This is a genomic window from Petroclostridium sp. X23 (assembly GCF_030013905.1).
Classification (GTDB): domain Bacteria; phylum Bacillota; class Clostridia; order SK-Y3; family SK-Y3; genus X23.
The window spans coordinates 2,133,843-2,191,513 of the sequence record NZ_CP124862.1 but is presented as its reverse complement, the minus strand read 5'-3'; the positions used below and the strand labels follow the sequence as shown (position 1 = coordinate 2,191,513).

Sequence of the window (57,671 nt, the reverse complement as noted above, 5' to 3'; positions counted from 1 at the left end):
GAGGTTATGGGGTAAGAATACTAAATGACTAACAGCAGCATATGCACGATAGGGAGGATATAGTAATGGCACATAAGTTTGATGTTCGGAATAAGCATAAACTGGATAATGAGAAAAGAAGAGAAATTCTTCCGCCGCATAAAGCCCTTAAAGAATTAAGATTGCAGGAGGGAGATACTATAGCTGATATCGGCTGCGGGATTGGATATTTTTCTATACCCGCGGCACAAATAGTAGGAGAATCAGGCAAGGTATTTGCTATGGATATTTCTTTAGAGATGATTGAAGAATTGGAACGAAAGGCAGAGAACAATAACATATCAAATATTAAAGCAATTGTTACCGAAGAAAACGATCTGAAAGTTGACGATAATTCTGTCAGTTATGCTTTTATCTGTAATGTGCTTCACGAAACGCAGGATATGAAGCTGTTTCTAACGGAAGTTAAGCGGATATTAACGGATTGCGGTAAATTAGTCATTGTAGAATGGAAAAAAGAAAATACGGATTATGGGCCTCCTTTAGAGCATAGATTGTCGAAAGAAGAGGTGTACGGTGCTTTGAAGCATATAGGTTTGAACAATATGACATATCAAGAAGTCGGGGCATACTTTTATGCGGTGATTGCTGAAAAATAAGTTTTTGGAGTTGGATAGCTTTGCCTCTAGGGGGAGAGATATGGTCTACCCTAGAGGCAAATTAAATGACTGTTTGTAGGGGCGGACGACTCTGTCGGCCCGATGCATTATTGCAGTATTTGCGGGTGGACAGGGTCGTCCGCCCCTACGAAAATTTATAAGATATATAACTTGGTAATTTTTAAATATTAAATTGCTTATCTATAAGTTAAATAGAGTCAGGTCAATTAATAGGATACATACTGCAACGGATCTATCGGGCTGCCGTTCTTTCTTACTTCAAAGTGCAGGTGGGGTCCGGTGACCTTGCCGGTAGCGCCTACGGTCGCAATGTTCTGTCCTTTATATACACTATCACCTTTTTTGATTTTTATGGTATTCAAATGTGCATAATATGTTTGATACCCGTTACCATGATCAATAATGATCAGGTTGCCGTATCCGCTGCCGCTGGCACCGGCAAAAATAGCTTTACCTCCATCGGCTGCTGTAACCGGCGTTCCGATGGCCCCGGCAATATCAATGCCGGTATGTTGACTGCCCCACCGGGAACCGAAACGGGAGGTGAGTATACCGGTAGCAGGATTCCTAAAAGTACCATACGCCATAGTAAGAGGTCTCTTTTTGGTGCCTTTCAGGATAATTTCTGTTTGAGCCTGCTGCAACACAGTATCTTCAAGTATATTTTTACTTATTTCCGTGCCGTTGATCTTCACAACTTCTGCTACTATTTTCTTTTTACCGTCTGCGCCGTTGGTTTTTACCTTCTTATCTCCTAGGTACAGAGAGGCCGATTCCTCATACTTTATGTCATAAGGGATTTTTTCTTCATATGTAACTGTTTCCACCGACTTAACATTAATAAAGGGTTTTGCGGCAACTAACGTGATTTTTTGGTCGATTTGCAGCCGGGCTATGTCAAGATGAGGATTAAGCTTTTGTATGTCTTCAACATCTATATGATGACTAACGGCGATATCCCAAATAGTATCTCCATCTTTAACAATGTATTCTTCAGCTTTGTTTTCTCCAGCAGTGATATGTGTAAAGGCGGCTTCTGTGTCAGCTATTTTATCAATAGGGACATCCTTTTTTGTAATGTCAACTTTCTCAACAAAATCTAACTCTTTTACAGCATCGGGATTTACTTCTTTAGAGAATTCATCCTTTATTCTCTGTAAAATAGTTTGAGCCGATTGCTCATCCTTAACAAACACCAGGTCTTTTCCGTCGACACTCAGTGCGTATGCTTCCGCATAAATTTGGATGCTTTTTTCCAGTTCAGTCCGTATTTCGTCTATTGATGAAACTTTATTTTTAAAAGTGAAAGTAAAAACCCGCTCATCAGTAATTTTCTCAGGAATGATAATTTTACCGTCAAACTGATTTTGGTATTTTCCTTTTATCTCCTCGATGATTTGGTAGGCATCTGTTTTATGCTTAACTACGCCTACTACTTGTTCATCTACCTTTATCGCATAAGCCGTATTGGAAAGGACGATACCGCTTGCTGTTGATGTGGTCAGCATAAATGCAATAGCCGGAATAATGAATTTGTGTTTTTTTAGTTTGTCTGCAATGTTTATCATGCTGTTACTCCTTTGCTCCATGCAAGTCTTATCTTTAATCGGATTTTTGAATCTATGTACAACATTAACGCATAGAGTTTCACAATAATTTTATTTAAACATGCTAAGTTTACCACATGCAAACGAGGGTGTCTAAATGGATAATGGCAGATTACAATACATTAGAAGAAGAATTTGAAAGTTTTCTTTGAAATGCTTTAAATATTACAAAAGTGTTAAATAGTATTACGAAACTATTAAAAATATTTAAGATTATTTACAATTTTTCAGAAATTCAATGGTATGCTTCTACTCTTAACTTCAGCCAATAAAAGAAGGTATACCCGCAAAATAGGAGGTATACCCTGTTATAATATGTTCATAAGTGTTAATATTTTCTAAAGAAAAATATAAAAAACAATGCAATAATGATGACAGCTTCAAAGCCTCCAAAAGGATTATAAGAGCTAAAAGAACTCGAAGCAGCTTTAGCAATCTCCGATTGGATAGGCTGTTCTTGTTCAATATCGCTATCAGTGCTTGTATGTATCTGCTCGGAAGCTGCGGGTTTTGTAGGAACAACAATCTCAGGCTCAGCAGTTATGTTTTCAGGCTGCTCAGTATATTCTTCATTTTTGTTTTCAGCTGATGCGTTCATATCTGGTGCAATTGTTTCAAAGTATCTTTTTAATCTTGGGTCAATTGGATAATCATTTCGATATCGCATAGGATCACCTCTTTTCATTTTATTACCTTTCTTTTTGTGATTGCATGTAATTACTATCCATTGTATGCAGCTTATGGAAGTTTGGTAACAAAGATGCGTATAATTTTTCTGAAAATTTCTATAGGAGGATGTGAAAAAATCGAATTTAGCACATAGAGAAAATCGGACATGGGGACTGGTCTGGTGTCAGGCCTGGTTTTTGGCCGGACTGCGGCCCTGGGCCCCGCCCATGTCCGATTTTCGAGCGATAAGTACCATAAAAAAGCGGCATCATAACATATCATCAGGATATCTTATGATGCCGCATATCTATTGAATCTTTATCATCAAAGTTTATATCTAGAGCTATAAAAACGAGGATAGCTATCACGATTATTAACATATTTGTCAACTCCGTTTTTATTCTATAATTTTACTATAACATACTAATTTTTACATTGGGATAGTGCTATTGTCGGATTTTGGTCCTATTTGTAGTCCTAAATACCAATTAACACTATTCAACTTGAAAATCTTTAGGTTATATAATATACTATCAATCAAGTTTCTGTAGGGGCGGACGACTCTGTCTGCCCGTGGATAATGCAATAGTACATCGGGTGGACAGGGTCGTCCACCCCTACAAAATATTAAAAGCAGAGATAATCAATTGTAGAAAAGGTTGGAAGATATGAACTATGTTTATATTATCGAATGTATTGATAAAACGCTCTATACGGGATGGACAACAGATATTCACAGAAGAATCAGTGAGCACAACCAAGGTAAAGGAGCGAAGTATACGCGTTCAAGATATCCGGTGAAATTGGTATATTTTGAAGAGTACACTACAAAACAAGAAGCGACTAAAAGGGAGTATGAAATAAAACAATTATCCAGAAAAGAGAAGCTGAAGCTTTTCTCAAAACTTGGCAACTTGCCTATTAAATGATAAAATCATATCTATTGCGCTATAATATAGTATGATTATTTGGATGATCGGGAAGGTTGGTACATCATGGAATTAAAAAAGAGAGGTATTGTTATTGCAATTATGGTATCAATGTTCCTAGCGGCTTTTGAAGGAACAGTTGTAACAACAGCGATGCCAACCATAGCAAGAGATCTAAAAGGATTTGAGTTAATAAGTTGGGTTTTTTCTTCATATTTATTTACATCAGCTATTTTCACTCCTATATATGGAAAATTAGCGGATATGTATGGAAGGAAGAATACCCTTTTTGTTGGAATTATCATTTTCTTGATGGGCAGCTTACTGTGCGGGATATCTCAGAATATGTATCAGCTTATCGCTTTCCGAGCGGTACAGGGGATAGGTGCAGGATCAATATTACCTCTTACTTTTGCTGTTATTGGTGATATTTTTAATGTAGAGCAACGCGCAAAGGTTCAAGGATGGCTTAGCTCAGTATGGGGGATCGCCAGTTTGGCGGGACCTTTCATAGGAGGATATTTTATAGATTATCTTTCATGGCACTGGATTTTCTTTATCAATATACCTTTCGGCATACTATCAGTTATTCTTCTGAAAAAAAATCTTCATGAACAATTTGAAAAGAAGAAACACAAGGTGGATTATCTGGGTACCGTGGTACTAACTATTGCCATTATATCTTTTTTATATGGTGTTTTGATAGGCGGTCAGAGCAATCAATGGTTTTCGCCTGCTGTAACATTGTCCTTTATCATTATGGCTGTTTCTCTCGTGGTTTTTTATCTTATTGAGAACAGAATTGAAGAGCCGATCATGCCTTTTGATATATTTACCACAACCAGTACAGTGATTAACGTTATCAGTTTTCTGGCTTCAGCTGTTTTAATGGGGGTCGAAGTTTATATGGCTATATATATACAAAATGTTTTAGGTTTTAATGCTACAATATCCGGTTTAACGATGGCGCCTATGTCCATCAGTTGGCTTTTATCTGCCTTTATTTTATCAAAGGCCATATCAAAGTACCGGGAAAGAATGATCATGATCGTATTTACCGGCATTCTTGTATTAAGCAATGTACTTTTGATTACTGTAAATATTCACTCTTCATTAATCTTAGTGGTTATCTATGTTTTTGTTATGGGTTTTGGTTTTGGCGGATGTTTTACAATGCTGACAATGATCGTACAATCTTCTGTAGGCTTTAAGAAAAGAGGGATAGCAACCGCAACTAATTCACTTGTGCGTACTTTAGGGCAAACAATAGGAGTGAGCGTTTTTGGCAGTATACTGAATTCCAGTATTATCCGATATTTTAACGGCATAGGAATTTTTGGAATAGACCCAAGTAAGATTTATTCTGCATCGGGTTTAAATGAGCAGATATCTGCTGAGCAAGTTCGAATATCAGTATTTTCCGGAATTCATACAATATTTGTTTTATTGATTATTATCTCTATGATTTGTTTGGGATTATCTATCAAGATTCCTTCGGCGTTGCCCGAGAGCAGATCTTAATTCTATAATATATTTTGGTATGCTTATTCTGGATAGTATATAATCATACTGATCGTTGTAAGTTTATCACCGGAATTATGGTAGGCATGAGGTTTATCGGCCTTAAACCGTATAGAATCACCTTCTTTTACAGTATATTCTTCTCTACCGAATCGAATGGTTAGTTCACCTTTGAAAACAGTTATGAATTCTTGGGTTTCTTCCCCGTGAGGTTCAGAGCTTAGATAGCCGCCTTTTTTTATTTCTGCAGAATATATTTCAAACCTTCTGCCGTCTTCATACGGAAAGAGAGGATAAACGCAGTATTTTCCGTTATCCTCAGTTAATCCGTTTACGTCATTTTTTGTGACAATGACAGTATCTTGTTGAGGATAATTTAATAATGAAGTAAATGATATTTTAAGACCATTTGCAATCTTCCATAATGTAGTAATGGTAGGATTGGATTCTTGCCTTTCAATCTGTCCCAGCATGCTTTTACTCACACCTGTCAATTCGGCTACCTTATCTAAGCTTAATTTTCTTTTATCACGTATACATTTTAAATTGACAGCAATAATTGAATTTAGGTTCTCCAAAAAAACACCCTCCCAGCTTGTATATCAAAATTTAGTATAGAAACGACAATGCGCTATAAAGTACTTGATGTATATTATAGCATATTGAATTTATAAGCGTATAGTATATATTTAGCGGTTTAATATGTTACTATAGATAAAAAACCCACATAAGCATACACGATGGTATGTTTATGTGGGTTTATATGATTTATCATTACTATCTTCTGAAAAGACTTTTTGGACGGGACGGCTTTTTGCCGGGCTCAGGTGTATTTTCATGGTGATTGACATCGTCATCTTGACGGATTCTGCCAAAAGAGAATACACCATATCCATATTCTTTGTCCCTACCGGCTTCACCCAGGTCTTCAGAATACATGTGCAGCATGGTTCTTATTTCTTCCGGTTTAAGTTTTTTACCTTGTTTTTTTAATGCTTTTGCTTGCAGAAGCGCGACTGCGCCGGTAATAGAAGGAGCTGCCATGGAGGTACCACTCAGTGTGGCATAGCTGTTATCCTTATAACAAGAATAAATATCCACTCCTGCTGCAGCAATTTCAGCGGCAGTTCCTACTGAGCTGAAATCAGCTCTCTTTTTATAAATATCTACTGCTGTTACTGCGATGGTCTGATCGAATCCAGCCGGATACCCTATAGTGTTTGTGTTGCCCTCTTGGCTCAATCCCTCATTTCCCGCTGCGCAAACGAGCGTAATACCGCTTTGGTATAATTGTGAGACAAGTCGATAATATTGCTTGTTAACTGTTTGAGAAGAAAATGACATGTTGACTACATCGACGTTGCGTTCCGCCATCCACATCAGACTTCTCGAAACTGCACCGAAATCGGCAGAACCTTTCGAGTCAAATGCTTTAGCAATATATAGATCAGCTTGTGGCGCCACACCTACAACGCCAATGTTGTTTTTTTCTGCGGCAATAATACCTGCTACATGGGTACCATGTCCGTTGTCGTCTATTACATTTTGTCGGTCGGAAGACGTAAAGTTAGCATACTCTTTTATCCTTCCTTGTAAATCTTCATGTTTAACATCAATTCCGGTATCAATGATCCCTACTTTTATTCCTTTACCCATGGTTTCGTACCATTCCAGAGGTGCACCTATCATTTTTACACCGTAATCAATCACTTCGCTGCTCTGAGAAGTTCTCACATCAACTACGTCAAACTTGCCCAATTTAAATCTCATACAAATCACCCCTATAATATAATTATGTTAAAATGCCGTCAGTTAAGTGTTACAAGCGCATAAAGATAATTATTATAATACATGATATGAATATTATGTAAATTTTGACACACATATTTAATGAGGATGTAGAATAAGCACGAATGGATTTAACTGCGAAGATGTTGTTTTTCTTGAATATATTAAAAATGTAGTGTACACTATATATCAGTAAATATGGAGGTAGAATCTATGGAAAATATAGAGTGGAAAGAGAAGATAAATCTAACAATGCTTGCAGATTTTTATGAACTTACAATGGCAAACGGATATTTTGAGCATGGTTTTAAAGATAAGATTGCATATTTTGATATGTTTTTCAGAAAAGTTCCTGATAGTGGCGGTTTTGCCATTATGGCAGGAGTAAGACAACTCATTGAGTACATAGAAAGTCTTGAATTTAGTGATGAAGATATTGAATATCTAAAGAATAAGAAAATATTTAGTACACAATTTCTTGAATATCTTAGAAATTTTAAATTTACTTGTGATGTATGGGCTGTTCCGGAAGGCACGCCTATATTTCCTAATGAACCTATTGTAGCGGTTCGAGGACCTATTATTGAAGCTCAATTTATAGAAACAATGGTATTATTGACTATTAATCATCAAAGCTTAATTGCGACAAAAGCCAACAGAATCGTAAGAGCAGCGCAGGGCAGACCGGTATTGGAATTCGGTTCCAGAAGAGCGCAAGGATATAATGCTGCTATTCTGGGTGCCAGAGCTTCTTATATCGGTGGATGCAAAGGGACTGCATGCACTATCGCCGATAGGGATTTTGAAGTGCCGGCTGTAGGCACCATGGCGCATAGCTGGGTACAGTTGTTTTCGTCCGAGCTTGAAGCTTTCAAAGCATATGCAAAGATTTATCCCGGCAACTGTGTGCTGCTGGTAGATACTTACAATGTTTTGAAGTTGGGCATACCTAATGCAATAAAAACCGCTAAAGAAGAATTGGAGCCAAAGGGTTATAGATTAAAAGGAATTAGAATTGATAGCGGTGATATCACCTATTTATCGAAAGAAGCAAGAAAAATGTTGGATGAGGCAGGATTGCACGACTGCAGCATTGTCGCATCCAATGCTTTGGACGAGTATATCATTCGGGATATCCTCATACAAGGGGCTAAAGTTGATATGTTCGGGGTAGGAGAAAGATTGATTACTTCAAAATCCGAACCGGTTTTTGGAGGAGTGTACAAGCTTGTTGCCGTTGAAGAAAATGGTGGAATCATACCTAAAATAAAGTTGAGTGAGAATGTAGAAAAAATCACCAATCCTTCTTTTAAAACTGTTTATAGGTTGTTTAATCGGTATACGGGCAAAGCGATTGCCGATGTCATTGCGCTAGCCGATGAAGTAATAGATGAAAGTAAGCCCTACGAGATATTTGACCCTGAACATACTTGGAAGAGAAAGACAATCTATAATTTTTATGCGAAAGAGCTTCTGGTGCAGATATTCGAAAAAGGGAAATGTATATATAACAGTCCGGATTTGGATGATATCAGAGATTATTGTGATCAACAAATTAGCGCGCTTTGGGAGGAAGTGTTAAGATTTGAAAATCCTCATGAATATTATGTGGATTTATCAAGGCCATTATGGACTGTAAAACAGAAACTTCTTGAAGAACAGGCAGCTAAACTGTTGTAATGGCTTTGTAGGAAGAAAGGTATCTTCCGGATTGCTATTGAGTTGGTTTTAGCACACAGAAGGAATGTGACTGGGGATCGGTCTGCTGCTCCGAATGGTTTTGGAGGGACTGCGGCCATGCCCTTTGTCATATTCCTGAAATATTAAGCATATTTGCGATACTACTACCCGGTTTGTTTATAGCCTTCCGGTTAACTAACTGCAGGAGGCAGGATGCTCCCTGCCTCTTAACAGCAGTTTCCTTTCACATCTTCTTTTTTTACCATATTAATATGCGCTATACCTGCTTCTGTATATATTTTTCCATAGGGGATAAAACCTAACTTTTCATAAAACGCTTGTGCTTGTGTCTGAGCATGAATGTGAACTTCTTGCGCGCCCAAATCAAAAGCTTTTCGTATTAGCATACGAACGACCAAGTCACCAAGTTTTTTTCCTCTATGTTCTTTCAATACCGCAATCCGTCCCAGCAGATATTGTTGGTTGGCAATAACCAGCCGTCCGGTTGCAACAGGAGTATTTTTTTCATATACGACGACATGATGTGCTGTTTTATCCAACTGGTCTATTTCGATGTTCTGAGGAACATGTTGTTCTTTAATAAACACTTCAGTCCTTATGTAATAAGGATGTGATAAATCTTGTTCACCTGTTAGCCATTTTGTTGTAATCATCGTATTTCCCGCCTTTTTATTGTATTTAGGAACAGCAAAATAATAACTTCCGATTTTTCAACGGTTATTTTTGTGTCATGCGTCGTTGTCAACCTTTGCCATACGTCAGTATTGCCAAAGGTCTCCGCCTAGCCTTACGCAAAAATCCCCCGTTGAAAATTTCGGAATTTATTATTTCACTGTTTCTTATAAAAACTTATACATAGTATATACAAAAGTATTGGACATTTCAATATGACGAATCAATCAATCGGAGTAAAACACGTTTATAACAACGGAAGTAATTGCGTAAGCAATTACTACACACCGTTTCAACGAGGCGGGAGATATGCTCGCTGCCTGTTTAATTTATTCGGTGCCCGCCTTCTATAGAGAGGACATCTTTTCGCCTCGTTATAATTTTTGCTGATACAGGAAAACATAATAACAGATAGACTACTTAATAAATTAAAAGGAGAGAAATATATGATATTGGATACACAAACCCATCCATTGGATGAAGCACTGCTTATTCACACTGAGCTAATAGATAACAAAAAATTAACACCTATGGAGAAATTTACTTATATCGTTATTCACCGTTTTACTATAGATAATGCTTTTGAGTTGGACAAAGTCATTGAGCTCACAGGACTTAAAGAGGATGAACTTAACAGGGTGATGCGCAAGCTGGAAGAAGAAGGGCTTATTGAACTTGTTAATGAAAATGGATATGATACGGTAGAGGTCTTACATTAGATTATAATAAGCAAAGCAGCCTCGGATGAACTATTAAATATTAATCCGGGGCTGCTTTACTTATTATAATTTAGAAATTACTTTTAAGTAATCAATCAAGGATATCTATTTTGTGCATACCATAATAATAGGAATAAATATTATAGATATAATGAGAAATAAAAAGAATTAACTCAAAATAATGCAATAATACAAAATAAAATGGTGAAACACATACAATATAAAGATAAATGGCGAATAATGAAACAAGTATGAAGATATCTAACATAATCAATGACTACGCTATATATTGAGCATTTTTTAACGTAGTTCACTTTTTATATGTAATATGTTCCGTGGTATAATGTTTAAATATATAAAAATTAGAATACACAATGACTTCAATAAAAGTTTATTAATTGTAGGTGAATATGCTTTTATTGTGTCGTTTTCACATAAATTCCGTAAGAAGGACAGTCTTAATTTCAACTTCGAATGTGGCGTTTTTACAAATGATGTATATGCTGTAAAAACAATCAAGTGTGCATTTGGGAATGCATGGGATAATAGTTTATCGTTAAATTATGAAGATTTCTAGGGGAGAAATGTATGAGAATAATTATTATCGGTTCAGGAAAAGTAGGGTATAAACTTGCAGAAAGCCTTTCTGAAGAAAACAACAACGTTGTAATTATCGATAAGGACGCTGATGCATTAAAGAAGGCGGAAGAAGAACTAGATGTAATGTGTATTAAAGGCAATGGTGTAAGCACCCATATACTGATGGAAGCAGGGGTGGAAAAAGTAGATTTACTCATTGCAGTGACAAGCAGCGATGAAGTAAATATGCTGTGCTGTTTAACCGGAAAGAAGCTTGGGGCAGGCTTGACAATTGCGAGGATCAGGGACCCGCAGTATGCCCGGGAGTTGTTACTTCTTAAGGAAGAGTTGGGCTTGGACCTTGTCATTAACCCGGAACAAGCTGCTGCGGAAGAAATAGCCCGTATGCTTCATTTTTCTTCAGTAATAAATTTAGAGAGCTTTGCTAAAGGCAGAGTTAGAATGGTGAATATTAAAGTGGAGAGCGGTATGTCCATTGCCGGTCAGAGGTTAAGGGATATCAGAAATAATTATCCTACCTCAATCCTAATAGGAGCGGTAGTGAGAGGCGAGGAAGTTATTGTTCCTGACGGGAATTTTAAACTGATGGAAAATGATCAAGTGTTTGTGATAGGCAAGCCGTCCAGTGTATATCAATTTTGTAAGATATGCGGGAAAAGTCCTGAAAAGATCAAAAATATCATGATTCTAGGAGGAGGCAGAATTACCTATTATCTTACAAACTTGCTGACAGAAATAGGTATGAAGGTAAAGGTCATCGAAATTAATAAGGATAGATGTGTAGAGCTTTCTGATCTTTTGCCTAATACCCTTGTTATTAATGGTGATGGTACCGAAGAACAAGTACTGCTATCCGAGAATTTGAAAAATATGGATGGTTTTGTGGCTATTACCGGAATGGATGAAGAAAATCTTCTGTCATCACTCATAGCAAAGAAAAATGGTGTGAAAAAAGTTATTACAAAAATCAGCAGAACAAATTATATTAATCTGGTCAAAGAAATCGGGCTAGATAGTGTGATCAGTCCGAAACTTATTGTGACCAACCAGATCTTGAAATACATTAGAGGAAGAAACGTAGAATCCCTCTATAGATTTATAGAAGGGCACGCTGAGATTGTGGAGTTTATAGCAAATGAACATGACCATTATATAGGAGTTCCGCTAAAATCTTTGAAACTCCCGAAAGATGTAATTGTTGCAACCATTGTAAGAAAACATGAAGTCGTAATTCCTCATGGTGACGATGTATTAAAGAAAGGCGATAGAGTGATTATTATTACAAAGCATCAGGGAATATCTAACTTGAATGAATTATTTGGTGCATCAAAGGGAGGAATACAAAGTGAACTTCGCAATGGTATTAAAAAGCTTGGGAATATTATTAATCTGTGAAGCTTTTGCAATGTTTCCCTCTTTAATCGTAGCTGCGATATATGAGGATGGTGATGCAGGCGCGTTTGCAACCACTATTCTCATTATTGTTGTAATCGGCGCTATATTGGGAATGCTGATAAAACCAAAATCTAAAAGCATTTACGCCCGGGATGGTTTTGCCATTGTTGCCCTGGGATGGCTTTTGATATCTTTCTTTGGTTCGCTTCCTTTTGTATTTAGCGGTGCGATTCCATCATTGGTAGATAGTTTCTTTGAAACGAGCTCGGGATTTACCACTACCGGTGCCAGTATACTGACTCAAATAGAGGGACTTCCAAGGGGAATTTTATTTTGGAGAAGTTTTACCCACTGGGTAGGGGGAATGGGTGTACTGCTGTTGACTTTGGCGATCCTTCCTACGGTAGGGGCGAATACTTTGCAGATTATGAACGCTGAAAGTCCGGGACCTAACCCGGGTAAACTAGTTCCAAAAGTAGGACAAACTGCCAAAATACTATATAGTATATATGGCGGTATTACTGTTTTAGAAGTTATTTTTCTAGTAGCGGCAGGCATGCCGTTATATGATGCTTTTATCCATACATTCGGTACGGTAGGAACGGGAGGGTTTTCCAACAAGAATGCAAGTATAGGAGCATATAATAATGTTGTATTTGAAGTAATTATTACTGTTTTCATGCTGATGTGCGGTGCGAACTTCGCATTGTATTACAGTGCATTAAAAGGGAACATTAAGAGCTTTTTTAAAGACCAGGAATTCAAGATGTATATAGCTGTTGTTTTAGGCAGCATGATATTGATAACCTTTAATATCAATGGTACCATTTATCAATCAATAGGTGAATCTATACGGCAGGCATCCTTTCAGGTTGCATCCATAGTTACAACAACGGGATATGCTACAGTGGACTTTAATCAATGGCCCACCATGAGTAAAATGATTTTGCTCTTTCTTATGTTTTTCGGTGGCTGTGCAGGTTCCACCGGCGGTTCCATAAAGCAAATAAGGATATTGCTGCTGTTGAAGATTATGAAAAGAGAGTTGATGCAGATTATTCATCCAAGAGCAGTTTATTCTGTTAGAGTGAACGGCAAAAACATTGAAGAAAGCACTTTATCCGAGGTATTGGGGTTCTTCTTCATGTTCATGGTAATATCTGCTGTTGCGGTGATTATCGTATCATTGGATGGAAAGGATATGGTGACTACATTGTCATCTGTAGCTGCGACCATGGGTAATATTGGTCCCGGATTTGAGATGGTAGGAGCAACAGGGAACTACTCGGAGTTTTCCATCTTGAGTAAGCTTGTTTTATCACTTTGCATGATTATCGGAAGATTGGAGATCTATCCTATTCTATTATTGATGGTACCTTCATTCTGGAAAACAAATTAGAAAAAATTTTTATATATATCGCAAGATGTAGGGGCGACCGCTGGTCGTCCTTTTTTTGTTTAGTATAAAAAGCCTACTAAATATATGACTGAGGCAGGATGAAAAATGAATACAGATATACTATACTATATATAAGTGTTATCTGATTTCTTAATAAGTATTACAAAGGAGGAAGTTATCTTATGAAAAAGATATTGGCTACTTTGGTTATCATCATGGCTATGTTAAATCTGTCAACATCTGTAATGGCTGGTACACTGTTTAAAGAAGTAGAAGTAACACTGTCGCCTGCAGATACTGTCATTGAGGTAGGGGAAACGATGGTATTGACAGCCAGTACGCAGAAGAAGGGCTCATCATACTTTGACGGGTGGGAGGGGGCTGTAGAAGGTGATACAATATTAGATAACGCTACAGGGAATTATATATCATCAGCTGTTTTCACGGCAGTTCAGCCCGGTACATACACTATCACATACAGTATTGGAATGGACGCGGGAAATAATACCGATAAGTTTATTGGAACAGCTACGCAGGTAGTTACAGTTGCAGATACAGCACCTGTCATTACCGGCGTTGAAGTAAGGAATTTGACGGTTGATGAAGTGAGAGACGCAAATGATCGGATTATAGGATATAATGTGTTTGGGAAAGCCTATATTTTATGGAGTGATAGCACTGAGGTTGAATATGCTGTGATTTATCTCTATTTTAATGCTGATGAAGTTTCAAAAGACATCGACATCACGGTAGACGCAGATGGTCAGAGCTATACTTATACGGTTACTGTGGTAAGATAATAACCGGAAAGAAGTTTAAAATAAGCGAGGAAATAAAAGAAAAGCACCTGCCGTATATATTTAAGCAGGTGCTTTTAAATGTTGTTGAATAAAAGTATCTACACGGTCCGGATCGATTTTAATAGGGCAGGTGACGGGGAGTGTAGGAATAATATATTTTAAATCTGAGATCACATTGTTTTTCTTTTGTACAAGCTGCTCATAAGTTCGGTAGTCAGTTCCCAGCTTTAGCTCGTGTAACGCTTTTATTTCAATATCACGCTCCCAATTGATCAACTGTTCTTTCACAAATCTATTTTCTATCGTGATATCATAGATTTGTTTATTGATGCGTTTGATATCTTTTTTTAACTTCCGCTGATGAAAATAGAATTTAATAGGGAAAGATAGTTTTTTCATCTCATGGTCGTCTTTGGTAAATTCATACCATGTATTGATTTTACTTGTAATTTCAAGGTTTAATTGCTTGATGGTTTTTATATTTGTCTTGTATTTTTTTAAATCATTTTCAATATCATTTCGGTACTTATTTAAAATACTTTCGTGAAAAGTATCCGATGATTTTTCGATCTGTGTAAATACATAGGTAAGCTGTTCATTGATAGATTTAAGGTCATTCAACAAGTTTAAAGTAAGATCAATTCTTTGGTTTATAGTATTTTCCATACTCTATATCCCCCCGATTTCTTGCCTGAATTTCATTGACAGCCATTTGCCGATATCACTTAATTCTTCCCATGCATAATCTAGGACCTGTAAAGCACTGTTTTTTAAATATTTCTGCATTTTTTCCATATCCAGATGGAGATATTTATATTGAACATCAACTAAATCAAAACCCAAATATTGTACTGCAAGAGCTCTGCCGGTATTTGTAAAAGTTAAAAAGCAGTACGCAGCAACCATCGTGAAAAATATCAATGATTTATGGCGGGCAAAAAATCTCACTGGAGATGAAAGAACATACAGAAAGCGGCTAAAAATAGTTCTAGCGGAATAGGTAAGCCTCATCTTTTTTACATAACTACCATCATAGTAGTTACCATGTTTTTTCTGAATGTCTTTTTTATGTCTATAAGTCGCAAAGCACATTGATGCAATTTTATAGATTTTTTTAGGCAGTTTTATAAATATGGTAGTGTATAGCAGTACCATCAAAGCTATCAGATACTTCAGCATGATGGAAGGCAATTTTATAAGCAGCTGTTTACCGGCCGATAAGAATTCATGGTACCATGCCAGTATCCAATCCTTTGCCGGAAAGCGCACTTGAAAATTAATATCCTGATTTCGGAACATATTATCATTTTCTTGCTGCAGTTCTGAATTGATAAGGGTTTTTGAAAAAGAGAACTTAAACGCATAGGGTGATCCGACGATATGTACGCCGGCAATCTGTTCCAAATTTTCATCACCTGTATATCTATTAAGTAATCTGTGATTTATAAATAGATCAATGTTCCATTTCATGCTTATTGCTTTGATAGTCCATGCAGCCAGCTCTTTATTTTTTGTGTTCTCAAGATGGTCGTCCAGTAACTCTTCCAAGTATTGGATAGCATCTTTGAGTTTTAATTCGTTCATACGCAAAATGGCAAGACGTCTGATGTACTCGTCGGAATTCCCCAGATAGAAACGTAATTCTTCAAGGGTAGTGAGCTTTTTAATTGTTTTTTCTGTTTCTCTTTCAACAAGATACCATTCCGGATACACCATCTACACATCATCCTTATCCTAAAATAGTTTTTCCTAAGCCTATAATAGCATTACAGGATATCAATGTATGTAGATAATTACTACCACGCGTATAGGAGTCAAGAATTATTTGGGATAGGTTTCCGGTTGTAAAGCTAAAAATAGCTTTAGTGCATCAGTTAAATTCATCTGGAGTATATGTAAAAGATTGCCCTCTATGTGTGATGTCCACGACTTTAGAGATATATTCCTTAGATGCGATATCGCGTTTTAGCGCCTCAAACATCGCATAGTTGTTTCCAAAATGCATAGGGAAGACTCTTTGCGCACCTACTGTTGTCATAAAATAATCAAGACCAAGCGTATAAAATTCTTCAAGTCGTGGGTCTACCGGGATAAAAACGATGTCAATATGTTTTCCTTTTAACATATTGATTTGTTTCTTATATGCTGACGCCATATCTTTGTTATACTTTTCGTTCTCACCTTTCCAGTGCCACCAATTCAAGTCGCCCGAATGAAAAATAGTAATACCGTCAATATGGACAAAAAAGGATACCCCAATATCGGTAGAATCAAACACATCGATGCCGATATCATCAACATCATAATGATTACCCGGGCTTACAAAAACAGTATCTCCAGCAGTAGGAGCAGAAATATCCGATGAAAGAATATACTTAATATCTTTGATCTTACTTCTCCAATTCAAAATGATGGGGTTAAAATGATCGGAATGGCTGTGAGAAGAAAAAACCAGTACTTTTTTGTTGGGGATTTCTTCCGGACAAATGACACCGGTATCCATAGTTCTCGGCTGTCGGGCAGGGGTGTCCATATAATAATCAAAAATGATAAAGTACTTTTGTGTTTCAACAGCAAAACCGCTGTTGAAAAGATACCAAATGCGTGCTTCTTTATTCATAAGTATAAATCACCTCTCATATATTGTTATCATTATTCTACCACAAGTATTGGCTAGATTATGGGGAAATATGTTGAATATCGGAATAATTTGATATAAAATATTAATATTAATCAGAAAAAACTTCCAATTTGGCAAAAGATATAGAATAAATGATTAAAAGGAGCATCGTTGATGGGGGCGAAGATTTCTCTTAAATTTAGACCTGTTCATATTGTCTTGTTCATACTAGTTGTCTTTGTTATTCTTTCAAACTTCAATTCCTTTGAAAGTGTGGAAAGCAGGCTGCAAGATCAGATTTTACAGACTAAAGATACTGTTGATTCCAATATTATTATTATCGGCATTGATGATAGGAGTCTTGAAAAGCTCGGACGCTGGCCTTGGTCACGGGATATTCTTGCGAAAATGATCGATAAGCTGACACAGGCTAAAGCAGCGGTGATTGGTATTGATATTATGTTATCTGAAAAAGCTAGAGACCAATACGAAGATGCAGCTTTGGTGGAGGCAGTGAAAAATAGCTGGAATGTAGTGGTTCCGGTGGTAGGAGTATTTAATCAATACACCAGGGCCGGCGAAATGAAAGCGGAAGCGATTCAGGTTCCTTTTGAAGAATTAATGCAGAATGTTGAGACAGGGCATATCAACATAATTGCTGATAAAGATGGCACGGTGAGAAAAACATTAAATTCTTTTACATACAATGATCAAGAAACTAAAAGTTTTGCCATCAAAATATATGAAGCATATATGAAAAGTACTGGAAAAACTGCTCAAACCGGTTCTATTCCTCAGGATGCCTGGAACAGAGCGTATATAGATTTTGCCGGCGGCGCAGGTCACTTTGCATATCTGTCTTTTTATGATGTACTTGAAAAAGAAATATCGCCGGAATACTTTCAAGATGCTATTGTATTAATTGGGCCCCATACGGTAGGGATGAGGGATGCTTATTATACCCCAATGGATCATAATACGCCTATGTATGGTGTTGAGATTCATGCCAATATTATTCAAAATCTTTTAAGAAACAGTTTTAAACAAGAAATACCTTCTATAGCCAACATATTTATTCTTATAGGGGTAGCCTTCATCAGTTTATGGTTTTTTGGAAGGTTAAGCCCTTTCAAATCGGTATTTATTTTAATTTCTATTATAACCGTCCATATTATCGCTTCGCGGCTGATTTACAGTAAAGGTTATATCGTTCAATTGTTTTATCCCATGTTATTGACTGCGGTAACCTATTTAACCCTTTTGGCTTATCGATATATCGAAGAGCTTTTTGAACGTAAAAGAGTCACTGATGTTTTCGGAAGATATGTCGCTCCACAAGTGGTAAGCCAAATCCTTCAGAATGGGGAAGAAGGATTGAAACTTGGAGGAACACGCAGGGAAATCACTTGTTTGTTTGTTGACATCCGGGGATTTACCCCGCTTTCCGAAAAAGCGCAGCCCGAAGAAGTGGTCAATATATTAAACGACTATTTGGATTTATGTGCCCAATCCATCTTTAGATATGGTGGTACATTGGACAAGTTCATCGGCGATGCGACCATGGCTATTTTTAATGCACCTTTGAACTTGGAAGACCATGCGTTTAAAGCAGTACAGACTGCTTGGGCAATGAAACAAGGGTCGGAAAAGCTGCGGGAAGCATTAATTAAAAAATTCGGACGGGGTGTACAGTTCGGAATCGGTATTAATACCGGACTTGCTGTAGTAGGGAATATAGGGACAAGCTTCAGGATGGACTACACCGCCATCGGGGATACGGTCAACACCTCGGCGCGCTTAGAAAGCAATGCGAAGCCGGGGCAGATCCTTCTGAGCCAATCAACATATGAACTTGTCAAGGATAGAGTGCTGGCAACGGCGCTGGGAGAAATAAAAGTGAAAGGAAAAGAGCAAGGAATACAGATCTATCAATTGGAAGGAGTGCGGTAATATAATGAAAAGAGCAAAAAAGCTAGGATGTATGATGCTGATATGTACACTGTTTTTTACCATGATGATGCCATATCAGGTTTTTGCAGCAGACAATTCAAAAGCTGCAAGTATCGTAGATATGGAGGGGAAGGTTCAGATACTGAAGGCAGGAGGAGAAAAAGCCTTTTCTGCTTTTAAAGGAATGAACCTGACCCAGGGAGATAGAATTATAACCGGCAAGGATGCCTGGGTAAAGCTGGATATTGATCAGAATAAAGAGATGAAACTGGCGGAAAATACCGATATGACCATGAGTGAATTATTGGGTTCGGTAAATGCCAAGAATGATCAAACATTTCTCAACCTTTTGGTAGGGAAGGCATGGATCTTTATCAAAGAAAAACTGAATGTCAATGCAAAATTTGAAATAAAGACGCCTACCACCGTAATGGGTGTAAGAGGAACCCAGTTCTTCGTACAGGAACAGGATGGACAGACCTATGTAACGGTTGTAGAAGGTACTGTTGCAGCAAGTACATATGCGGTAGTGGAAAATCCGGACGGAACTATACAGCTGAAGCCGGTGGAAGTGACGCTTAACCACAATCAGCAAGTTGCATTTGATGCAGGGGTAAGAAGCGGTGAGGCGCCACAGGTACAAGAAGCGCAATTGGAGAACATGGACCGTTTCATGTTGGAAGCCATTCGGGATAGTGTACCAGGGTTAGCGCCGGGAACAGTGGAACGTATGGATAGACTTATAGAACAAAGAAGAGCTGAAGAAGTTCAGCAGCAACAGCAGCCTCAACAGGACGAAATTGTACAGAATAGTATTATCTGGTCTCTCGATACTACAACTACATCTTCCGGTATGTCTTCCGGAGGAAACGGTGAATCTTCTCCAGTAGTGGTACCCGTACCCAAGATCAGTACGGTAAACGCGGTTAACGGAACAATCAGTGTTGTATTCGATAGGAATCTATCCAGTGCGCCGCAAAAGGACGATTTTGAAGTTAAGCAAAATGTTTACGAAGCTGATGCTGTCTTAATGGATATTACCCAGGTGCAATGGGATAACGGCAGCAATGTTACTTTGAAGGTAGGGCCTTTACAGCCGGGTGCATATGAACAGGAATTTTATTATAGTGTTCAATATAAGGAGGATGCGGCTGTAAACTCTAAATACATTATAGTACCTTATATTGTCTCGGGTGAGGTTTCGGTGGTTGGAACTGGATTGTATTATGCAAATGAGGATATTCAATTAGCAATAAAAAATGTCGCAACTAATGACGGACAGCCGTTGAATCATGATGACACTTTTAATGACAGTTCATTTAATATTAAAATAACAAGCAATCTTGAAGCCAGCGATGTTTTTAATGATTATGTACCGTTTGGAACGGACGGATATGTAGCAGCTTCCAGTCAACCTAATATTTGCTTGACTGAGGTGGGACGACACAACTTGTCGGTGTATATCAATGATACATTTATTGATAGTTTGGAAATAATAGTTGATGATTCACAGACAATGCAGGGCTTAATTGGCTTAAGTGTTAAAGAAAACGAAGATGGCAGCGGGACAGAGCTAATTGGAAGTACTTTTTTTGATCCAAATACTTTTAGCTACACAGTAGATGTTCCGTATACTGTAACGCATGTTAAGGTCATTCCCACAATTGCGGGAGGGGTAACCGCGGCAGTTACTGACAAAAATCATGAAACGTGTACAGATGGAGTAGTATCCCTGAAGGGGAGGACGAATATCGTCTTTATTGTTGTAACCCAAGAGGGCCGGCAAGATATTACTTATACAGTATTTGTAAATCGTGCAAGCTTGCCTATGGAAGTTATATCTCCTACAGGGACCATTATGCAGGCAAGCCCATTTGAACTGGAACTGGGTGTACAGCAAGAGTATGATCCTAATACTAGGTATTATGCAACAGTAACCAGTGATGATATCACTGAAGGTGAAATAATAAACCCGGTTGGAGAAGGCGCTTTATTTTATGGTTATGTTCAGCCTAATAGTGTAACTTCGTCTGAGGAAGTATATAAGAGTAAAATAATCATAAGTGACCTTGTTCTTATTCGCCCTGGAAGCCAGAAGCTAACGGTAAAAATACATATCAGTGATATTTCTGAAGCAGCATTCGAAGGCAGTGTAGATGTGACAGTCATTGAAGACACCTCTTTACCGCTTACGAATGCGCCTGTAGATTCGGAAATTTGGGCATGGAATACAGACGATCCAAATGGAACAGATATTATTGAAATTATAGGATTGCCATCTAAAGGTACTGCAAGGGTTTATGCTTCTGATACGGGTGCAGACCTATTAGATGCTTCTAAGGCTGTTTATGACAGTACAGATGGATATATTGCAGTACTGGAACTGGGTGAAAATGCGATAGAAACTGTAAATGGAAGTGTTTGGGTTACTTATACCGAACCATCAGGTTATAAAGAGAGCAGCCGTGTTGAAAAGAAACTGAAATCCAATATATATGGAAATGTTGGAGTATATGATACAGCGCAGGGACATATCTCTGTGGAAGGAGTAAGGGTTGTATTAAAAGATTATGCGGGAAATGAAGTCACACATACGCTAACCGAAAGTAACGGCGATTTCTTAATTCAAGATGTTTTGATAGGTAAATATATAATTGAGTTCAGTAAGGAAGGATACAAGCCGGGTACGTATGAATATTACAACTTGGGGTCTTATAGTACTCCTATAATTATGCTTATAGAGTATGATACGGGGTTTTGAAGAAATATGCGAACCGACTGAAAATGTGACAGTAGAGCATATAAAATCACTATATATGGAGGGATTGTGTTGTTGAAGAGTAAATATACATTTGTCGTAGTAGTCTTGATACTAGGCTTGATCACTTCGGCTTATCCGGCTTTTGCCGGACAGATAGCAGTTGAAAGTTTTGCCGGTTCAGGAGGAAGAGGATATCAGGATGGAAGCAGGCTTAAAGCAAATTTCTCCATTCCATATGGAATAACACCGGATAAGCAGGGGAATCTGTTGGCTGCAGATTCCTACAATCACTGCATCAGAAAAATAGTAGGGGGCCAAGCGACAACCGTAGCAGGATTCTTTGACATTAAAGATGCATTTGGTCTTCCGGTAGGGGCATTGGTGGACGGGGATGCGTTAAAAGCCCGGTTTAACAGGCCGAGAGATATCGCCGTGGATTCAAAAGGCGATATCTATGTTGCAGATACCCTTAATCATGTCATAAGAAAGATATTCGGCGGCAAGGTCTATACTTTTGCCGGAACAGGAGAGAGCGGATATCAGGATGGGAAGGGTGATAAAGCAAAGTTCAATCATCCTTCTGGATTAGCCATTGACGGCGAGGACAATCTGTATGTTACCGATACCCTCAATCATGTAATCAGAATGGTTACCCCAAAAGGAGAAGTGACCACCTTTGCGGGTAAACATTCCACACAGGGAGGATATCAAGATGGCGATATGAAAACAGCGCTGTTTAACGAACCGGCTGACCTTGACATGGATAAGGACGGTGCGTTGTATATCGTGGACAGCGGGAATCAATTGATTAGAAAAGCGTATGAAGGAAAAGTCACTACCTTTGCGGGTTCGAGAGGAGCATTGATGGAAGGCACCGATTATGCTCAGGGAGGATTCAGTGACGGTTATGCTGCAAGTTTCAATTTTCCTAAAGGTATAGATGTCACCGAAGATGGAGCAATTTTAGTTGCCGACACATGGAATCATGCTGTACGAAGAATTGAGAAAGACGGAAAAGTGGTTACTGTTGTGGGGACAGGTAAGCCGGGGAATACAAATGGTGTGCTTTCGGATGCCGCACTCAATGGACCGGTGGACGTATTATATTATTCCGGAAATCTTTATATCTCCGATATGTGGAATAACAGTATTAAAGTCATGCCCTATGATATACAGCAGAATACACAATCTATTGACATTGAACAGATGGTGCAATCCATTAACTATCAACCTGTATCCGATGAGATTCAGATATGGGTGAATGGGAAACAAGTTGAGTTCCCCGACGTCAAACCGTATATAAAAGACGGGAAGACATTTATGCCGCTACGCTTTATTGTTGAAGCTTGCGGAGCACAAGTAAAATGGCACGATACTACCCAGCAGGTACAGTTGATTGAAAAAGATTTCAGTACTTTTGCCACTTTGAATGATGATACGCTAAAGCTGGAGAACGGACGTACTATGGTACATGTAAGATACCTTGCCGATTCTCTTGGATATAAAATAAAATGGGTGCCGGAGCATTCTGCGGTAGTGATTTCTACAAAATAGATAGGAAATAGAGGGGATCTTGTGATATATATTGTTTTAATCGCAGCGGCAGTATGCTGTACCGCCGCTGCTGCCATCATTACCGACAAGAATAAAAAGATCAGAAAGATGGTAAAGCAGCTTGAGATTGGAAAGAAGATTACGTCAAATATAAAATTTAAATCACTGCTCAAAGAAATCATGGAAACGGTCAAAGCCGAGACCAATGCCGAGGCATGTTCACTTTATCTTATAGATGAAGAAAAGCAGGAACTTTGGTTTGAAATCGCCTTGGGTGAAAAGGGAGATAAGGTGAAAGAAATCCGTTTAAAAATAGGGGAAGGGATTGCCGGATGGGTTGCAAAAGAAGGGGTTACTTTAAATATCAAAGACGTTAATGAAGATGCACGGTTCAAACGGGATATTGGGAAGAAGATCGATTTCAAGCAGAAGGCCATGTTAACAATGCCTGTTAAATTTAAAGATAAAACGATAGGTGTTTTACAGATCATCAACAAGAAGGGCGGCAGTATCTTTAACCATTATGATGAAGAGCTGCTGGAAGGGATATCGAGCCAGATAGCTATCGCGCTTGAAAACGCAATATTATACAAAGAGCTGCATGATCTTTTAGTAGATGCCATCAGTTCCCTTGCCAGTGCCATAGATGCCAAGGACCCATACACCAAAGGGCATTCTCAGAGGGTCACAGAATATTCGCTTGAGATTGGACGTGAATTGGGTATGAGTGACAGTGAGCTGGAAAGATTGGAATACATGGGACTATTGCATGACGTAGGAAAAATTGGTATAAAAGATGCAATATTGAATAAGCAGGCACCATTAGATGATGAAGAGTTTGCGATGATGAAGACCCATACCTTAATGGGTGAAAAGATTCTGGGTTCTGTGAAATCCTTAAAGGATATTATCCATGGCGCCAAATATCATCATGAGAAATATGATGGAACAGGGTATTGCGCAGGCCTAAAGGGCGATGAAATTCCTCTTGAAGCAAGAATTATCGCTGTTGCCGACACATATGATGCAATGACTACTACAAGACCTTACAGAAAAGGGCTTCCACATGAGGTGGCTGTTGAGGAAATCAACCGCTTTGCAGGAAGGCAGTTTGACCCGGCAGTAGTGGAACATTTTAATAATGCAATGAAGAAAAGAGTGGAGGCTAACAGTGGTGTATAGTGTTTTTTTTCTTATATTCCTGTTGGCACATCTTATGGGAGATTTTGTTTTTCAGACAAATGGTATCGCAAAAGCCAAGATGTCGGGGTTGAAAGGATTGTTTGTTCATAGCGGCATTGTTTGTATCACACAGCTAGTATTTTTAAGTGTTTACGGAATAAAAGGGATTGTAGCGGCAGTCATTAATGGTATGATACATTTTGTATTGGACTGGTCTAAAAATAAGACAAGCCGATATTTTGGCAGGGCGCAAACTTTTCAGTTTGTAGCCGACCAGTTGATTCATATTGTGGTGATGTATGTCCTGACAGTAATAATGGCGGGAGATGGAGAATTTGTTGACCAATACGTTGTTTATATTAAAGGGGGTATTGCATTCATTACCCTTACATACGTTTCAACGGTAGGTACCAAACAATTGCTGAGAGATATTTATAAACACATAAACTGTCAGGCATTTTTTTTGAAGTATGAAAGGCTGACAGATGCTTGTACAGCGATTGCTTTGTGGATGGCATGTTTTCTGCCCATGTACTGGGGTGTTGCGGCAGGAATAATCCAATTTTGTGGGTATTATTGGTATCAGCGTCAGGTTTACCGCTATGGAATAAGGGAAAGTTTAATAAAATATTTTATATATGCTTTCACCGCTTTCTTGTTGCATCATTTATTGTAGATTTAAGAAATTACAAGATAATAATACCTGATTAAAGGAAAAATGGTGGGCTTTTCTTTAATCATTCTTAAGCCGGGTTTACATGTACCAAAACATCTTTAGCATGTTTGAAGACCTTCACTTTTTCTTTGATTTGAGCAGCGATGCTGTGTCCTTCACGCACGGTCATATCTCCTGATACCGAAACTTTCACAATAATTATATATCTTAATCCGATAGGTTTCGCAGCAACATCATCTACGTGGTCCACGCCATTAATAGATTGGATTGCGCTAATAATATCAGATTTCAGTTTTTCATCGATATTGGTGTCCATTAAGACATAGTAAGAACTGCTGAAAATGCGAAATCCTGTGTAGGCAATCCATAAAGAAATACCGATCCCTACCATCCCATCCAGCCAGAAGATTCCTTGGCTTCCCAAGATAATTCCCAACAATGTGGATGAGGTGACAAAAACGTCGTTGCGGTGGTCTTCGGAATTTGCGAGTATAAGCAGATTATCTTCACGGCGGCCTGCGTTTCTGGTATAAATGTATAAAACAAGTTTTAAAGCAATTGTAAATATAGCGATTCCTGCCAGCCACCAGGAAAAGGTAAATTGTTCACGCTGGATAAGAGCATCTAATGAACTTCGGAGTATTTTATATGCCACAAGCAACAGTGAAAAACTGATAATCATAGAAAATATATATTCCGCTTTTTCATGTCCATAGGGGTGATTCTCATCTTCCGGCTGACTTGCAATTTTATTGCCGGCATAGGTCATAGCGGATGCGAAAACATCACCGGCGCTATTGAAGCCATCGGCAATCATTGCTTGACTTCTGCTCACAAACCCAATGATCAGTTTTATAATCAGCAGCACAACATTCGCTATAATGCCTAGTATGGCAACCCTTCGAGTTAATTGATAACGATCCATTTTCATCACCTTTTATTATAAAGATACTCAATACTATTTATCATTCTCCGATTATAGTAAAATCATAAGAAAGATATATGAGTTATGTATAATTAGCAACTTTTTCCGATAAATACAACTCTTATTATAGTATGTGATAGGATCGAATGCAATAGTAGAAACCGCATCTTCTTAATATTTAGGGAGGATGCGGCCCGATATAAATTTACAGAATGCTGCGATAAAAATCTTTCAATTTTGAATATTGCAAACGTGGACTAATGCATTGTATCAGTAATATCGATATGTTTCTACCGGTTTGATAACACCGCACGCGAGACGTTTACCTGCGTCCCCGGCAGGTTGGGTGCGGTAGTCGTCAGGATTCTGATGAATAATAATGGATTTTCCGATGGCATCTTGCGGTTTAAATGCATTAGTATAAAAGCACATTTTGGCATAGCCATTGTTTGAAAAAAGCACTGGAAAATCACCGGCATGATTGCCATGAGGTTGGTTAGTGGGATTCCAGTGGTCTCCGGCTGCTTTAAAAGGCTCAGTGGGGTCACCTACTTCGCAGTTGCCATATTCATGTACATGAAAACCATGAGGGCCGATCGGGTCTTTTTCACCTTCACCCGGTTGATAAGGCGGAAGACCGAATACTTCCGCAGTGACTTTTGTACCTCCCGGCGCTTCTTCAAATTTTACCGTACCTCGGAGATCAGGAGCCAGCGGACCCCCTTTTACGTAGGCAATTGCTTTCATATCATGGTCCGGCTCCGGCATTGGATAACTATATTGGTTTCCCAAAGCGGGATAAGTAGATTGTCCCCAATACGGGGATATCATTCTATAATTATACATATTCATAAATCATAACTCCTCTAACTATTTATAATATTAATCTATGATGATTATGTAAATTTTGTTCCAATAGGCATTTAATTTGCTGCAATCCGGCGTTTAAATACAGGACACTTTCGGCTTTAATTCGGATATCTATGTTGGTAAATATTAAAAAATAGCAATTTTTCGAAAGTTATTATTGTATGATTGTGATATAATTGGCTTTGTATTTGTAATAATATACCATACAGTGGAAGGTGAAATGATGGATAAATATACTCATTTCATGAATCAAATTCCAGAAAAGATAAAGCAGGAGGTTGAAATGCATATATGCAGCGACATAGTGCTCTTCAAGCCTCAAGCCTTTATTACAGGGACGACTATGCATGCTGTTGATTTCCACATTATTATTCCGACCACCCCCCCTCCGGATACATATATAAATGATAGACTTCGGAGCTTTGACCATGGAAAAATCGTTGCTATTAATCCCGGTGATACCGTGCTTTGCACCAAGGAACATGCTACAAAACAATATCTCTCGCTGTTGATAAAGCCTGAGCTGGTCAATAAAATAGCGGAGGAGATGGGATTTTCGGAAGGGATTAGATTCTTAAAATTGCAAAATCCGTATTCAAGGGAATTAATGCAGGCGATCAACAATTTTGATAAAGAGACTAAACGTCCGGATAAATTCAAATTAATGCAGGACTGTCTTGGCGTGCAGATCGTTGCTTTGCTTTTAAGAGAATTAAAGACAAATTTGAGACAATATCCTGCAAATTCTCCCGATGGGAATACCTATATTGCTCTTGCAATTGAATATATACATGCGTTTTTCAGCTCTAATATCTCTATTGAAGATATTTGCCGAGAGATAAATGTATCTTCATTTCACTTCATTAGGACATTTAAGAAAGAAATCGGCATTTCTCCCCACCGTTACTTGCTCAATTTGCGTATCAAAAAAGCTGAAGAACTTATACGTATGGGGCAATATTCAATAGCAGAGGTAGCGATGATGTGTGGTTTTGTGAGTTTATCCCACTTTTCGAGCACATTTAAGGGCATCACAGGACTTTCACCCCGCGAATTTCGCAGGCAGAAGCATACATTGCCCAATAGCGTCATGATGTCAAAAGAGTTACAGAACTCTTTTAATAAATATAACATTAGGAGGTAATTGACATGAAACAAAAGATTTTTGCGTTCATCCTTGCATTGACGCTTATCGTAAGTTCGCTGCCATTTACGGTTTTTGCAGCGGGGTATACGCCCCCGGACAGTTATGGTGCGCCGAAAAATGTCGGTGTTATTTTTAATGGAGATGAGCTTGATGTTGATGAAAGCGGCAGGTGGAGTTTTGACATCGGGTTCGGTGCATCGGATGAAACCCGTTTGCTTGCACAGGCTGAGGAAGACGGCCGGTTTGAAGAGGCAGGTTTTAACAGTTTGGGGATCAGTATACAGGGAGATTACAAGCTGGACAACGGAAAGTGGAGGTCGGAGTTGCCCGGATATGAGGACTGGGTAAGCACAGCATATGCAGGGTTTGATGCTGAAACCGGTTATTGGGTTGGGAGCTGGCATGCTGATGAATATAATTTTGAGGAGATTATACCTGACGGCATACTGCCGGGGGGGAAGTCCTATTTTGACAGCCATACAATGCATTTTCGTGTTCGATTCTATGTAGGATTTTATAATTCGGAAACCGGAACAGAATACGAATATTACTCTCCATGGTCAGAATCAGTATCCTATACCAGCAATCAAAAACTTGAAGATCCTGCAGCATTGATTAATCACGCGCCGAAGCTTTTAACGGTTGAGCTCAAGCAGAAGGATGATGGGCAGCCTTATTTGGACTTTACAGCAGATAAGGCACACGATGATATACAGAAGCTTAACAATAATTCTAACCAAAGAGTATTCACCAATGTTTGGATGAAGGTGAATGGCGGGGAGTGGAGAGATGCCGGTGAATTTATGTGGATGAAAGAGCAGTTTACTGTGGATGCGGATGATTATTTTGGTAATATTGAAAATTATGATGCAGCAACTTACGAGGTTAAGTTCCGGTATACGCTGAATTGTTCATATTATCCTGCTTCGGGAAAATCTGAAACGGTTTACTCACCGTTTTCAAATGTCATTAGCCATGGGATGCCTGCTTATGAGGGTGCGTCCGCTTGGGCAAAGACGGAGCTTGACAAGGCGGCAGGATATGGATTTATCACAGATAAAATAAAGGGAAATATGTCGGGAAAGATTACGCGTGAAGAATTTGCAGAAATTGCTGTAAAACTGTATGAAAAATATACCGGCAAAACAGCCGTAACAGGAAATACGAGTTTTGCTGATACCACAAATCCGGAAATATTAAAGGCTGCAAATTTAGGGCTTGTGGCTGGAGTGGGGAACAATAAATATGCTCCTAACGACTTGGTGACAAGAGAACAAATGGCGACAATATTACTCCGGGCATTAAAAGTCATTAATCCGACTGCTGATTTTTCAAATGAAGGTGCAGCAAAATTCGCTGATGACGATAAGGTGGAATCATGGGCACGGGATGGAGTCTATTACTGCGCCAAAGCAAAGATTGTGACCGGTGTTGGAGACAATATGTTCGATCCGGATGGAAATGCGACCCGTGAAGCAGCTGTAATCGTATGTACAAGGGCATATGAGTATTATAAAAGTTAAGCCAAGCGAGGATATAACTAGTAATATACCAATAAGAACCTGCAATGAAGCAGGTTCTTATCATGTCTCTGTCTAATAGAGATAGTGAGCTTTAGAAAATTAGATATGATAATTATTAGCACTCTATGGCAATGAGTGCTAATTTTTTCTTGACAAGTCTTTTTTTAAAGGTGTAAAATATTACTTGCAAATAAGTATTAAGAAACCAAAGAGGAGGGATTGCGATGATTCATGAAAGCGGAAATATTGCGGTACATACGGAGAATATGTTCCCTATCATTAAAAAATGGCTATATTCCGATAAAGATATTTTTATTCGTGAACTGGTTTCAAATGGCTGCGATGCAATCAACAAGCTGAAAAAATTGGTTTCAATTGGTGATGCAAGCGTGCCGGATGACACGAAGTATACTGTGAAAGTAATATTTGATAAAGAGAAAAAAACGCTTCAGTTTGTGGATAACGGAATAGGTATGACTGCAGAAGAAGTTAAAAAGTATATCAATCAGGTTGCCTTTTCCGGCGCAGAAGATTTTCTGGCAAAATATAAGGATAAAACCGATGAGGGAAGTCAAATTATAGGGCACTTCGGGCTCGGTTTTTATTCTGCTTTTATGGTGGCTAACCGCGTTCAAATCGACACATTATCTTACCAGCCGGGAGCAGAAAATGTAAAGTGGACATGTTCCGGGGGGATGGAGTACGAGCTGGATGTTTCGGACCGCAGTGAAAGAGGCACCACCATCACATTGTTTATTGCTGAAGATAGTGAAGAATTTTTGGATGAATTCAAACTTAGAGAAATATTGGTGAAATACTGTTCTTTTCTACCTATAGAAATCTACCTGGAAAATGCGAAACCGGAGAAAAAGGATGATGATGACAAGGAAGCGTCGGAAGAACCGAAGCCTATTAACGAGACACATCCTTTATGGTTAAAAAAGCCTATGGATTGTACTGATGAGGAATATAAGAAATTTTACAGCCAGGTATTCCATGACTTTAATGAACCTTTGTTTTGGATTCATTTGAATGTGGATTATCCTTTTAATCTAAAGGGGATTTTATATTTTCCAAAGCTGAAACACGAATTTGAAAGCATGGAAGGTCAAATCAAGCTGTTCAGCAATCAGGTATTTGTAGCAGATAACATTAAAGAGATTATACCGGAATTTTTAATGCTGTTAAAAGGTGTGGTTGATTGCCCCGATTTGCCATTGAATGTGTCCCGTAGTTTTCTTCAAAATGACGGATACGTGCAAAAAGTTTCGGCTCATATTACTAAAAAAGTGGCGGATAAGCTTTCCGGGTTGTTTAATGCTGAAAGGGAAAATTATAATAAATATTGGGATGATATACATCCGTTTATCAAATATGGATGTATCCGCGACAACAAATTCTATGAAAAAGTTAAAGACATTATCATTTATAAGACCATTAACGGTGAATATGTGACTTTAAAGCAGTATTTGGATAAAAATGAGTCCAAGCATAAGAATAAAGTATTCTACGTCACAAACGAGAAACAGCAAGCCCAATATATAAACCTGTTTAAAGAGCAGGGATTGGAGGCGGTGTTGCTGCCTTCTACCATAGATTCACACTTTGTTCAATTCCTCGAAATGAAAGAAAACGAGGTAAAGTTCAATCGAATTGATTCGGATATTTCTGAGAGTTTGAAAAACGACGACAATAGTGATGAACAGGCTGAAGACAAAGGTATCAATGAAAGCCTTGAAAAAGTGTTTAAAGAAGCGCTTAAAAACGATAAACTGAAAATTCAAGTTGAAGGTCTGAAGGCTTCAGGTATGTCCGGGATGATCTTACTTTCGGAACAATCAAGAAGAATGCAGGAAATGAGCACCATGTTTGGCGGTATGGATATGAGTGCTATGTTCCCTGAAGAACAAACACTGGTTTTAAATAAAAACAATGAGTTAATTAGAAAAGTCATTGAATTAAAGGAGAAACCGGATAAAAAGGAAGATGTTCAGGTGATATGTGAGCAAGTTTATGACTTGGCGATGATGAGTCATAAGCAGCTTGATTCTGAAGCGATGACGAAATTTATTGAAAGAAGTAACAAAATATTGACAAAACTGGCAGAAGTGTGATGTTAAATGCTAAAGCGAAGCCTTGAGGCTTCGCTTTATTGATGTACTGGGCTGACTATACATATTGCGCAGCAATATGTATGATTAAACGCTACAATGAGATCAATCAATTTCAGGTGCACTTGCAGTAGCAGTGTCGCAGTAATTATGATTGTAGCCATTGTAGAACAGTAGAAGGAATAGTATTATAAAGAATAATATCTCTCCTTCACCGTTAAAAAAATCTCCGAATAATCCCATATTCTCAACTCCTAAAGTGATGTTTTAATGATTACTTATTACAGCATCCATAGCTGTAGAACAAGCACAAGAAAATGAGAATAAAGAATAATATTTCAGAATTATCACCAAAGAAACTTCCGCATCCGTCTGCCATCGTGTCGTCCTCCTTTACATTAAAGATTTTTTATTGCTTACAGTAGCATAATATGATTATCATATGCAAAACGTTACAAAGGACAAAGATGGATTTGAAAGACTTGAACTATGGATATGGCGTGAGCGTAATATTCAAAAAAGACAGTGAGTATTATAACTGAATGTAGGGGCAGGCCTTGTGTCTGCCTGCATAACAGTGCTAAGGAACAGTAAAATAATAACTTCCGATTTTTCAACGGTTATTTTTGTGTCATGCGTCGTTGTCAACCTTTGCCATACGTCAGTATTGCCAAAGGTCTCCGCCTAGCCTGACGCAAAAATCCCTCGCTGAAAATTTCGGAATTTATTATTTTACTGTTCCTAAAATGTTTTACGGGCAGACACAAGGCCTGCCCGTAAATACGATCAAGAAAAACTCTGTTTAAAATAATTATGCTTAATGAAAACACTGAGACAACGCCAGATTGTTTGAATCATAAATATCTTTATAGGAATCATCAGAAGATTGGCCGGAAGACGTTGAAGCAATATTACTTGGAAAGGTGCGCCTGTAATCATATGCAACCATAACGGCGTTAAACCTATATCGATAAATACAGTAATAATCAAAACGGCGGTTAAAGTTCTAAATAAGTTTTTAGGCTTTTGATACAATAATATACCGAAAATCATTCCTCTCAAAAAAGCATTTGCTGTGAAACCGGGAAAGAACATACTTGCCTTTGAAGCAATGATTAGTCCAAGTACATCGGATAAAGCAGCTGTGATCCCTCCAACAATAGGTCCAAACAGGATAGATGCCAACGCGACAGGTAAAAAGCCGAAACCTATTCTAAGCATAGGCGTTTCGATAGATACAAACCGGGTAAGGAGAATTTCAAAAGCGATGAACATTCCCATAAAAACGATTGTTCTTGTATCGAAAACCGGCAGGAAACGGTTCTTGGTTTGATTAATACCGTTTGAGATTTGTGATGTTTTCATAGAAGTACCTCCTCTCTTTAAATAAAATGGCATGAAAACCACATAAAGAGAAAAGACCCTTTTTGTGGCAGCGGAATGCGGTAGATGTATCGCAAATCTTAGGGATTTTTCGTCTAGTGGCAACTTCCCGTCCATCTAGCACTTGACGCACATGTACCTACTCTGCCATTCATACTATTTTTAACATCTACCATTATACATAACGCCGTCAAAAAAATCCAGTAGGAAATACAAGCAGTGAAATATTTGTACTTAAAACATTATAAAGAACTGTTATTTTTAGTTGTGTTATAGTATAATAAAATTGCGATAATGTTAATTTTATGAGTTGCGTCAGTTTAGCGATATTCCGACAATGAAGGAGTTTCAAACATCGTTTCCTTATATCTAAACTAGAGCAGCAGAACAAGATATTATAATATGATATACAGGAAATGAGGCGCATGCCACATCTGATATACGTGAGATAACATGGTGATTCATAAGGGGAGTAGGTTTATGGCATCAAAAAATAAGGTTGAAGTAAGGATTCATGGAAAAGACTATACCATTATGGGTGCAGAGTCTGAAGAATATATCCAGAGGGTAGCACTTTATATAGATAAAAAAATGAATGAAGTTGCCGGTACAAGTAATAAGTTGAGTACATCTATGGCAGCAGTACTTACAGCTATTAATGTGGCAGACGATTATTTTAAAAGTGTTGAAGCATTAGAACATCTAAGAAGTGAAATTCAGCAATATATAAAAGAGCTGGGACAGTCGACATCTGAGTGTGAGAAATATAAAAAGGAAACTGAAAAACTGAAAGAGACAGTGCAGCAGCTCAAAATAGAATTGGTGAGAAAAGAGACGGAATTAAATGATTTCATTACTACTTTCGATCACGCAGCTAGAGAAAATACCGTCAGGATTGATAATACTCGGAGATTTAGAGCAAAATAGATATGATTCTTGAGTACCGGTTATAAAACTGGTACTTTTTTATGATATCAGTGGGGAGTGGGCAGTGGGGAGAAAAAACTCTCCGAGATACCACAGTGTAAATTTTTAGGAGATAAATGTTATGAAAGTGATCTTTATATTTATCGATGGGTTTGGATTAGGAATAAAGGATGCACGGATTAATCCCATGTACAGTGGCAAGCTGCCTAATATACATAAAATTCTCAATAAATATATCGTAATCCCAACGGATGCCTGCTTGGGTGTGGAAGGATTACCACAGAGTGCGACAGGGCAGACGACTATTTTTACAGGAACCAATGCGTCGCTTGTATTGGGAAGACATCTTCATGGACAGCCCACTGTTACTTTGAAAGAATTACTATACAAGAGCAGTATTTTTAAAATATTAAAGGAAAATGGGATCAAGGCAATGAATGCGAATGTTTACAGGGATCAGTATCTCATGCAGATACACAATCCTCAAAACAGAAAATTACGACCTTCCGCATCTACCATAGCGTGTATGGCGGCGGAAATGATTTTTAGGACCGTTGAGGATTTAAAGTTGGGTAAGGGGATTTACCATGATATTGTGAACCGAATACTTATTGAAAGCGGATATGATGTGCAACCAAGAGAACCTGAAACAGCTGCCCAAATACTTGTAAATATCAGTAGAGATTACGATTTTACTTTTTTTGAATACTTTATGACGGATATTGCGGGGCATAAACAGGATAGGGAAAAAAGTGAAGAAGTGTTAGGAATACTGGATAGATTCCTGGGGAAGCTGGATACCCTTATTGACTACAGAGATACTTTACTGTTTATTACCAGTGACCATGGGAATATAGAAGATCTATCGGTAAAGACGCACACATTCAATAAAGTGCCCACAATTTTACATGGGGAAAATGCAGATATATTAGCACAAGGGATTACCTCGTTAATTGATATCCATCCTGCCATATTGAAAGCGTTTGGATTAAATTAATCTAACAAAACACAGACATATTATCATGGAAAAACCAACATATTAGTTAATAATTGCTTTATAATTCTTTATATATTAAATACAATAAAATTTTTACATCGGAAATATTATCCGAAGAGGAAGTGAATACATTGAATCATCACATAGAACTACTAGCTCCTGCTGGAAGCTGGGACGCATTGATTGCAGCGGTGCAAAATGGCGCTGATGCGGTCTATCTAGGCGGGAAAGCTTTTAATGCTCGTCAATATGCAGGTAATTTTGATGATGAGCAGTTGAAACTAGCAGTTGAATATTGTCATATTCGAGGAGTGAGTGTATACCTGACTGTCAATACGTTATTAAATGATAGGGAATTGGAAGTATTGGCTGATTATATCACTTATGCTTATAATATCGGCATCGATGCAGTAATTGTGCAGGATATCGGAGTTGCACGATTGGTAAAAGAGACGGTTCCGCAATTCGCCCTTCATGCCAGTACGCAAATGACAATACATAGCCTTGGCGGAGTTCAAAAGTTGGAACAGCTTGGCTTCAAACGGGTGGTTCTCGCGCGGGAGTTGAACAGCCAGGAGATACAGCATATTTGTAAGAACACATCATTAGAAATAGAGGTTTTCGTACATGGCGCTCTTTGTATGAGCTATTCAGGCCAATGTCTCATGAGCAGCATGATAGGCGGAAGGAGTGGAAACCGCGGGCGATGTGCCCAACCTTGCCGTCTGCCGTATAGTCTTGTTGACATGGGGTCCGGAAAGGTGCTTCATGATGATCCCAACCGGCAATATTTATTGAGTCCGAAAGATCAAAATCTTATTGAACACCTTGAAGTATTAAAAAAAGCAGGGGTGAAATCTCTAAAACTGGAAGGAAGAATGAAGCGGCCGGAATATGTTGCAGTGGTAACTAGGCAGTATAGACATTATTTGGACAGCGGATTGGAAGTTCAGCCGAAAGATTATGAAGAACTATTGCAAGTGTTTAATAGAGGTGGCTTTACCCAAGGATATCTTCAAGACGAAGTAGGCGAACATATGATGAGTTACGAAAAGCCTAAAAATTGGGGTGTCCATATCGGTAGCGTAGCAGGATACAATACAAAAAAGAAGATTGCCAGTATCCGACTAAAAAGCTGCTTAAATATTGGTGACGGTATTGAAATATGGACAAAAGGAGGACAAGACCCGGGTGTCATTGTAAATAGGATATGGCTGAACAATCGTGAAGTTGATAGTGTCCAAAAGGGGCAGGTCGTTAACGTATCTATTACTGGAGACATCCATACAGGTGATAAGGTTTATAAAACTTCCGATGTGAATTTGTATGAATCGGCAAAACAATCTTTTACTGAGCATGCAAGTATGAGGACAGTACCTATTTACGGGAAATGCAGTTTTGAACTGGAAAAACCGATATGTTTAAGTATATGGGATGATGAAGGTAACTATATTGAGGGCATAGGGGAGAAACCTGCTGAACAAGCTGTAAGTAAGGGATTGGATGAACACAAAGTACTTCAGCAGCTAAATAAATTGGGAGGAACACCGTATCGTTTTGAAGATATCAGTGTATCCATTGAACCTGGGCTGGCACTTCCGATCAGTGAGATTAACAACGCTAGACGAAATGCGATACAACAACTGGAGCAACAAAGAATAAACAGATATATACCCGATCTACCGGATGCATCAAGCGCGAAGCGTAGAGTAAGCGAGATGCTGAGGCATGTTCATTTTCAGCATGGCGGTAAGCAGATCAAGTTGACTATTCAGGTTGATACCTATGAGCAAGCAAAAGAACTGGCTGAAACGGATATGGATAGGATAGTGATTCCTGCGAAAGTATTTTTAGATAAAAATATACAAGAAAAGCTGTCAGATTTGACAAATCGACTTATTACCCGGGAAATAGGGGTATGCTGTGCCATGCCGAGAATTATACGTCAAAAAGAATTGAAGCATTATGAAAAACTTATGAGATTATTGAATAGTATTGGGGTAACAAGTGTTTTGGTAGGAAATATTGGGCATATTGATTCGATGAAGGGATATAATCTAGATGTTTGGGGTGATTACAGTCTGAATATATTTAATTCGGTTTCCATTACGGTTGCAACTGAGATGGGGTTGAAGACTGTCACCCTATCGCCTGAGCTTACTTTCGGTCAGATCAGAGATATAAAAAAGACTGCGGAGGTGGAAACGGAAATAATCGTATACGGCAGGTTGCCGCTGATGATTGTCGAAAATTGTCCCGTAGGCAATTTGTCAAAGTATATCGATAAAGATGATCGATGCTGCTGTGATCATAAGCATTATGGGCTTGTTGACCGAAAGGGAATAGCATTCCCGCTGCGCACTGACAAGATGACCTGCCAAACTGAGATATTAAATTCGCAGCCTATTTTTCTTGCTGACAAAATGGACGAGGTTGTGACAAGCGGTATAGATAGCATAAAGTTATTGTTTACTGTTGAAAATCCCTCACGGTGCAAAGAAATAGCTTCAATATATCAGACCGCTTTATCGGAGGGATCAGGTAAGACAGTACAAGTACATCAGAAGAAAATTGAACATATTATGTCCGAGGGATTTACAAGAGGACATTATTATCGTGGAGTAGAATGAAGATATAGATACAATATCAACCCCGAAAGCGGGGTCGTAAATTACGAACTATATAACGGGAGGTCTCAAATGAGTAATCATATTGATGTCAAAGTTAAATATATTTCATCGAAAATGGGAGAGCAAATTAATCCGCCATTTTACGCTACAACCGGTTCAGCGGGAATGGATTTGGCAGCATGCATTAATGAACCGATCACTATTAAACCGGGAGAAAAAACGGTGATACCGACAGGAATAGCTATACAGCTTCCTTCAAATGAATATGTCGCTCTTATTTTTTCCAGAAGCGGATTAGGAATAAAACATGGCATCACTATGTCCAATGGCGTTGGTGTGATAGACAGTGATTACACCGGGGAAATCAAATGCGGGCTGGTGAACCTCGGAACCGAAACCTACACCATTCAACCTAATGATCGTATTGCACAAATGGTATTCATGCCTGTTGCGATTGCAGCATTAACGGTTGTGAATCAGCTGGATTCTACCGAGAGAGGTGCAGGAGGATTAGGATCTACCGGGCAGTAGAGAAATATTCCCATTATTTTTCACTTTTAAATATTTGTCTTTAATAGTATAATGAGGCAGAAATACTTTAATATATATCGAAAATGGTATAATTATTAATTATTCATTATTAGCTATTAATTGACTTCTGAAGGGTGTTTGTTATGACTTTTGGAGATAAAGTGATTGTTGTGCTTATGCTGGCGGTTTCTTTTGCCGGTATGCTTATTGTAAATATATTTTTCTACGGACAAGCGGGTACAAGTGTTGTGATTGAAGTGAACGGCCAGCCATATGCAAAATATAATTTTAATGAAATAACTTCATCTAAATACATTGAAATACAAACCCAATATGGTTATAATAAGGTTGAAATAGATAAAAATAGGGTAAGAGTTGTTGAGGCTGACTGTCCGGACAAGCTGGATGTACTTGCGGGATGGATTAGCAAGTCAAACCAAATGATTGTATGCTTGCCCAATAGATTGGTAATAAAAATTGAAGGAAAAGATACCGGACTAGATGGCGTTGTATACTAATTGTATCTGCAACTTTTTCACAGTTTTTCACAGATACTTCACTAACTATGCAGCGAAAGGTTGAAGAACATTGAAAAATACATTTAAAAGTGTATATATCGCAATGCTTGTGGCTATTGGACTTGTTTTACAAGTTATTGAAAACAGTATACCGGTTCCTGTTAGTTTACCGGGTGCTAAGCTAGGTCTTGCGAATATTGCTTCACTCTTAACTGTTGTAATATATGGCCCTATGACAGCGTTGATTGTTTCTGTAGTCAGAGCGTTATTGGGCGGTCTGTTGGCAGGAGGGGTATCTGCGATACCTTATAGCTTTAATGGTGCGGTTTTCAGCACTATCGTTATGTGGCTGGCGTATAGAAGCCTGGTTCCCAGAATAAGCCTTATAGGAGTAAGTATATTAGGAGCAGCAGCGCACAATACGGCACAAATATTTACAGCCTCGGTAATACTCAGTAATAGTGGGATTTACACCTATCTTCCCATACTTTTGATTATAGGTACCATAACAGGCTATTTTATTGGACTTGTAGCAAATCATACTGTTAGAATACTTAAAATAAATTTGGCTAAACAACAAAAAGGCGGAAGGAGAATTATTGAATGAAACGACAAGGCAATGTTGGATTATTATTGCTGCTGCTTATGGTAGGGGTTGTAATAGGAGGATTTTTAGGAGAATTTTTAAGCCAGTATAAGTATTTAGGATTTTTAAATTATGGCGGCAGATTCGGAATAAATCCAGATACGCCGTTTTTATTGGATTTAAGTATCATAAAATTATCTTTCGCATTATTATTTAATATTAATATTGCTAGTATTATAGGAATTATTAGTTCGATAGTAATTTTTAATAAGCTAAAGTAATGTATTTTACGGAATATGAATGTACATAATGATACTGACAAGATTAGCATAATTATTGATGACAGGTGAGAATAGCATGGATAGAATCATATTGGCGTCTGCTTCGCCAAGGAGGCAGGAGCTATTAAAACAAATCGGACTTATTTTTGAAGTTATTCCAAGTGCAATTGAAGAAAATATTGACCCGAATCTTTCACCGGAAGCTGTTGTGCAGGAATTTGCGCATTCAAAGGCTGCCGATGTAGCGGATAGATTAGCGGAATCAAGTGTTGTTATTGGCGCAGATACAATTGTAGTTCATCGTGGTCGTATCTTAGGAAAGCCTAAAGACGATGATGAAGCCTATAAAATGTTAAAGCTTCTGGAAGGTGATGAACATGATGTGATTACCGGCTATACGGTCATCAGAACCAGCGATGGCAAAAGGATTACGGGTTTTGAAAAGACGCTGGTAAAATTTGGGAGATTGGCAGATCATGAGATTAGAAGCTATGTAGCTACAGGAGAGCCTCGAGATAAAGCGGGTGCCTATGGCATTCAAGGTATGGGCTGCTTGCTGGTAGAAAAAATTGTAGGGGACTACTTCAATATAGTCGGTTTGCCACTGGGTAAACTTGGAGCAATACTTAGTAGAGAGTTTAATATAGAGATCTTATAATGACGCGATTCTATTCTCAATTCAACATGGGGTGTGACAGCATGGAGCGACAAGAATACCGTTTTAGAATGAAAGACCTTCCTATCGAGGAAAGGCCATACGAAAAACTAGAAAAATATGGATCTCAAGTGTTATCAAATGCAGAACTCATGGCAATAATCATTAAAACAGGAACAAAGCAAGAGACTGCTGTAGAAATAGCACAAAGAATACTAAAGCAATGCGGTGACGATACAGGACTTGGATTTTTACATGATATATCGCTGGAAGAGTTGAAAAAAGTTAAAGGAATCGGAAGGGTAAAAGCCATCCAATTGAAAGCAGTCATTGAGATCGCAAAGCGGATGTCGGCATTTAGTAATCATAACAGAATATGTATCAGCAGTCCGGAAGATGTAAGTAAATTTGTAATGCAGGAAATGAGATACTTAAAACAGGAACATTTTAGAGTTATTATGCTAAATGTAAAGAACAGAATATTAAAGCAAATGAATGTGACTATAGGTACATTGAATGCATCTCTTGTTCATCCAAGAGATGTATTCAGTGAGCCTATCCGAAATAAATGCGCATCAATTATTTTAGTTCATAATCATCCCAGTGGTGACCCATCACCCAGTAAAGAAGATATAGAAATAACCACTAGGATTATAGAAGCAGGAAAAATATTAGGAATAGACGTTCTTGATCATATTATCATAGGAGATGGGAAATATGTTAGCTTTAAAGAGAAAGGATACATGTAGATAACTAATAATTAACAGTGAATAGTGAATAATTATTAATGTACAATGGACAACGAATATAGATAAAATGCAATTATTAGTAGTTATTTATATAGAAGCAAATGAAGATGTTCATAGTTTACAGCCAGATCAGACAATTCTGTGAACCGTGAACTGTGAACCGATAAACTGTGAACCAGGAATTACGAAGGGAGAAAAAACATGGGAGTTTTTGCAAGAGATATTGGTATAGATTTAGGTACAGCGAATACATTAGTGCATGTAAAGAATAAAGGGATTTTAGTGAGAGAACCTTCAGTGGTAGCTATGAATAAGAATACGGGTGAAGTGTTGGCTGTCGGTGATGAAGCAAAAAACATGATTGGTAGAACACCCGGGAATATTATGGCAATCCGCCCAATGAAAGATGGGGTTATTGCTGACTTTGATATTACACAAAGCATGCTTAAATATTTTATACGGAAAGCTTTTTCAGCGCACAGCCTGTTTAAGCCCAGGGTTGTAATATGTGTTCCCTCCGGTGTTACAGAAGTAGAGAAACGTGCTGTAGAGGAAGCTGCTTTACAAGCGGGCGCTCGTGAAGTTTATTTGATTGAGGAGCCGATGGCTGCTTCTATAGGTGCCAATTTGCCTGTTGATGAGCCTACAGGAAGCATGGTTGTGGATATTGGCGGGGGAACGAGTGAAGTGGCTGTAATCTCGCTAGGTGGAATTGTAACCAGCAAATCTCTTCGAATTGCCGGAGATGAATTAGATGAGGCAATTATCTATCATGTTAAGAAAGAATATAACCTCATGATAGGGGAAAGAACCGCAGAAGAAATAAAGTTAAAAATCGGTTGTGCCTATCCTAAAGAACAAGAAGAATCTTTGGAAATCAGAGGTAGAGACTTGATTACAGGACTGCCTAAAAACCTGGTATTAACGTCTACCGAGATTTTAGAAGCTTTAAAAGAGCCGGTGCATGCGATTGTTGATGCAATTAAATTCACTCTTGAAAAAACGCCTCCGGAGCTAGCGGCAGATGTTATGGATAGAGGAATTATGTTGACAGGTGGAGGCGCATTGCTCAGCGGGCTGGATCAATTGATTAGGGAACAAACCGGGATGCCTGTGAAAATCGCTGAAAATCCATTGGATTGCGTTGTACTGGGCACAGGAAAAGTGTTGGATGAAATCCAAACGCTGAAAAAAGTTTTGATAACACCTAAAAAAGTAAAATAGCAGGTGATAGAATGTCCCATTTTATTAGAAACAAGTATATTATTGCATTGATATTGACAACCATAGCTATTTTTGTTTTTATGGGAATGTCTACTGCTGAACGGCAAAAAGCTTTTTTTCTTGAGGATATAGTAGGGGTGGTGGTATCACCAATCCAAAAGGTATTTTTCAGTATTGGAAAAAATATTGAAAGTTCTATCAAATTCCTTTCAGAAATCAAGACATTAAAACAGCAGAATGAGATGCTGCTTAGTGAGGTTGATGAGCTCAAAGAAACAAATAGAAAGCTGCAGGATTTGAGGGCCGAAAATGAAAGACTGCGGGAAATGCTGGGGTTAAAAGAAAGATTTGATAAATTTGAAATTGTTGGCGCTCAGATCATTGCGAAAGAACCTGGGAACTGGTTCAATGTTTTTACTATCGATAAGGGAACTGCAGACGGACTGGAGAAAAATTGCGCGGTGATATCCAGTAAAGGATTAGTTGGCTATGTATTTGACATAGGCTTAAATCGTGCAAAAGTTATATCGGTGATTGATAGTAACAGTTCTGTGAGCAGTTTGATTGTCAGAACAAGAGATATAGCGGTGGTGAAAGGCGATTTGACTCTTCAAAAAGAAGGGCTTGCCAAGATGAACTATATTGATAAAGATGCTGATATTATCAAAGGCGATTTAATTGAAACATCAGGACTGGGAGGAATCTTTCCTAAAGGGCTGCTGGTTGGTAAGATCAAAGAAGTGGGTAAAGAACCTTATGAAATATCCAAATATGCCGTGATTGAACCGGCAGTTGACTTTCAACGCTTGGAGCAGGTATTTGTTATAAAAAATACCAAAGCATTATTGGAATGATATCACAAATAGCGGAAGCAATTCACAATCGTCTCTATATCTGTGAAACGTGAACTGTGAACCAAATATTAAGGGGTATAAAGGTGAGAGTATTTATTATTGCTGTAATACTGATTGTCGCATTCGTATTACAGTCTACAATACTGCAATATTTTGAAGTATGGATGATAAAACCAAATTTGATAGTGATGATTACTGTATATTTTGCACTAACAAGAGGCTCCGTTGAAGGTGGGATAGTAGGACTTAGCGGAGGAATATTGGCCGATATCCTGGTGGGCAGGGTATTTGGCCTATATGCATTAATAGGCATGTATACGGGGGTTCTTGCCGGGAACTTTAATAAACGGTTTTTTAAAGAAAACTATTTGGTTGCGCTGTTATTTACTTTTTTATTTAGTTTTTTGTATGAATTTGCTTTTTACATATTAAACTACTTCATTTGGGGAGAAACAAGAATATTATACGCACTTCAGTACATTATCATTCCGGAAGCACTGTACAATTGTGTTATCGCAATTCCGGTTTATATATTTGTTATCAAGATTAATAGATGGCTGGAAAAAAAAGAAAAGGTGTCCAGAAAATACTAACCTAATAGGTGGGCTTTAGTAAAGGTGAGATAAATCATGGTATGGGAAAGAATTAAAAGCAGGTACTCTATTTTAAGTATCCTTATCATATTATTGGGTATTGTTTTTATTTATAGGCTTTTACAAATTCAGATTGTACATGGGCAAGAATATAGAGAACAATCGGAGCGAAGGCTATTTAAGTCAAAAGTAGTGAAAGCACCTCGAGGTGAGGTCTATGATACTTATGGAAGGCCTTTGGCTACGAATCGCATGGGGTTTTCTATTCAAATTCATAAAATTAACAATTCTGATAATGAACTTAATGATATTCTTTTGAATCTTACACAAATGTTAGAACTCAATGGAGACACATATAACGATACTTTGCCTATTTCAGATGCTCCTTTTGAATTTACGTTTAGTGATTCGGAAAGCAGTACAAAACAGCAAAAGGAAGATGCATGGAAAGAAGCAAAAGAGTTTGACATTGATGCCAGTGCGGAGGATATTATTAATCAATTGAAGAAGAAATATAAAATTTCCGATCAGTATAGTGATTTACAATTACGGAAGATACTAGGTGTCCGCTATGAAATGAAGACCAGAGGATTCGGCGCCAATGCACCTTATACGCTTTCTACCAATATCGGTACCAATACGGTTATGCAATTGGAAGAACGTCATTTGGAATTTCCGGGTGTAAGTGTTGTAACCGAACCCATCAGATACTATCCTAATGGAAGTCTTGCAGCCCATATCCTTGGTCGAGTGGGTATCATTTATGAGGAAGAGTATAAAGAATTAAAAGAAGAAGGCTATGGCATGAATGATATTCTGGGAAAAGAAGGTATGGAAAAGATACTGGAGTCTTATTTAAAAGGGAAAGATGGCGTTAGCAGTATTGAACAAGATATTCAAGGGAAAACCACCAGCGTACTGGAAAGCAAGTTACCTATTCCTGGGAATAACGCATTTTTAACCATAGATACAGAGCTTCAAACAGTGGCAGAAAAGGCACTAAGAGATACAATCAACATTATTCGGGAAAACGCATTGGAGGAGATAAAGAGAGATCCTTCCAAAGCCTTGATAGGTGAAGATGCCAATAGTGGAGCTGTTGTTGCAATGGACGTGAATACCGGGGGCATTTTAGCGATGGCAACATACCCTACCTATGACCCTGCACGATTTAATGAAGATTACAATATGTTGTTAAACGACCCGCTGAAGCCGATGCTCAATAGAGCCATCAGCGGGGCTTATCCTCCCGGATCAACATTTAAGATGCTGACTGCTGTCGCCGGCTTGGAAGAAGGTATCATCACGCCTGAAACGCGGATTCAAGACAAAGGGAAATATACGTATTATGAGAAAAATGGTCCCATATGTTGGATATATCAATCGAGATACGGATACCGTACTCATGGCTTTGAAAATGTATCCGACGCGCTTCGTGATTCATGTAACTATTTCTTTTATGATGTCGGACGCAGGCTTACAATAGATAAGCTATATGAATACGGAAAGAAATTCGGTTTGGGTCAATTGACCGGTATTGAGCTCCCGGGAGAGAGCAGAGGGATATTCTATCGTCCTGAATATAAAGAGTTTGCATATAAAAAGCCTTATCAACTGGGAGAAACTTTATATGCTGCCATTGGGCAGATGCATATATTTACGCCGCTCCAAATGGTGAGTTATATTAGCACCCTGGCAAATGGCGGTACAAGGTATAAGCCCCATCTGATTAAGAAAGTAAAAACATATGATGATGGTAAAAGTATTAAAGAGACAGAAACAGAAATTCTCAGTAAAGTGGATATTAAACCAAATAATCTAAAAGCGATTCTTGAAGGTATGAGGAATGTAACCCAACAAGATGGTACGGCCAGTCATATATTTAAGGATTTTCCTGTCACGGTGGCCGGCAAAACAGGGACCGCAGAGCTTGGTATTGAGGGTGTTTCGAATAATGGGGTGTTTGTTGGATTTGCACCATACGATAATCCGCAAATTGCGGTAGTGGTTGTTATTGAGCATGGTAAGAGTGGGGGTAATACTGCTCCTGTTGCAAGGGAGATCTTTGCGCAATATTTAGGTTTGAATAATAAAAAAGCTGATAGCGAGTTTCCGGTAAATCAGTTAGTAAGATAATTTTAGGGAGTGTATTTTATGAGTCAACAGCCTGTTGTTTTTAAAGGCAGCAAGAATGGTATTATTGTAGTTTTGGATCATCAAGCTTCTATTGAAGAAATAATAAGTCGGATAAAACAAAAATTCATTGATTCTTCAACCTTCTTTTCAGGAGCAAAACTCAGTATATCTTTTGCCGGGAGAGTGTTAGATGAAGCTGAGAAGAAGGAGCTTACCAACATTGTAAAAAACGTTGCGGGAGATGATATCAACATTGGGTTTAATATTACCGAACAGGATAATAAACAAAGCTTCCAGGGTTTTTATGAAATAAATGAAGGAACAGCTAAATTTCATAAGGGTACTGTAAGATCAGGACAGCGAATCGCTGCTGAAGAAAGTATTGTTATACTTGGAGATGTAAATCCCGGAGCGGAGATTGTTGCCGGCGGAAACATTATGGTGATGGGCTCGCTTAGGGGAATTGTACATGCAGGTTGTTTTGGGAACAGATATGCAATTGTAGCCGCATTAAACCTTTATCCTACCCAGCTAAGGATTGCCGATATAATCACTCGCTCGCCCGACGACGTCATTGACAAGCGTCAACTTGTTCCCGAAGTTGCGTTTGTAAAAGATGAGACAATATATATTGATGCATACTTGCCTAGAAGAAATGTGGATAAATAGTTTTTAACAGATCAAAAGTTCTATAGACGTACAACATTTGTTATGATATAGTATAATTGACAATAATAGTAGGAGTGGATAATGGGGAAGATCAGCAATTTCTATAGCTTCTTAGTTAATCAATCATAAATATAGAACGATAGTCTGTTTAATATCGGAAGTGTATGTTGTTAATTTTATTGTAATGGACTGGGGGAACTAATGATGGGTGAAGTAATTGTAATCACATCAGGAAAAGGCGGTGTGGGTAAAACAACCAGTACTGCCAATATTGGTACGGGTTTAGCGCTGCTGGGAAAAAAAGTCGTTTTAGTAGATACTGATATTGGATTAAGAAACCTTGATGTTGTGATGGGTTTGGAAAATCGGATCGTCTATGACCTTGTAGATGTAGTTGAAGGAGTTTGCAGGTTAAAGCAGGCACTCATAAAAGATAAAAGGTACGATGGATTATTTCTTCTTCCGGCAGCACAAACCAAAGACAAGTCTGCGGTGAGTCCGGAGCAGATGTTGAATCTATGTAATGAGCTAAAGCAGGAGTTTGACTATATTTTAATAGATTGTCCCGCCGGAATAGAGCAAGGGTTTAAGAATGCCATTGCCGGAGCGGATAAAGCAGTGGTTGTAACCACACCGGAAGTGTCGGCTGTTAGAGATGCAGATAGGATTATAGGACTGTTGGAGGCGCATGATCTTAGAAGTCCTTTGCTGCTGATTAACAGGATTAGGATTGATATGGTAAAACGAGGAGATATGATGACCATTGATGACATCATAGATATCCTTGCGATTGATTTGGTTGGTGTAGTTCCTGATGATGAAAATATTATCATCTCCACAAACAGGGGCGAGCCGGTGGTAAGTGATATTAAATCAAGGGCAGGGCAGGCATATCGGAATATAACCAAAAGATTGACTGGTGAACAGGTTCCTATTATGGATCTGGAGATTGACAAAGGTTTCATGGATAGATTAAGAAAGCTTTTTGGAATGAAAGCGTAGATTAGGGGGAGAGGATGTGTTTGATATTATGAAGTTGTTCAGTCGTGGAGGCAGCTCAAAGGATATTGCCAGAGACAGATTGAAACTAGTACTTATACACGATAGAGCCAACGTTTCCCCTCAGTTTCTGGAAATGCTTAAAAGTGAGATTATGAAGGTTATATCAAACTACATAGAAATACAAGATGATGAATTGGACATTCAATTGACACGTGCGAAAAGCGAAGAAGGGGATGGCGTGGTGCCTGCACTTATCGCCAATATTCCAATAAAAAACATGAAGAATGTAGGAAAATAGAAGGCTCTTGGTGGGAAAATGTTTGATAGAAAGCTGTTAAAAAACTTTGATACATTTACAATTATTATCATAGTTATATTGGTAACCATAGGCATTATTGCGATAAGCAGTGCTACCCATGTGCATGAAACGGGAGATTTCAGCGCTGTAAAAAAACAAATAATGTGGTTTGTATTCGGTTTGATCGCTATGGGTGTCGTGATTAGTATTGACTATAATACATATGGGAGTTTTGCTACTTATATGTATGCTTTCGGTATCCTGCTTTTACTTGGTGTACTAATTCCCGGGGTTGGGGTTGTAAGGAATGGTGCACGCAGTTGGTTCGACCTAAAAGTTTCGATGTTTCAGCCGGCGGAGCTGGTAAAAATTATTATGATTATTACTTTTGCCAAGCATATTCAAAAGATAAAAGAAGATGAAAGTGATATTAATCATATTAAGAATCTTGCCATATTGATTATTCATATGGTTATGCCTATATTACTTATTATGAAACAACCTGACTGGGGAACTGCTGCTGTTTTTATCGGTATTATGGTGATGATGCTTTTTGTTGCCGATATCAGCTATAAGTATATTATGGCTGCATTCGGGGCTTCTGCAATAGCTTTACCACTGTTGTTTTTCTTTGGCATGAAAGATTATCAAAGAGGAAGATTACTGGTTTTCTGGGACCCGAACCGTGACCCTCTGGGACAGGGATACCATGTCATACAGTCAAAAATTGCGATAGGCTCAGGGCAGTTATATGGGAAAGGGTTATTTAACGGCACGCAGACACAGTTAGGATATCTTCCAGAACAACAGACAGATTTTATCTTTTCTGTGATTGGTGAAGAATTAGGATTTATTTGGTCCAGTATTGTAATCGTATTATTTATCATACTTTTATTAAGGTTTTTATACTTAGCTACTGTTGCTAAAGAAAGTTTTGGTTCTTATATTATTGTAGGTATTACCTCTATGATATTCTTTCATCTTTTGATTAATATCGGTATGACTATCGGATTAGCGCCAGTTACCGGCATCCCGCTTCCATTTATAAGCTATGGGGGCAGTTCATTACTGACAAATATGATAGCAATAGGATTAGTATTAAATGTGGGAATGAGAAGGCAAAAAATCAACTTTTAGGAGGGATAAGATTGAATATTGCATTGATAGCTCATGATAAGAAAAAAGAATTGATGGTACAATTTTGTATTGCGTATAAGGGAATACTAAATAAGCATAGCCTCTGTGCAACTGGGACAACCGGTGGCTTGATAATAGAAGCTACGGGGATGAAAGTACATCGATTTCTTTCCGGTCCGCAAGGAGGAGACCAGCAGATTGGTGCAAGAATCGCGTACAATGAGATTGACTTGGTGTTGTTTTTTAGAGACCCGCTTACCGCTCAGCCGCATGAACCCGATGTAAGCGCGCTGCTGAGATTGTGCGATGTTCATAATATACCGCTGGCCACTAATGTTGCTACGGCTGAAGTTTTAGTAAGAGGGCTTGAAAGAGGAGATCTTGATTGGAGAGATATTGTTAATCCTAAGAATAGTAAGTAATGATAGTATAAAACAGTAAAACAGGGGACTATCCCCTGTTTTACTGTTTTATACTATTTTGTTCTTGTTCTGATTTCATTTTCAACTTGTGCCGGTGTAAGTCCGGAAGCATCTATAACAACAGCATCGGTTTTAGTATCTTCCATACCGGCGAAATCATCACTCATACCGGTTACGACAATCGCGTCGAATTGCTTGTAATCAGTAGAATCTTTTCTCATGCCATGAGTAAGGCTGACAACATTATAGCCTTTTTCATTTAAAAAATCTTTAACAGGAGTTAATGCAGGTTCAATTGCAATTTTTTTACCCAATTATAAATCACCTCCAGATACTTTCCATATTAGTATTTTTAAAATAGCAGCGTAATATGCATTAAATCCGGCAGATTAATAGTAGATGTGAATAAGATGATATTTGTAGCAATAGACCATTCACAGCATGTCCACATGGTTATCAACAAACTTATCCACAGGTGTGGATACATTAATAATATCAATTGGAATTATTGGGATTGCCTAACAAGATCAATGATATGAATAAGAAGAATGACATAGAGATTAATAAAAAAGGCTTATGAGAGAAGCAATTACTTGTATTCAGACTTTTTTCAAATACACTATCGGAAACTGCAGGCTTGCGAAAAGATGATACTTTTCTATGTATTGTAAAGAGTTATATAAATATATCTGTGTTTATGTAGATATTTCACAATATCTATGACATAAGAGGTGTCCACAACATGTCCACAAAATTATCAACATTATTATCCACAAGTGTGGATAATAATGGTAATCACATATAGCATTTGTAGGGGTGACTTGTGGTCGCCTGAAAAAAAAGAAACTATCCATAGGATAGTTTCTTAAGTGGAGAAATACTGCTGTAATACTTCTAGCGCATTATTCTCAATGATCTTACTGCCATGCTCATTTAAAAAGCCTTCTTGAATAGAAGCATGAGGTATTTTATGGCCATATTCAGTCAAAATGGTTTCAACGGTTTCAGGAAGACTGTTTAATGTACAGTTTCTGGTTAAAGCAAGATAATAATAGTCTTTATATCTGTAAAGAGTGCTTTCGCCGGCATAAATATTTAAAAGTCTTGTACTTGCTGAGCAAATATCATCAAAGTCTGAAAACATATAGATCATCAAACCAGAGCATATTTTCTTATTTTTTCTTTTTACCCTTAGCTCAGACTTCTTAAATTTGCTTTTTATATATTTATGAATAGATTCAAAATCATCATCTTCATCAACTCTGGTGACTATGATTACAAAGCCTTCCGATTGCAGAGGCATTGCTTCTATGATTAGCTGAGAGTCATCAACATAAAAGCCTGCTTCCAGTTCAGCTTTTTTCATCATATTCCAAAACATTTCTTGAGTTTCAGGAGAATTGTAGGATAGATTTTCAATATCAATATTCCATTCCTCAAGGTCGTCAATTGAAAGAGTTACTTTGATTTTGTTGTGGCTTATTCTCTCTATTTTCATAATGATCACCACCACTTCATTATTTTATTACCTTTAATATATATTATACTGTTCAAATCAATATTTGAGAAGTATAAAATTTTGTAAAACCTATATATACATAAAAAATTTACTTCAATAGGAAAAGCTATGCATTCATAACACTAAAAGGTATAGTAAATATGTTAGCTAAAGATAAAAATAGTAGTATAAACACTCAATGTTTAAACATGCATGTTAGTTATTTAAGAGAATTATATATTCATTAAGCTGTGCAATCGGCAATACTCATACGTTTAATAATTATTTATACCACCCTAATAGAGCAAATAAACCTATAAATTTAATCAATAATTAGAATAGTTTTTATTGCGGTAACGTAAGTCAAGAAGGAGGAATTACTATGAGTGAGAATGAAGAGATCATTAAAATAGAAGATTATGAAGAATTACCTGATGCAAGTCCGGGAGCCAATCACGACATCACTTATGATAAAGAAAAAGACTTTTATGTAGGCGCACAAGGAGAGCTGCGTTTTAAAGCGGAAGGATTGTTTAAAAAAGCGCGGGAAAAAGGAATATCCATTGATGATGTTCAGGTAATGACATTAAAGGAAAACAATGCGGAATTTCCAGGGATAGGCTTAGTAGAACTCTCAACTTTTATAGCAAAAGTGAAAGGGAAGTTATTAGCGACAGGTCAAACGATTACTGATGGTAAGCAAATAGATTATTATAATCGCTATCAAAAATATATGGCAAAAAAAATTGAGCAAAAAAACATTATGTATGATGAAAATGGCAGAATGATATGGGAAGAGGGAAGACCCAAAGTAAAGCTTAATCCCGATTTATTTCTAACCGAGTGGGAAAGATTTGAGATAGGAAAAGCACTGGTTGAAGATAAGGAATTTGGTTTGGAAAAGACGATTACAGGTGCCTGTGATAGAGTTATCAGGAAACTAATGGGTGAAAATGATTGGCTCTATCCGGGTGAGGCTGCCTTACTTGATGAGGAGTTTGAAGAAGTACAAGATAGAATAAAAAAGAGCAGAGAAATAAGACCGTCGAAGGAAAATGCGGCGCCGGTAAGAAAAGCGTCGGATAAACAGATAAACTATTTTAAATCAAAAATTAAAAATGCGGGTTTGGATGCGGAAAGTGATGAAGTGATCAGTATCATTATGGAAGAAATGGGATATAAGGATATGAATATGGAAGATTTAAGTATCGGACAGATGAGTAAAGCCATTGATAGCATCTATCAAGTTACTTCAAAAGTAAAGGAAAGAGTACAGAAAAGTATTCAATAAAATCTAAAAAATTCCTTTGCAAATATGGGAAATATACTGTATAATAATATAAGCCACTAGTTTACTAGTGGCTTATTTGTTGTTTGTTTGTTATTTATTTGTCAATTTCTATTTACTACACGTCATGCGCTATCTACTTTAAACAGAACTTTGTTAATAAATTAATTAATTTGTATTTTGTATACATTCATTGTATAATATCAATGTTACAGATAATGAAAGAGGTGAGGTTTAGATGAAAGCTTTAACATTTAAAGGTGGTATTCATCCTCATGACAATAAGCATCATACCGAGAAAATGTCTATTATAAGTCTGCAAGCACCTGATAGGCTTTATTTTCCTATGCAGCAGCATATTGGTGCGCCATGTGAGCCAGTGGTTGCAGTAGGGGATGAAGTGAAAGTAGGTCAGAAAATTGCCGATTCAAAGGCGTTTGTCAGTGCTCCTATTCATTCAAGTGTGTCAGGCAAGGTTGTGGCGATTGAGTCGATCTTACATCCTAACGGCTCAAAGGTAATGGCTATTGTTGTAGAGAATGATGACAAAGATACAGTTGATGAAAGTGTGGTACCAAAAGGAGAACTTGACGCGCTGGAACCCAAGCAGATTATCAGTATTGTGCGTGAGGCGGGTATTGTGGGTATGGGAGGAGCAGGATTTCCTACTCATGTAAAGTTATCACCACCACCCGATAAAAAGATCGACTATGTAATTATCAATGGTGCGGAATGTGAGCCGTATCTGACGTCTGACCATAGAGTAATGCTGGAAGCTCCGGGGGAAGTAATCCTTGGGTTGAAAGCGATTATGAAGGTTTTTGGCTTGAATAAAGGTTACATCGGCATTGAAGAAAACAAGATGGACGCGATTAAGACCATGAAAGAACACGCTTCCAAGGAAGCAGGGATTGAAGTGGTGGTATTGAAAACAAAATACCCGCAAGGTGCCGAAAAACAACTTATTAAAGTGATAGCCGGCAGAGAAGTTCCTTCCGGTGCGCTTCCGGCAGATGTTGGGGCAGTTGTAAATAATATAGATACCTGCACTGCGATTGCTCGTGCCATCACCACAGGGATGCCTTTGACAAGACGTATCGTAACCGTGTCCGGTGCAGCGGTGAAAGAGCCTAGAAACTATGCAGTTAAAATCGGAACACCGTTTAAATATCTCTTTGAACAATCCGGTGGCTTTATAGAAGATCCGGCTAAGATTGTAATGGGTGGTCCGATGATGGGTATTGCCCAATTTTCGATAGATGTACCGGTAGTAAAGGGTACATCCGGGCTTTTGGCGTTTACAAAAGAAGATGTACAGCTCAAACCGGAAAGTCCATGCATCCGCTGCGGTAAATGTGTAGGTGCATGTCCTATGAATCTGCTGCCTATTTATTTAAGTGCGTATTCAAGCAAGAATGATTTGGATAAAGCGGAAGAATATAATGCTGCCGATTGTATAGAATGCGGAAGCTGCTCTTATGTATGTCCTTCCAAGAGACACCTTGTGCAGTCGATCAGAGGAGCAAAACAAGCTATTATTGCGAAAAAACGTGCGCAAGCGGCAAAGTAGATAAGACAAAATAGATAAGACAAAATAGATAAGACAAAATAGATAAGACAAAATAGATAAGACAAAATAGGTAAGAAATGGGGGTTAGCATAAATGATAAATAATAGATTAGTGGTTTCCTCATCTCCACATGTGAGGTCGGGGGAAACGGTAAGCAGTGTTATGTTTGATGTTGTACTGGCACTCTGTCCGGCATTAATCGCAGGGGCTTACTTTTTTGGTTTCAGGGCACTGCTGGTTACTGCGCTGACAGTTCTGAGTTGTATAGCTGCTGAATATGTATGGCAGAAGCTAAGCAAAAAAGCCGTAACCGTCAATGACTGGAGTGCAGTTGTCACAGGAATATTACTTGCTTTTAACCTCCCTGTTACGGTACCTTTATGGATGCCTGTAATAGGTGGTTTTTTTGCAATCATTATTGTTAAACAGTTATTTGGCGGACTGGGACAAAACTTCATGAATCCTGCGTTAGCGGCAAGAGCATTTTTGCTTGCATCATGGCCGGTAGCCATGACAAAATGGGTTGGTCCTTTTGAGCAGTTATCTTTGGCTGGTGCAGTGGATGTTGTGAGTTCAGCTACGCCTCTTGCGATTTTAAAAGGAACTGAAGCCGCAGGACAGGTGATGCCAAGTTATTTGGATTTATTTATGGGAAGAATCGGGGGTTCTATAGGTGAGACTTCCGTCCTTATGCTGTTATTGGGTGGAGTGTATCTGATTTATAGAAAAGTAATCAGCTGGAGAATACCGGTTTCTTTCATTGCAACTGTTGCGGTATTGACATTTGTTTTAGGTAAAGATGGGTTTTTTACCGGTAATGCTATATACCATGTGCTCTCCGGGGGATTAATGCTGGGGGCGTTCTTTATGGCTACGGATTATGCATCATCTCCTGTTACTCCTAAAGGGCAAATCATCATGGGAATCGGCTGCGGGTTAATTACATCGGTGATTAGACTGTATGGCGGATATCCTGAAGGTGTATCCTATTCCATACTGCTAATGAATATCGTGACACCACTTATTGATAGATATACAGCTCCTGTGAAATTTGGGGAGGTGAAGGCGCGTGCGTAATAATGAAATTATGAGATTAGGTGCTATACTATGTGCCATTACGTTTGTTGTTGCATTGATACTGGCGCTGGGAAATCTGGCAACAGAAGATAAAATTGCGGCGTTAACCTTACAAGCACAGATTGAAGCAAGAAAAGAAGTACTTCCGGCGGCTTCGGAATTTGAAGAGCTGAAAGTAGAAGGATTGGGAGAAGGAGACTATAAAACCGTAAAAAGCGTTTTTGCAGGTAAGAGCGGCGGAAATATCGTAGGTTATAGCGTAGGCGTAGCACCGAATGGTTTCGGTGGTGCTATAGATATGATTGTTGGTATAGACAATGCCGGAAAGATTACCGGTATTACCATTGTAAATTTCTCAGAAACGCCTGGACTTGGTACTAAAGCAAAAGAACCGAAATTTAAAGACCAATATAACGGAAAGCCAACAAAAGATTATTTGGCAGTTATCAAAAACGGTACGCCTAAGGATAATGAGGTTGTAGCAATCAGCGGTGCGACGATTACATCTAATGCGGTAACCGAGGGTGTAAATAGCGCAATAAAAGCGATAAAAGAAAAAGTGAACAAGTAAGAGGGGGGAGCAAGCATGAGCATGTATAAAGAACTTTCTAAAGGTATTATAAAGGATAACCCTACATTGGTGCAGCTGCTTGGAATGTGTCCTACTCTTGCGGTAACTACATCGGTAGTCAATGGGATCGGAATGGGACTTTCAGCAACGGCTGTTTTGGTTGGATCCAATGTGGTGATTTCACTATTAAGAAAACTAATACCATCAAAAGTAAGAATACCGGCATTTATCGTCATAATAGCCGGTTTCGTAACACTCATCGAAATGGCATTGAAAGCATATTTTCCCGATATCGCAAAGCAGTTGGGATTATTTATTCCATTAATCGTTGTTAACTGTATTATACTTGCCAGGGCAGAAGCGTATGCTTCTAAGAATAGTGCAGGGAAATCAGCGATGGATGGTCTCGGTATGGGCTTAGGTTTTACACTGGCTTTGGTGATTTTGGCAAGTGTAAGAGAGATATTAGGGAATGGTTCATTCTTAGGAATGAAATTATTTGGAGATGCATTTGAACCGGCGTTAATTATGATTCTTCCACCGGGTGCGTTTTTAGGGCTTGGGATCATCTTGGGGATCATGAACTGGTGGTCTCAAAGAACAAAGGGGGGTGAAGCATAATGTTAAAGGAATTGATCGTAATAGCGTTAGGAGCAATACTCATTGAAAACTTTGTATTGGTAAAGTTCTTAGGGATCTGTCCTTTCTTAGGAGTATCAAAGAAAGTAGAGACTGCGTTGGGGATGGGTATGGCGGTTACCTTTGTTATGGCACTGGCTTCACTCATTACATGGCTGATTCAGACACTTATTTTAGAACGATTTAATATACAGTATTTGCAGACCATAGCATTTATTTTGGTAATAGCTGCATTAGTTCAGTTTGTTGAAATGGTTATCCAAAAAATGAGTCCGACACTTTATCAAGCTTTGGGGGTTTATTTGCCGCTTATTACCACCAACTGTGCGGTACTTGGGGTAGCAATATTGAATATACAGAAGGAATTTGATTTCATAAGGTCTTTAGTATACGGAACAGCTGCTGCGATAGGATTTACGCTGGCCATCGTGTTGTTTGCCGGTGTTAGAGAAAGACTGGAACTTTCCGATATTCCGAAGCCGCTGCAAGGATTTCCGATTGCGTTAATTACAGCAGCTTTGCTGTCAATCGCATTCCTCGGATTCCAGGGACTGAAGTTTTAATTAACAATTAATAATTAATAGTGAATAGTTAATAATTAATTGTCAATTATTTTAGAATGGGGTGAATTGATGTATGATAGATAAAATACTTGCTCCGGTACTAAGCCTGGGCGGAATGGGGTTAGCTTTTGGATCACTGCTTGCTTATGCATCTCAAAAGTTTGCTGTAGAAGTGGACGAAAGAGTACCTTTGGTGATTGAAGCGCTGCCGGGTGCAAACTGTGGTGGATGCGGATATGCAGGATGCGGTGCTTTTGCGGCAGCAGTTGTAGAAGGTAAAGCACCTGTAAATGGTTGCCCTGTCGGTGGTGCATCTTGTGCTGCAAATGTGGCTGAAATTATGGGTGTGACAGCAGGAGAAGAAGAAAGAAAAATTGCCAGAGTACTTTGTCAGGGTACGAAGGATAATGCAAGAGAAAAATATGAATACTATGGTGTGGATGACTGTGTTGCTGCTTCTAAACTGGGTGGAGGTTCAAAAGGTTGTGCGTACGGCTGTACCGGACTTGGTACATGCGTAAAGGTATGTCCTTTTGATGCGATCAAAATCCAAAACGGAATTGCTGTAATCGATGAGAAAAAATGTACTGCCTGCGGGAAGTGTGTAAGTGCATGTCCTAAAAATATTATTGAATTGGTCCCTGAAAGTGCTGCAACCTGGGTAGTGTGCAAATCAAGAGATAGAGGACCGGAAGTGAAAACTCATTGTGATGTGGGTTGTATTGCATGTAAGATCTGTGAAAAGGCATGTAGGTTTGATGCGATAAAAGTTGAAAATAATATTGCTGTGATTGATTACAGCAAGTGCGTGAATTGTTCACAGTGTGTGGTGAAATGTCCTAAGAAGATCATACACGGGAATAGGGATATGAAGAAGGCATATATCAATGAAGAAGCTTGCATAGGTTGTACGATATGTACGAAACAGTGTAAGTTTGACGCTATAGAGGGTGAACTTAAGAATAAGCATAAGATCATCGAAGACAAATGCGTAGGTTGCGGACAGTGCGTAGTAAAGTGTCCTAAAAAGTGTATAGAGATGAAATAATATCATAGATAGATAGTATTTAGAGTCGAAGTACCATTCTTTGGCTC

Annotated in this window: 55 protein-coding genes and 1 riboswitch; of the genes, 41 read left to right on the top strand and 14 right to left on the bottom strand. The window is 38.3% G+C overall.

Annotated elements, in window-relative coordinates; all coding sequences use genetic code 11:
* Positions 1 to 65: 65 nt before the first annotated feature.
* Positions 66 to 638: a methyltransferase domain-containing protein gene (locus QKW49_RS10440; RefSeq protein ID WP_282867481.1), complete on the top strand. Its 573-nt coding sequence runs from the start codon at positions 66 to 68 to the stop codon at positions 636 to 638.
* A 227-nt stretch (positions 639 to 865) separates the two neighbouring features.
* Here the strand turns inward: QKW49_RS10440 and QKW49_RS10435 are convergent, their stop codons facing one another.
* On the bottom strand, positions 866 to 2,227 hold the full coding sequence (locus QKW49_RS10435) for a peptidoglycan DD-metalloendopeptidase family protein (protein ID WP_282867480.1): 1,362 nt from the start codon (positions 2,225 to 2,227) through the stop codon (positions 866 to 868).
* Between the two features lie 367 nt (positions 2,228 to 2,594).
* Positions 2,595 to 2,933, bottom strand: a complete 339-nt coding sequence (locus tag QKW49_RS10430) for a hypothetical protein (protein WP_282867479.1) — start codon at positions 2,931 to 2,933, stop codon at positions 2,595 to 2,597.
* Positions 2,934 to 3,603: 670 nt separating this feature from the next.
* Here QKW49_RS10430 and QKW49_RS10425 point away from each other — a divergent pair.
* Both QKW49_RS10425 and QKW49_RS10420 read left to right on the top strand, forming a co-directional pair.
* The gene (locus QKW49_RS10425) at positions 3,604 to 3,864 is read left to right on the top strand and encodes a GIY-YIG nuclease family protein (RefSeq protein ID WP_282867478.1); all 261 of its coding nucleotides are present in this window, start codon (positions 3,604 to 3,606) and stop codon (positions 3,862 to 3,864) included.
* Positions 3,865 to 3,930: 66 nt separating this feature from the next.
* The gene (locus QKW49_RS10420) at positions 3,931 to 5,385 is read left to right on the top strand and encodes an MDR family MFS transporter (protein WP_282867477.1); all 1,455 of its coding nucleotides are present in this window, start codon (positions 3,931 to 3,933) and stop codon (positions 5,383 to 5,385) included.
* Between the two features lie 23 nt (positions 5,386 to 5,408).
* Here QKW49_RS10420 and QKW49_RS10415 read toward each other — a convergent pair whose 3' ends face one another.
* A complete protein-coding gene (locus QKW49_RS10415; RefSeq protein WP_282867476.1) occupies positions 5,409 to 5,963 on the bottom strand; it encodes an XRE family transcriptional regulator in 555 nt (184 codons plus the stop codon).
* Positions 5,964 to 6,162: 199 nt separating this feature from the next.
* Positions 6,163 to 7,155 (bottom strand): S8 family peptidase, encoded by a 993-nt coding sequence (locus QKW49_RS10410; RefSeq protein ID WP_282867475.1) that lies wholly within the window; start codon positions 7,153 to 7,155, stop codon positions 6,163 to 6,165.
* A gap of 231 nt (positions 7,156 to 7,386) precedes the next feature.
* Here QKW49_RS10410 and QKW49_RS10405 point away from each other — a divergent pair, with 231 nt between their 5' ends.
* Complete coding sequence (locus QKW49_RS10405) at positions 7,387 to 8,853, top strand: nicotinate phosphoribosyltransferase (protein WP_282867474.1); 1,467 nt, start codon at positions 7,387 to 7,389, stop codon at positions 8,851 to 8,853.
* Positions 8,854 to 9,080: 227 nt separating this feature from the next.
* Here the strand turns inward: QKW49_RS10405 and QKW49_RS10400 are convergent, their stop codons facing one another.
* Complete coding sequence (locus tag QKW49_RS10400; RefSeq protein WP_282867473.1) at positions 9,081 to 9,527, bottom strand: GNAT family N-acetyltransferase; 447 nt, start codon at positions 9,525 to 9,527, stop codon at positions 9,081 to 9,083.
* A 465-nt stretch (positions 9,528 to 9,992) separates the two neighbouring features.
* On the opposite strand from QKW49_RS10400, the gene QKW49_RS10395 reads away from it, so the two are divergent.
* The 4 genes from QKW49_RS10395 (at position 9,993) to QKW49_RS10380 (ending at position 14,459) form a co-directional block, all read left to right on the top strand.
* Entirely contained in the window at positions 9,993 to 10,265 is a 273-nt protein-coding gene (locus QKW49_RS10395) for a hypothetical protein (protein ID WP_282867472.1), read from the top strand.
* Between the two features lie 588 nt (positions 10,266 to 10,853).
* On the top strand, positions 10,854 to 12,260 hold the full coding sequence (trkA, locus tag QKW49_RS10390) for a Trk system potassium transporter TrkA (protein ID WP_282867471.1): 1,407 nt from the start codon (positions 10,854 to 10,856) through the stop codon (positions 12,258 to 12,260).
* Positions 12,211 to 13,659, top strand: a complete 1,449-nt coding sequence (locus QKW49_RS10385) for a potassium transporter TrkG (protein WP_282867470.1) — start codon at positions 12,211 to 12,213, stop codon at positions 13,657 to 13,659. The genes trkA and QKW49_RS10385 overlap by 50 nt, the downstream gene beginning before the upstream one ends.
* Before the next feature lie 182 nt (positions 13,660 to 13,841).
* Positions 13,842 to 14,459 carry a hypothetical protein gene (locus tag QKW49_RS10380; RefSeq protein WP_282867469.1) on the top strand — a complete coding sequence of 206 codons (618 nt, stop codon included), beginning with the start codon at positions 13,842 to 13,844 and terminating at the stop codon, positions 14,457 to 14,459.
* A 60-nt stretch (positions 14,460 to 14,519) separates the two neighbouring features.
* On the opposite strand, the gene QKW49_RS10375 is transcribed toward QKW49_RS10380, so the two are convergent.
* The 3 genes from QKW49_RS10375 to QKW49_RS10365 all read right to left on the bottom strand — a co-directional run bounded on the left by QKW49_RS10375 (position 14,520) and on the right by QKW49_RS10365 (position 17,079).
* Positions 14,520 to 15,125: a hypothetical protein gene (locus QKW49_RS10375; protein WP_282867468.1), complete on the bottom strand. Its 606-nt coding sequence runs from the start codon at positions 15,123 to 15,125 to the stop codon at positions 14,520 to 14,522.
* A 3-nt stretch (positions 15,126 to 15,128) separates the two neighbouring features.
* The gene (locus tag QKW49_RS10370; protein ID WP_282867467.1) at positions 15,129 to 16,175 is read right to left on the bottom strand and encodes a HEAT repeat domain-containing protein; all 1,047 of its coding nucleotides are present in this window, start codon (positions 16,173 to 16,175) and stop codon (positions 15,129 to 15,131) included.
* Positions 16,176 to 16,329: 154 nt separating this feature from the next.
* Positions 16,330 to 17,079, bottom strand: a complete 750-nt coding sequence (locus QKW49_RS10365; protein ID WP_282867466.1) for an MBL fold metallo-hydrolase — start codon at positions 17,077 to 17,079, stop codon at positions 16,330 to 16,332.
* A 174-nt stretch (positions 17,080 to 17,253) separates the two neighbouring features.
* Between QKW49_RS10365 and QKW49_RS10360 the strand changes: the two genes are divergently transcribed.
* From QKW49_RS10360 to QKW49_RS10340, 5 genes are all read left to right on the top strand, one after another.
* The gene (locus QKW49_RS10360) at positions 17,254 to 19,029 is read left to right on the top strand and encodes an adenylate/guanylate cyclase domain-containing protein (RefSeq protein WP_282867465.1); all 1,776 of its coding nucleotides are present in this window, start codon (positions 17,254 to 17,256) and stop codon (positions 19,027 to 19,029) included.
* Positions 19,030 to 19,033: 4 nt separating this feature from the next.
* A complete protein-coding gene (locus QKW49_RS10355) occupies positions 19,034 to 21,790 on the top strand; it encodes a FecR domain-containing protein (protein ID WP_282867464.1) in 2,757 nt (918 codons plus the stop codon).
* Between the two features lie 69 nt (positions 21,791 to 21,859).
* A complete protein-coding gene (locus QKW49_RS10350) occupies positions 21,860 to 23,344 on the top strand; it encodes a stalk domain-containing protein (protein WP_282867463.1) in 1,485 nt (494 codons plus the stop codon).
* A 21-nt stretch (positions 23,345 to 23,365) separates the two neighbouring features.
* The gene (locus QKW49_RS10345) at positions 23,366 to 24,526 is read left to right on the top strand and encodes an HD domain-containing phosphohydrolase (protein ID WP_282867462.1); all 1,161 of its coding nucleotides are present in this window, start codon (positions 23,366 to 23,368) and stop codon (positions 24,524 to 24,526) included.
* Positions 24,519 to 25,202, top strand: a complete 684-nt coding sequence (locus QKW49_RS10340; protein ID WP_282867461.1) for a DUF3307 domain-containing protein — start codon at positions 24,519 to 24,521, stop codon at positions 25,200 to 25,202. The genes QKW49_RS10345 and QKW49_RS10340 overlap by 8 nt, the downstream gene beginning before the upstream one ends.
* Positions 25,203 to 25,269: 67 nt before the next feature.
* On the opposite strand, the gene QKW49_RS10335 is transcribed toward QKW49_RS10340, so the two are convergent.
* Together QKW49_RS10335 and QKW49_RS10330 are read right to left on the bottom strand one after the other, a co-directional pair.
* Complete coding sequence (locus QKW49_RS10335) at positions 25,270 to 26,127, bottom strand: cation diffusion facilitator family transporter (protein ID WP_282867460.1); 858 nt, start codon at positions 26,125 to 26,127, stop codon at positions 25,270 to 25,272.
* Positions 26,128 to 26,397: 270 nt separating this feature from the next.
* Positions 26,398 to 26,895, bottom strand: a complete 498-nt coding sequence (locus QKW49_RS10330; protein ID WP_282868110.1) for a superoxide dismutase family protein — start codon at positions 26,893 to 26,895, stop codon at positions 26,398 to 26,400.
* Between the two features lie 322 nt (positions 26,896 to 27,217).
* Here QKW49_RS10330 and QKW49_RS10325 point away from each other — a divergent pair, with 322 nt between their 5' ends.
* The 3 genes from QKW49_RS10325 (at position 27,218) to htpG (ending at position 31,781) form a co-directional block, all read left to right on the top strand.
* On the top strand, positions 27,218 to 28,141 hold the full coding sequence (locus tag QKW49_RS10325) for an AraC family transcriptional regulator (RefSeq protein ID WP_282867459.1): 924 nt from the start codon (positions 27,218 to 27,220) through the stop codon (positions 28,139 to 28,141).
* 5 nt (positions 28,142 to 28,146) lie between these two features.
* Positions 28,147 to 29,667, top strand: coding sequence for an S-layer homology domain-containing protein (locus QKW49_RS10320; protein WP_282867458.1), 1,521 nt, complete (start codon positions 28,147 to 28,149; stop codon positions 29,665 to 29,667).
* A 224-nt stretch (positions 29,668 to 29,891) separates the two neighbouring features.
* Positions 29,892 to 31,781: a molecular chaperone HtpG gene (gene htpG / locus QKW49_RS10315; protein ID WP_282867457.1), complete on the top strand. Its 1,890-nt coding sequence runs from the start codon at positions 29,892 to 29,894 to the stop codon at positions 31,779 to 31,781.
* 102 nt (positions 31,782 to 31,883) lie between these two features.
* On the opposite strand, the gene QKW49_RS10310 is transcribed toward htpG, so the two are convergent.
* Together QKW49_RS10310 and QKW49_RS10305 are read right to left on the bottom strand one after the other, a co-directional pair.
* Positions 31,884 to 32,021, bottom strand: coding sequence for a hypothetical protein (locus QKW49_RS10310; protein WP_282867456.1), 138 nt, complete (start codon positions 32,019 to 32,021; stop codon positions 31,884 to 31,886).
* Between the two features lie 543 nt (positions 32,022 to 32,564).
* The gene (locus tag QKW49_RS10305; protein WP_282867455.1) at positions 32,565 to 33,143 is read right to left on the bottom strand and encodes a folate family ECF transporter S component; all 579 of its coding nucleotides are present in this window, start codon (positions 33,141 to 33,143) and stop codon (positions 32,565 to 32,567) included.
* 66 nt (positions 33,144 to 33,209) lie between these two features.
* A riboswitch (THF riboswitch) is annotated at positions 33,210 to 33,310 on the bottom strand.
* Between the two features lie 331 nt (positions 33,311 to 33,641).
* On the opposite strand from QKW49_RS10305, the gene QKW49_RS10300 reads away from it, so the two are divergent.
* From QKW49_RS10300 to mgsA, 18 genes are all read left to right on the top strand, one after another.
* The gene (locus QKW49_RS10300; RefSeq protein WP_282867454.1) at positions 33,642 to 34,088 is read left to right on the top strand and encodes a cell division protein ZapA; all 447 of its coding nucleotides are present in this window, start codon (positions 33,642 to 33,644) and stop codon (positions 34,086 to 34,088) included.
* Between the two features lie 121 nt (positions 34,089 to 34,209).
* Complete coding sequence (locus tag QKW49_RS10295) at positions 34,210 to 35,085, top strand: alkaline phosphatase family protein (protein WP_282867453.1); 876 nt, start codon at positions 34,210 to 34,212, stop codon at positions 35,083 to 35,085.
* Positions 35,086 to 35,216: 131 nt separating this feature from the next.
* Positions 35,217 to 37,715, top strand: coding sequence for a U32 family peptidase (locus QKW49_RS10290; RefSeq protein ID WP_282867452.1), 2,499 nt, complete (start codon positions 35,217 to 35,219; stop codon positions 37,713 to 37,715).
* A 69-nt stretch (positions 37,716 to 37,784) separates the two neighbouring features.
* Positions 37,785 to 38,246, top strand: a complete 462-nt coding sequence (gene dut, locus QKW49_RS10285; protein ID WP_282867451.1) for a dUTP diphosphatase — start codon at positions 37,785 to 37,787, stop codon at positions 38,244 to 38,246.
* Between the two features lie 143 nt (positions 38,247 to 38,389).
* Positions 38,390 to 38,764 (top strand): NusG domain II-containing protein, encoded by a 375-nt coding sequence (locus QKW49_RS10280; RefSeq protein WP_282867450.1) that lies wholly within the window; start codon positions 38,390 to 38,392, stop codon positions 38,762 to 38,764.
* Between the two features lie 70 nt (positions 38,765 to 38,834).
* A complete protein-coding gene (locus tag QKW49_RS10275; protein ID WP_282867449.1) occupies positions 38,835 to 39,371 on the top strand; it encodes a Gx transporter family protein in 537 nt (178 codons plus the stop codon).
* Entirely contained in the window at positions 39,368 to 39,631 is a 264-nt protein-coding gene (locus tag QKW49_RS10270; RefSeq protein ID WP_282867448.1) for a DUF4321 domain-containing protein, read from the top strand. The genes QKW49_RS10275 and QKW49_RS10270 overlap by 4 nt, the downstream gene beginning before the upstream one ends.
* A 76-nt stretch (positions 39,632 to 39,707) precedes the next feature.
* Positions 39,708 to 40,289, top strand: coding sequence for a Maf family protein (locus QKW49_RS10265; protein WP_282867447.1), 582 nt, complete (start codon positions 39,708 to 39,710; stop codon positions 40,287 to 40,289).
* A 41-nt stretch (positions 40,290 to 40,330) separates the two neighbouring features.
* Positions 40,331 to 41,035: a DNA repair protein RadC gene (gene radC / locus QKW49_RS10260; RefSeq protein WP_282867446.1), complete on the top strand. Its 705-nt coding sequence runs from the start codon at positions 40,331 to 40,333 to the stop codon at positions 41,033 to 41,035.
* 201 nt (positions 41,036 to 41,236) lie between these two features.
* Complete coding sequence (locus tag QKW49_RS10255; protein WP_282867445.1) at positions 41,237 to 42,259, top strand: rod shape-determining protein; 1,023 nt, start codon at positions 41,237 to 41,239, stop codon at positions 42,257 to 42,259.
* Positions 42,260 to 42,270: 11 nt separating this feature from the next.
* A complete protein-coding gene (mreC, locus tag QKW49_RS10250; RefSeq protein ID WP_282867444.1) occupies positions 42,271 to 43,113 on the top strand; it encodes a rod shape-determining protein MreC in 843 nt (280 codons plus the stop codon).
* 83 nt (positions 43,114 to 43,196) lie between these two features.
* Positions 43,197 to 43,706, top strand: coding sequence for a rod shape-determining protein MreD (gene mreD, locus QKW49_RS10245; RefSeq protein WP_282867443.1), 510 nt, complete (start codon positions 43,197 to 43,199; stop codon positions 43,704 to 43,706).
* A gap of 36 nt (positions 43,707 to 43,742) precedes the next feature.
* The gene (gene mrdA / locus QKW49_RS10240) at positions 43,743 to 45,842 is read left to right on the top strand and encodes a penicillin-binding protein 2 (protein ID WP_282867442.1); all 2,100 of its coding nucleotides are present in this window, start codon (positions 43,743 to 43,745) and stop codon (positions 45,840 to 45,842) included.
* Between the two features lie 18 nt (positions 45,843 to 45,860).
* Positions 45,861 to 46,511, top strand: coding sequence for a septum site-determining protein MinC (gene minC / locus QKW49_RS10235; protein ID WP_282867441.1), 651 nt, complete (start codon positions 45,861 to 45,863; stop codon positions 46,509 to 46,511).
* A gap of 204 nt (positions 46,512 to 46,715) precedes the next feature.
* Positions 46,716 to 47,513 carry a septum site-determining protein MinD gene (minD, locus tag QKW49_RS10230; RefSeq protein WP_282868109.1) on the top strand — a complete coding sequence of 266 codons (798 nt, stop codon included), beginning with the start codon at positions 46,716 to 46,718 and terminating at the stop codon, positions 47,511 to 47,513.
* Between the two features lie 28 nt (positions 47,514 to 47,541).
* The gene (gene minE, locus QKW49_RS10225) at positions 47,542 to 47,811 is read left to right on the top strand and encodes a cell division topological specificity factor MinE (protein WP_282868108.1); all 270 of its coding nucleotides are present in this window, start codon (positions 47,542 to 47,544) and stop codon (positions 47,809 to 47,811) included.
* Positions 47,812 to 47,829: 18 nt separating this feature from the next.
* Positions 47,830 to 48,948, top strand: a complete 1,119-nt coding sequence (gene rodA / locus QKW49_RS10220; RefSeq protein WP_282867440.1) for a rod shape-determining protein RodA — start codon at positions 47,830 to 47,832, stop codon at positions 48,946 to 48,948.
* A gap of 11 nt (positions 48,949 to 48,959) precedes the next feature.
* Complete coding sequence (gene mgsA, locus QKW49_RS10215; RefSeq protein ID WP_282867439.1) at positions 48,960 to 49,370, top strand: methylglyoxal synthase; 411 nt, start codon at positions 48,960 to 48,962, stop codon at positions 49,368 to 49,370.
* Positions 49,371 to 49,423: 53 nt separating this feature from the next.
* On the opposite strand, the gene QKW49_RS10210 is transcribed toward mgsA, so the two are convergent.
* Together QKW49_RS10210 and QKW49_RS10205 are read right to left on the bottom strand one after the other, a co-directional pair.
* On the bottom strand, positions 49,424 to 49,684 hold the full coding sequence (locus tag QKW49_RS10210) for a YkuS family protein (RefSeq protein WP_282867438.1): 261 nt from the start codon (positions 49,682 to 49,684) through the stop codon (positions 49,424 to 49,426).
* 551 nt (positions 49,685 to 50,235) lie between these two features.
* Entirely contained in the window at positions 50,236 to 50,868 is a 633-nt protein-coding gene (locus tag QKW49_RS10205) for an adaptor protein MecA (RefSeq protein WP_282867437.1), read from the bottom strand.
* Between the two features lie 382 nt (positions 50,869 to 51,250).
* Here QKW49_RS10205 and QKW49_RS10200 point away from each other — a divergent pair, with 382 nt between their 5' ends.
* The 7 genes from QKW49_RS10200 (at position 51,251) to rnfB (ending at position 57,624) form a co-directional block, all read left to right on the top strand.
* Positions 51,251 to 52,159, top strand: coding sequence for a hypothetical protein (locus tag QKW49_RS10200; RefSeq protein WP_282867436.1), 909 nt, complete (start codon positions 51,251 to 51,253; stop codon positions 52,157 to 52,159).
* Between the two features lie 235 nt (positions 52,160 to 52,394).
* Complete coding sequence (rsxC, locus tag QKW49_RS10195) at positions 52,395 to 53,726, top strand: electron transport complex subunit RsxC (RefSeq protein ID WP_282867435.1); 1,332 nt, start codon at positions 52,395 to 52,397, stop codon at positions 53,724 to 53,726.
* A 93-nt stretch (positions 53,727 to 53,819) separates the two neighbouring features.
* On the top strand, positions 53,820 to 54,803 hold the full coding sequence (locus QKW49_RS10190) for an RnfABCDGE type electron transport complex subunit D (protein ID WP_282867434.1): 984 nt from the start codon (positions 53,820 to 53,822) through the stop codon (positions 54,801 to 54,803).
* On the top strand, positions 54,796 to 55,374 hold the full coding sequence (locus QKW49_RS10185) for an RnfABCDGE type electron transport complex subunit G (protein ID WP_282867433.1): 579 nt from the start codon (positions 54,796 to 54,798) through the stop codon (positions 55,372 to 55,374). The genes QKW49_RS10190 and QKW49_RS10185 overlap by 8 nt, the downstream gene beginning before the upstream one ends.
* Before the next feature lie 15 nt (positions 55,375 to 55,389).
* Positions 55,390 to 55,995, top strand: a complete 606-nt coding sequence (locus tag QKW49_RS10180) for an electron transport complex subunit E (RefSeq protein ID WP_282867432.1) — start codon at positions 55,390 to 55,392, stop codon at positions 55,993 to 55,995.
* The gene (gene rsxA, locus QKW49_RS10175) at positions 55,995 to 56,576 is read left to right on the top strand and encodes an electron transport complex subunit RsxA (protein WP_282867431.1); all 582 of its coding nucleotides are present in this window, start codon (positions 55,995 to 55,997) and stop codon (positions 56,574 to 56,576) included. Before QKW49_RS10180 ends, rsxA begins: the two co-directional genes overlap by 1 nt.
* A 73-nt stretch (positions 56,577 to 56,649) precedes the next feature.
* A complete protein-coding gene (gene rnfB / locus QKW49_RS10170) occupies positions 56,650 to 57,624 on the top strand; it encodes an RnfABCDGE type electron transport complex subunit B (protein WP_282867430.1) in 975 nt (324 codons plus the stop codon).
* Positions 57,625 to 57,671: the final 47 nt, after the last annotated feature.

Excerpts from the sequence above, each read along its gene's own strand:
- QKW49_RS10360 (WP_282867465.1), top strand. The coding sequence starts at position 17,254 with ATGGGGGCGAAGATTTCTCTTAAATTTAGACCTGTTCATATTGTCTTG.
- QKW49_RS10425 (WP_282867478.1), top strand. The coding sequence starts at position 3,604 with ATGAACTATGTTTATATTATCGAATGTATTGATAAAACGCTCTATACG.
- QKW49_RS10430 (WP_282867479.1), bottom strand. The coding sequence starts at position 2,933 with ATGCGATATCGAAATGATTATCCAATTGACCCAAGATTAAAAAGATAC.
- QKW49_RS10405 (WP_282867474.1), top strand. The coding sequence starts at position 7,387 with ATGGAAAATATAGAGTGGAAAGAGAAGATAAATCTAACAATGCTTGCA.
- minD (WP_282868109.1), top strand. The coding sequence starts at position 46,716 with ATGGGTGAAGTAATTGTAATCACATCAGGAAAAGGCGGTGTGGGTAAA.
- dut (WP_282867451.1), top strand. The coding sequence starts at position 37,785 with ATGAGTAATCATATTGATGTCAAAGTTAAATATATTTCATCGAAAATG.
- QKW49_RS10380 (WP_282867469.1), top strand. The coding sequence starts at position 13,842 with ATGAAAAAGATATTGGCTACTTTGGTTATCATCATGGCTATGTTAAAT.
- htpG (WP_282867457.1), top strand. The coding sequence starts at position 29,892 with ATGATTCATGAAAGCGGAAATATTGCGGTACATACGGAGAATATGTTC.
- minE (WP_282868108.1), top strand. The coding sequence starts at position 47,542 with ATGAAGTTGTTCAGTCGTGGAGGCAGCTCAAAGGATATTGCCAGAGAC.
- QKW49_RS10325 (WP_282867459.1), top strand. The coding sequence starts at position 27,218 with ATGATGGATAAATATACTCATTTCATGAATCAAATTCCAGAAAAGATA.
- trkA (WP_282867471.1), top strand. The coding sequence starts at position 10,854 with ATGAGAATAATTATTATCGGTTCAGGAAAAGTAGGGTATAAACTTGCA.
- rodA (WP_282867440.1), top strand. The coding sequence starts at position 47,830 with ATGTTTGATAGAAAGCTGTTAAAAAACTTTGATACATTTACAATTATT.
- QKW49_RS10270 (WP_282867448.1), top strand. The coding sequence starts at position 39,368 with ATGAAACGACAAGGCAATGTTGGATTATTATTGCTGCTGCTTATGGTA.
- QKW49_RS10410 (WP_282867475.1), bottom strand. The coding sequence starts at position 7,155 with ATGAGATTTAAATTGGGCAAGTTTGACGTAGTTGATGTGAGAACTTCT.
- QKW49_RS10435 (WP_282867480.1), bottom strand. The coding sequence starts at position 2,227 with ATGATAAACATTGCAGACAAACTAAAAAAACACAAATTCATTATTCCG.
- minC (WP_282867441.1), top strand. The coding sequence starts at position 45,861 with ATGAGTCAACAGCCTGTTGTTTTTAAAGGCAGCAAGAATGGTATTATT.
- mrdA (WP_282867442.1), top strand. The coding sequence starts at position 43,743 with ATGGTATGGGAAAGAATTAAAAGCAGGTACTCTATTTTAAGTATCCTT.
- QKW49_RS10180 (WP_282867432.1), top strand. The coding sequence starts at position 55,390 with ATGAGCATGTATAAAGAACTTTCTAAAGGTATTATAAAGGATAACCCT.
- mreC (WP_282867444.1), top strand. The coding sequence starts at position 42,271 with ATGTCCCATTTTATTAGAAACAAGTATATTATTGCATTGATATTGACA.
- radC (WP_282867446.1), top strand. The coding sequence starts at position 40,331 with ATGGAGCGACAAGAATACCGTTTTAGAATGAAAGACCTTCCTATCGAG.
- QKW49_RS10265 (WP_282867447.1), top strand. The coding sequence starts at position 39,708 with ATGGATAGAATCATATTGGCGTCTGCTTCGCCAAGGAGGCAGGAGCTA.
- rsxC (WP_282867435.1), top strand. The coding sequence starts at position 52,395 with ATGAAAGCTTTAACATTTAAAGGTGGTATTCATCCTCATGACAATAAG.
- QKW49_RS10305 (WP_282867455.1), bottom strand. The coding sequence starts at position 33,143 with ATGAAAACATCACAAATCTCAAACGGTATTAATCAAACCAAGAACCGT.
- QKW49_RS10395 (WP_282867472.1), top strand. The coding sequence starts at position 9,993 with ATGATATTGGATACACAAACCCATCCATTGGATGAAGCACTGCTTATT.
- QKW49_RS10375 (WP_282867468.1), bottom strand. The coding sequence starts at position 15,125 with ATGGAAAATACTATAAACCAAAGAATTGATCTTACTTTAAACTTGTTG.
- QKW49_RS10190 (WP_282867434.1), top strand. The coding sequence starts at position 53,820 with ATGATAAATAATAGATTAGTGGTTTCCTCATCTCCACATGTGAGGTCG.
- QKW49_RS10370 (WP_282867467.1), bottom strand. The coding sequence starts at position 16,175 with ATGGTGTATCCGGAATGGTATCTTGTTGAAAGAGAAACAGAAAAAACA.
- QKW49_RS10320 (WP_282867458.1), top strand. The coding sequence starts at position 28,147 with ATGAAACAAAAGATTTTTGCGTTCATCCTTGCATTGACGCTTATCGTA.
- QKW49_RS10420 (WP_282867477.1), top strand. The coding sequence starts at position 3,931 with ATGGAATTAAAAAAGAGAGGTATTGTTATTGCAATTATGGTATCAATG.
- QKW49_RS10335 (WP_282867460.1), bottom strand. The coding sequence starts at position 26,127 with ATGGATCGTTATCAATTAACTCGAAGGGTTGCCATACTAGGCATTATA.
- QKW49_RS10365 (WP_282867466.1), bottom strand. The coding sequence starts at position 17,079 with ATGAATAAAGAAGCACGCATTTGGTATCTTTTCAACAGCGGTTTTGCT.
- rsxA (WP_282867431.1), top strand. The coding sequence starts at position 55,995 with ATGTTAAAGGAATTGATCGTAATAGCGTTAGGAGCAATACTCATTGAA.
- QKW49_RS10330 (WP_282868110.1), bottom strand. The coding sequence starts at position 26,895 with ATGCCGGAGCCGGACCATGATATGAAAGCAATTGCCTACGTAAAAGGG.
- QKW49_RS10400 (WP_282867473.1), bottom strand. The coding sequence starts at position 9,527 with ATGATTACAACAAAATGGCTAACAGGTGAACAAGATTTATCACATCCT.
- QKW49_RS10355 (WP_282867464.1), top strand. The coding sequence starts at position 19,034 with ATGAAAAGAGCAAAAAAGCTAGGATGTATGATGCTGATATGTACACTG.
- QKW49_RS10310 (WP_282867456.1), bottom strand. The coding sequence starts at position 32,021 with ATGGGATTATTCGGAGATTTTTTTAACGGTGAAGGAGAGATATTATTC.
- QKW49_RS10205 (WP_282867437.1), bottom strand. The coding sequence starts at position 50,868 with ATGAAAATAGAGAGAATAAGCCACAACAAAATCAAAGTAACTCTTTCA.
- QKW49_RS10300 (WP_282867454.1), top strand. The coding sequence starts at position 33,642 with ATGGCATCAAAAAATAAGGTTGAAGTAAGGATTCATGGAAAAGACTAT.
- QKW49_RS10200 (WP_282867436.1), top strand. The coding sequence starts at position 51,251 with ATGAGTGAGAATGAAGAGATCATTAAAATAGAAGATTATGAAGAATTA.
- QKW49_RS10255 (WP_282867445.1), top strand. The coding sequence starts at position 41,237 with ATGGGAGTTTTTGCAAGAGATATTGGTATAGATTTAGGTACAGCGAAT.
- QKW49_RS10295 (WP_282867453.1), top strand. The coding sequence starts at position 34,210 with ATGAAAGTGATCTTTATATTTATCGATGGGTTTGGATTAGGAATAAAG.
- QKW49_RS10280 (WP_282867450.1), top strand. The coding sequence starts at position 38,390 with ATGACTTTTGGAGATAAAGTGATTGTTGTGCTTATGCTGGCGGTTTCT.
- QKW49_RS10440 (WP_282867481.1), top strand. The coding sequence starts at position 66 with ATGGCACATAAGTTTGATGTTCGGAATAAGCATAAACTGGATAATGAG.
- rnfB (WP_282867430.1), top strand. The coding sequence starts at position 56,650 with ATGATAGATAAAATACTTGCTCCGGTACTAAGCCTGGGCGGAATGGGG.